General features: G+C 69.8%; 52 protein-coding genes (1 of these 52 running past the window's edge). 43 read left to right on the forward strand and 9 right to left on the reverse strand.

What is annotated here, in order from left to right; genetic code table 11:
• Positions 1-1,066 precede the first annotated feature (1,066 nt).
• From ORI60_RS43130 to eccE, 3 genes are all read right to left on the reverse strand, one after another.
• Complete coding sequence (locus tag ORI60_RS43130) at positions 1,067-2,629, reverse strand: S8 family peptidase (protein ID WP_266043787.1); 1,563 nt, start codon at positions 2,627-2,629, stop codon at positions 1,067-1,069.
• 255 nt (positions 2,630-2,884) lie between these two features.
• Entirely contained in the window at positions 2,885-3,610 is a 726-nt protein-coding gene (locus tag ORI60_RS43135) for a hypothetical protein (RefSeq protein ID WP_266043788.1), read from the reverse strand.
• Positions 3,607-4,812: a type VII secretion protein EccE gene (gene eccE / locus ORI60_RS43140; protein WP_266043789.1), complete on the reverse strand. Its 1,206-nt coding sequence runs from the start codon at positions 4,810-4,812 to the stop codon at positions 3,607-3,609. The genes ORI60_RS43135 and eccE overlap by 4 nt, the downstream gene beginning before the upstream one ends.
• A 270-nt stretch (positions 4,813-5,082) precedes the next feature.
• Here eccE and eccB point away from each other — a divergent pair, with 270 nt between their 5' ends.
• The 3 genes from eccB to ORI60_RS43155 all read left to right on the forward strand — a co-directional run bounded on the left by eccB (position 5,083) and on the right by ORI60_RS43155 (position 8,196).
• Positions 5,083-6,699 (forward strand): type VII secretion protein EccB, encoded by a 1,617-nt coding sequence (eccB, locus tag ORI60_RS43145; protein WP_266043790.1) that lies wholly within the window; start codon positions 5,083-5,085, stop codon positions 6,697-6,699.
• Between the two features lie 103 nt (positions 6,700-6,802).
• Positions 6,803-7,132, forward strand: coding sequence for a hypothetical protein (locus ORI60_RS43150; RefSeq protein ID WP_266043791.1), 330 nt, complete (start codon positions 6,803-6,805; stop codon positions 7,130-7,132).
• Positions 7,132-8,196 carry a WXG100 family type VII secretion target gene (locus tag ORI60_RS43155; protein ID WP_266043792.1) on the forward strand — a complete coding sequence of 355 codons (1,065 nt, stop codon included), beginning with the start codon at positions 7,132-7,134 and terminating at the stop codon, positions 8,194-8,196. The genes ORI60_RS43150 and ORI60_RS43155 overlap by 1 nt, the downstream gene beginning before the upstream one ends.
• A gap of 70 nt (positions 8,197-8,266) precedes the next feature.
• Here the strand turns inward: ORI60_RS43155 and mycP are convergent, their stop codons facing one another.
• Entirely contained in the window at positions 8,267-9,679 is a 1,413-nt protein-coding gene (gene mycP, locus ORI60_RS43160) for a type VII secretion-associated serine protease mycosin (protein WP_266043793.1), read from the reverse strand.
• On the reverse strand, positions 9,676-11,079 hold the full coding sequence (gene eccD / locus ORI60_RS43165; protein ID WP_266043794.1) for a type VII secretion integral membrane protein EccD: 1,404 nt from the start codon (positions 11,077-11,079) through the stop codon (positions 9,676-9,678). The genes mycP and eccD overlap by 4 nt, the downstream gene beginning before the upstream one ends.
• A 230-nt stretch (positions 11,080-11,309) precedes the next feature.
• Between eccD and eccCa the strand changes: the two genes are divergently transcribed.
• The 13 genes from eccCa to ORI60_RS43230 all read left to right on the forward strand — a co-directional run bounded on the left by eccCa (position 11,310) and on the right by ORI60_RS43230 (position 28,614).
• Positions 11,310-15,335 (forward strand): type VII secretion protein EccCa, encoded by a 4,026-nt coding sequence (gene eccCa / locus ORI60_RS43170; RefSeq protein ID WP_266043795.1) that lies wholly within the window; start codon positions 11,310-11,312, stop codon positions 15,333-15,335.
• Between the two features lie 728 nt (positions 15,336-16,063).
• The gene (locus tag ORI60_RS43175; protein ID WP_266043796.1) at positions 16,064-18,739 is read left to right on the forward strand and encodes an AfsR/SARP family transcriptional regulator; all 2,676 of its coding nucleotides are present in this window, start codon (positions 16,064-16,066) and stop codon (positions 18,737-18,739) included.
• 88 nt (positions 18,740-18,827) lie between these two features.
• The gene (locus tag ORI60_RS43180; protein WP_266043797.1) at positions 18,828-20,639 is read left to right on the forward strand and encodes a type VII secretion-associated protein; all 1,812 of its coding nucleotides are present in this window, start codon (positions 18,828-18,830) and stop codon (positions 20,637-20,639) included.
• A gap of 22 nt (positions 20,640-20,661) precedes the next feature.
• A complete protein-coding gene (locus ORI60_RS43185; protein WP_266043798.1) occupies positions 20,662-21,051 on the forward strand; it encodes a hypothetical protein in 390 nt (129 codons plus the stop codon).
• A gap of 145 nt (positions 21,052-21,196) precedes the next feature.
• Entirely contained in the window at positions 21,197-21,505 is a 309-nt protein-coding gene (locus ORI60_RS43190; RefSeq protein ID WP_266043799.1) for a WXG100 family type VII secretion target, read from the forward strand.
• A gap of 70 nt (positions 21,506-21,575) precedes the next feature.
• Positions 21,576-21,860, forward strand: coding sequence for a WXG100 family type VII secretion target (locus ORI60_RS43195; RefSeq protein WP_266043800.1), 285 nt, complete (start codon positions 21,576-21,578; stop codon positions 21,858-21,860).
• Positions 21,861-22,115: 255 nt separating this feature from the next.
• Positions 22,116-22,559: a 50S ribosomal protein L13 gene (rplM, locus tag ORI60_RS43200; protein WP_189160352.1), complete on the forward strand. Its 444-nt coding sequence runs from the start codon at positions 22,116-22,118 to the stop codon at positions 22,557-22,559.
• 26 nt (positions 22,560-22,585) lie between these two features.
• Positions 22,586-23,167 carry a 30S ribosomal protein S9 gene (gene rpsI, locus ORI60_RS43205; RefSeq protein ID WP_266043801.1) on the forward strand — a complete coding sequence of 194 codons (582 nt, stop codon included), beginning with the start codon at positions 22,586-22,588 and terminating at the stop codon, positions 23,165-23,167.
• A 191-nt stretch (positions 23,168-23,358) separates the two neighbouring features.
• Positions 23,359-24,693, forward strand: coding sequence for a phosphoglucosamine mutase (gene glmM, locus ORI60_RS43210; protein ID WP_266043802.1), 1,335 nt, complete (start codon positions 23,359-23,361; stop codon positions 24,691-24,693).
• Between the two features lie 18 nt (positions 24,694-24,711).
• Positions 24,712-24,954 carry a hypothetical protein gene (locus ORI60_RS43215; RefSeq protein WP_266043803.1) on the forward strand — a complete coding sequence of 81 codons (243 nt, stop codon included), beginning with the start codon at positions 24,712-24,714 and terminating at the stop codon, positions 24,952-24,954.
• Between the two features lie 202 nt (positions 24,955-25,156).
• The gene (locus ORI60_RS43220) at positions 25,157-25,420 is read left to right on the forward strand and encodes a hypothetical protein (RefSeq protein ID WP_266043804.1); all 264 of its coding nucleotides are present in this window, start codon (positions 25,157-25,159) and stop codon (positions 25,418-25,420) included.
• 6 nt (positions 25,421-25,426) lie between these two features.
• Complete coding sequence (locus tag ORI60_RS43225; protein ID WP_266043805.1) at positions 25,427-28,171, forward strand: hypothetical protein; 2,745 nt, start codon at positions 25,427-25,429, stop codon at positions 28,169-28,171.
• Complete coding sequence (locus ORI60_RS43230; RefSeq protein WP_266043806.1) at positions 28,162-28,614, forward strand: hypothetical protein; 453 nt, start codon at positions 28,162-28,164, stop codon at positions 28,612-28,614. Before ORI60_RS43225 ends, ORI60_RS43230 begins: the two co-directional genes overlap by 10 nt.
• 46 nt (positions 28,615-28,660) lie before the next feature.
• Here ORI60_RS43230 and ORI60_RS43235 read toward each other — a convergent pair whose 3' ends face one another.
• Complete coding sequence (locus ORI60_RS43235) at positions 28,661-29,488, reverse strand: dienelactone hydrolase family protein (RefSeq protein WP_266043807.1); 828 nt, start codon at positions 29,486-29,488, stop codon at positions 28,661-28,663.
• 134 nt (positions 29,489-29,622) lie between these two features.
• Here ORI60_RS43235 and glmS point away from each other — a divergent pair, with 134 nt between their 5' ends.
• The 12 genes from glmS to ORI60_RS43295 all read left to right on the forward strand — a co-directional run bounded on the left by glmS (position 29,623) and on the right by ORI60_RS43295 (position 41,093).
• Positions 29,623-31,482, forward strand: coding sequence for a glutamine--fructose-6-phosphate transaminase (isomerizing) (gene glmS / locus ORI60_RS43240; protein ID WP_266043808.1), 1,860 nt, complete (start codon positions 29,623-29,625; stop codon positions 31,480-31,482).
• A 28-nt stretch (positions 31,483-31,510) separates the two neighbouring features.
• Complete coding sequence (locus ORI60_RS43245) at positions 31,511-32,941, forward strand: NAD(P)H-hydrate dehydratase (protein WP_266043809.1); 1,431 nt, start codon at positions 31,511-31,513, stop codon at positions 32,939-32,941.
• A gap of 50 nt (positions 32,942-32,991) precedes the next feature.
• Positions 32,992-34,077, forward strand: coding sequence for an alanine racemase (alr, locus tag ORI60_RS43250; RefSeq protein ID WP_266043810.1), 1,086 nt, complete (start codon positions 32,992-32,994; stop codon positions 34,075-34,077).
• The gene (locus ORI60_RS43255) at positions 34,074-35,171 is read left to right on the forward strand and encodes an alpha/beta fold hydrolase (protein WP_266043811.1); all 1,098 of its coding nucleotides are present in this window, start codon (positions 34,074-34,076) and stop codon (positions 35,169-35,171) included. The genes alr and ORI60_RS43255 overlap by 4 nt, the downstream gene beginning before the upstream one ends.
• On the forward strand, positions 35,168-35,629 hold the full coding sequence (gene tsaE / locus ORI60_RS43260; RefSeq protein WP_266043812.1) for a tRNA (adenosine(37)-N6)-threonylcarbamoyltransferase complex ATPase subunit type 1 TsaE: 462 nt from the start codon (positions 35,168-35,170) through the stop codon (positions 35,627-35,629). Before ORI60_RS43255 ends, tsaE begins: the two co-directional genes overlap by 4 nt.
• Before the next feature lie 63 nt (positions 35,630-35,692).
• Positions 35,693-36,025 (forward strand): hypothetical protein, encoded by a 333-nt coding sequence (locus tag ORI60_RS43265; protein WP_266043813.1) that lies wholly within the window; start codon positions 35,693-35,695, stop codon positions 36,023-36,025.
• A 187-nt stretch (positions 36,026-36,212) separates the two neighbouring features.
• Positions 36,213-36,893 carry a tRNA (adenosine(37)-N6)-threonylcarbamoyltransferase complex dimerization subunit type 1 TsaB gene (tsaB, locus tag ORI60_RS43270; RefSeq protein ID WP_266043814.1) on the forward strand — a complete coding sequence of 227 codons (681 nt, stop codon included), beginning with the start codon at positions 36,213-36,215 and terminating at the stop codon, positions 36,891-36,893.
• Positions 36,890-37,348 carry a ribosomal protein S18-alanine N-acetyltransferase gene (rimI, locus tag ORI60_RS43275; protein ID WP_266043815.1) on the forward strand — a complete coding sequence of 153 codons (459 nt, stop codon included), beginning with the start codon at positions 36,890-36,892 and terminating at the stop codon, positions 37,346-37,348. Before tsaB ends, rimI begins: the two co-directional genes overlap by 4 nt.
• Entirely contained in the window at positions 37,341-38,396 is a 1,056-nt protein-coding gene (gene tsaD, locus ORI60_RS43280; RefSeq protein ID WP_090074415.1) for a tRNA (adenosine(37)-N6)-threonylcarbamoyltransferase complex transferase subunit TsaD, read from the forward strand. The genes rimI and tsaD overlap by 8 nt, the downstream gene beginning before the upstream one ends.
• A 36-nt stretch (positions 38,397-38,432) precedes the next feature.
• Entirely contained in the window at positions 38,433-39,416 is a 984-nt protein-coding gene (locus ORI60_RS43285) for a glycosyltransferase family 2 protein (protein WP_266043816.1), read from the forward strand.
• Positions 39,413-39,847, forward strand: a complete 435-nt coding sequence (locus tag ORI60_RS43290) for a GtrA family protein (protein WP_266043817.1) — start codon at positions 39,413-39,415, stop codon at positions 39,845-39,847. The genes ORI60_RS43285 and ORI60_RS43290 overlap by 4 nt, the downstream gene beginning before the upstream one ends.
• Positions 39,840-41,093, forward strand: a complete 1,254-nt coding sequence (locus ORI60_RS43295) for a hypothetical protein (protein ID WP_266043818.1) — start codon at positions 39,840-39,842, stop codon at positions 41,091-41,093. Before ORI60_RS43290 ends, ORI60_RS43295 begins: the two co-directional genes overlap by 8 nt.
• 1 nt (position 41,094) lies before the next feature.
• Here the strand turns inward: ORI60_RS43295 and ORI60_RS43300 are convergent, their stop codons facing one another.
• Positions 41,095-42,600 carry an alkaline phosphatase D family protein gene (locus ORI60_RS43300; RefSeq protein ID WP_266043819.1) on the reverse strand — a complete coding sequence of 502 codons (1,506 nt, stop codon included), beginning with the start codon at positions 42,598-42,600 and terminating at the stop codon, positions 41,095-41,097.
• Between the two features lie 175 nt (positions 42,601-42,775).
• Between ORI60_RS43300 and groES the strand changes: the two genes are divergently transcribed.
• Together groES and groL are read left to right on the forward strand one after the other, a co-directional pair.
• Positions 42,776-43,069, forward strand: coding sequence for a co-chaperone GroES (gene groES / locus ORI60_RS43305; protein ID WP_030478362.1), 294 nt, complete (start codon positions 42,776-42,778; stop codon positions 43,067-43,069).
• 83 nt (positions 43,070-43,152) lie between these two features.
• On the forward strand, positions 43,153-44,778 hold the full coding sequence (gene groL / locus ORI60_RS43310; protein ID WP_266043820.1) for a chaperonin GroEL: 1,626 nt from the start codon (positions 43,153-43,155) through the stop codon (positions 44,776-44,778).
• 227 nt (positions 44,779-45,005) lie between these two features.
• Here groL and ORI60_RS43315 read toward each other — a convergent pair whose 3' ends face one another.
• A complete protein-coding gene (locus ORI60_RS43315; RefSeq protein ID WP_084400893.1) occupies positions 45,006-45,302 on the reverse strand; it encodes a WhiB family transcriptional regulator in 297 nt (98 codons plus the stop codon).
• Positions 45,303-45,482: 180 nt separating this feature from the next.
• On the opposite strand from ORI60_RS43315, the gene ORI60_RS43320 reads away from it, so the two are divergent.
• From ORI60_RS43320 to ORI60_RS43340, 5 genes are all read left to right on the forward strand, one after another.
• Positions 45,483-46,421, forward strand: a complete 939-nt coding sequence (locus tag ORI60_RS43320; protein WP_266043849.1) for a MerR family transcriptional regulator — start codon at positions 45,483-45,485, stop codon at positions 46,419-46,421.
• 412 nt (positions 46,422-46,833) lie between these two features.
• Positions 46,834-47,730 carry a hypothetical protein gene (locus tag ORI60_RS43325; RefSeq protein WP_266043821.1) on the forward strand — a complete coding sequence of 299 codons (897 nt, stop codon included), beginning with the start codon at positions 46,834-46,836 and terminating at the stop codon, positions 47,728-47,730.
• 81 nt (positions 47,731-47,811) lie between these two features.
• Positions 47,812-48,408, forward strand: a complete 597-nt coding sequence (locus ORI60_RS43330; RefSeq protein WP_030471988.1) for a response regulator transcription factor — start codon at positions 47,812-47,814, stop codon at positions 48,406-48,408.
• Between the two features lie 308 nt (positions 48,409-48,716).
• On the forward strand, positions 48,717-49,289 hold the full coding sequence (locus ORI60_RS43335; protein WP_030471987.1) for a sigma-70 family RNA polymerase sigma factor: 573 nt from the start codon (positions 48,717-48,719) through the stop codon (positions 49,287-49,289).
• Positions 49,290-49,322: 33 nt separating this feature from the next.
• Positions 49,323-50,183 carry an anti-sigma-D factor RsdA gene (locus tag ORI60_RS43340; RefSeq protein WP_266043850.1) on the forward strand — a complete coding sequence of 287 codons (861 nt, stop codon included), beginning with the start codon at positions 49,323-49,325 and terminating at the stop codon, positions 50,181-50,183.
• A 118-nt stretch (positions 50,184-50,301) separates the two neighbouring features.
• Here ORI60_RS43340 and ORI60_RS43345 read toward each other — a convergent pair whose 3' ends face one another.
• Positions 50,302-50,685, reverse strand: coding sequence for a DUF5319 domain-containing protein (locus ORI60_RS43345; protein WP_245982735.1), 384 nt, complete (start codon positions 50,683-50,685; stop codon positions 50,302-50,304).
• A 142-nt stretch (positions 50,686-50,827) separates the two neighbouring features.
• Between ORI60_RS43345 and guaB the strand changes: the two genes are divergently transcribed.
• The 8 genes from guaB to ORI60_RS43385 all read left to right on the forward strand — a co-directional run.
• The gene (gene guaB, locus ORI60_RS43350; RefSeq protein ID WP_266043822.1) at positions 50,828-52,339 is read left to right on the forward strand and encodes an IMP dehydrogenase; all 1,512 of its coding nucleotides are present in this window, start codon (positions 50,828-50,830) and stop codon (positions 52,337-52,339) included.
• Positions 52,340-52,391: 52 nt separating this feature from the next.
• Complete coding sequence (locus tag ORI60_RS43355; RefSeq protein WP_266043823.1) at positions 52,392-53,525, forward strand: GuaB3 family IMP dehydrogenase-related protein; 1,134 nt, start codon at positions 52,392-52,394, stop codon at positions 53,523-53,525.
• A 61-nt stretch (positions 53,526-53,586) separates the two neighbouring features.
• Positions 53,587-53,934: a hypothetical protein gene (locus tag ORI60_RS43360; protein WP_266043824.1), complete on the forward strand. Its 348-nt coding sequence runs from the start codon at positions 53,587-53,589 to the stop codon at positions 53,932-53,934.
• A 39-nt stretch (positions 53,935-53,973) separates the two neighbouring features.
• Positions 53,974-54,201 (forward strand): hypothetical protein, encoded by a 228-nt coding sequence (locus ORI60_RS43365; RefSeq protein ID WP_266043825.1) that lies wholly within the window; start codon positions 53,974-53,976, stop codon positions 54,199-54,201.
• Positions 54,202-54,266: 65 nt separating this feature from the next.
• Positions 54,267-54,587 carry a type II toxin-antitoxin system Phd/YefM family antitoxin gene (locus ORI60_RS43370; protein ID WP_266043826.1) on the forward strand — a complete coding sequence of 107 codons (321 nt, stop codon included), beginning with the start codon at positions 54,267-54,269 and terminating at the stop codon, positions 54,585-54,587.
• Positions 54,580-55,119 carry a type II toxin-antitoxin system RelE family toxin gene (locus ORI60_RS43375; protein ID WP_266043827.1) on the forward strand — a complete coding sequence of 180 codons (540 nt, stop codon included), beginning with the start codon at positions 54,580-54,582 and terminating at the stop codon, positions 55,117-55,119. The genes ORI60_RS43370 and ORI60_RS43375 overlap by 8 nt, the downstream gene beginning before the upstream one ends.
• Positions 55,120-55,152: 33 nt before the next feature.
• On the forward strand, positions 55,153-56,829 hold the full coding sequence (locus ORI60_RS43380; RefSeq protein WP_266043828.1) for an FAD-dependent oxidoreductase: 1,677 nt from the start codon (positions 55,153-55,155) through the stop codon (positions 56,827-56,829).
• Between the two features lie 28 nt (positions 56,830-56,857).
• A protein-coding gene (locus ORI60_RS43385; RefSeq protein WP_266043829.1) for an MBL fold metallo-hydrolase crosses the window boundary here: on the forward strand, positions 56,858-57,671 show its 5' portion. The gene runs 146 nt beyond the window's last position; the window shows 814 of its 960 coding nt (coding positions 1-814); its start codon is at positions 56,858-56,860; its stop codon lies beyond the right edge, outside the window.

Here is a 57,671-nt window from a genome sequence, read left to right on the forward strand (position 1 = left end):
GTCCCGTCACGAGTCGCACCCGAGCGGGCCACATCTGAAGGGGAGGGTCAAGTCGACGAAGAGCGTGTCGACTTGACCCTCCCCTTCAGATGCAGCAAGAGCTGAGGTGCGACTCGTGACGGGACCACCCCACCCGGACCGTTTGGTACGGACGGCTCGCCTTCGGCATCGCGGTTGAGTTGGCTGGCTCGCCTTCGGCATCGTGTGCGATTCGGTGGGTGACTGCGGTCTGGCGGTGCCTGGGGCTCGCGTGGTTCCTCGCTTGCGGTTCAGCACACATCCGTTTCGTCCGGCCCGCCGTGCCCAGCCCGCCTTGCCTGCTCCGGCCCGTCCGGCCAGCTCCGCCGTGCCCAGCCTGCTATGCCCGCTACGCCTCGCCCGACCGCATCCAATCCCGCTCTGCCTTGCCTCGCGCCGCCGGGACTACCGCGCCCGGTTCACGCCGCCTCGTTTTACCCCGGCTGTCTTGCCTCGCGCCCTATCGGCTCAGGCCCAACCCGGCCCGCACGACACGGCTCAGTCCGGCACGGCACGGGGCCCAGCACGGCACGGCACGGCCCAGCACGGCACGGCACGGGGCCCAGCACGGCACGGCACGCTGGCCCGGCTCAATCCAGCCCGGCTCGGCCCAACCCGGCACGGGCCAACCTCATAAGGCTCACCCCGCCTCGCTTTGCCTTGCCCGGCCGAGCCCGCCTCGCCTCGCCTCGCATCGCTCTGTCTGGCCCGCCTCGCATGGCCGGGGCGCCTCACCCGCCTGCCCGACCTTGCTCTGCCCGACCGCGCTCTGGTCCTGCCCCGTCTGTCGGCTCGCTCTGCCCTGCCCCTGTCCGCCCCGTCCGCCCGTCCCGGTCCACCGCGCCCGTCCGCTCTGCCCGTCCGTCCCGCCTCGCCGCTGCGCCGCTGCGCCGCGTTGACCTTGTCGGAGTGTCAGACCTGCTCTGTACGTTGGGTTGCGGGGGACCCTTCACCAGGGGGTACCCCTGCGCCAGCCTGCGTGGTCCTGAGAAAGGGGAGGAGCCCCCGGCGGGTGGCACCGGGGGCTCCTGGGTGGTGCGGCTGGCTGTCAGATGTCGAGCGTCCACGAGTCGATGTGGCCCGTGTCCTGGCGGTAGAGGTCGCGGACCCGCAGCTGCCAGGTGCCGTTGGCGTCCTCTGCGGACACGTTCACGGCGTAGGTGGCGTTGAGGTCGTCAGCGCTGTCTGAGCCGTTGCTGACCTTCAGGACCTTCACGATGCCCGAGGGGGAGATCAGGGCCACCTCCAGGTCGCCGCGGTAGGTGTGCTTGATGGCCACCTTCACGGAGCCGGTGGTGCTGGCCTTGCCGTTGCAGTCGCCGATCGTGATCGGGGACTTGACCTCGCTGGCGTCCGGGATGGCGGTGTCGGTGTCGTTGGTGATCGCCGGGCACTGGCCGGGCGGGTTGCCGGGGGCCGTGCCGATGATCTGGAGGAGCTTGTTCGGGGAGCCGGTGCCGGGGTTTGTGACGACGTCGGAGCTGGCGTTGTCCACCAGGGCGTCGCGGACCTGTTGCGGCGTTGCCGTCGGGGACGAGCCGAGGTACACGGCTGCCGCGCCCACCACGTGCGGGGTGGCCATCGAGGTGCCGCTGATGGTGTTGGTGGCGTCGTCGTTCGTGAGCCAGGCGCTCGTGATGTCGCGGCCCGGCGCGAAGATGTCCAGGCAGTTGCCGAGGTTCGAGAACGAGCTACGGGCGTCGGTGCGGTCCGTCGAGCCGACGGTGATGGCTGCCGGGGTGCGGGCCGGGGACGTGTTGCAGGCGTTGCCGCCGTTGTCGTTGCCGGCTGCCAGGCCGTAGGTGACTCCTGCGGCGATGGAGCGCGCCACGGCGTCGTCGACTGTCTGGTTGGCGCCGCCGCCGAGGGACATGTTCGCCACCGCGGGCTTGCGGGCCGGGTTGTTCTGGACGTCGGCGGTGACCCAGTCGATGCCCGCGATGACGCCGGCGAAGGTGCCGCTGCCCGAGCAGTTGAGGACTCGGACGGCTACCAGCTTCACGTCCTTCGCGACGCCGAACTTCGTGCCGCCCACGGTGCCCGCGACGTGGGTTCCGTGGCCGTTGCAGTCCGAGGCGTCCGCGTCGTTGTCGACGGTGTCGGCGCCGGACACCGCGCGGCCGCCGAAGTCGGTGTGGGTGAGGCGGATGCCGGTGTCGATGATGTACGCGGTGACGCCCGCGCCGCGGTTCGGGTAGGTGTAGCTGTTGTCCAGCGGGAGCGTGCGCTGGTCGATGCGGTCGAGGCCCCACGACGGGGTCGGGGCCTGCGTGTCGGAGATGCGGACCTCGCCGTCCTGTTCGACGTAGGCGACGGCCGGATCTGCTGCCAGGCGCTTCGCCTGGGATTCGGACATCTGCGCGGAGAAACCGCGCAAAGCGGACTTGTACGAGTGCTTCACCTTCGCGCCGTACTTAGCGCTGAGGCTGTCGACACTTGACGTGCTCATGTCCTTCAGCACGACGATGTAGTTGTCCTTGACGGCGTTGGACGCACCGAGGTTGCGAATCTCCCCCTCGGGCGCAGCGGTGGCGGAGACGGACGACAGGACGAGCGCAGTGCCCGCCACCAGCCCGATTCCAGCCGCTCGTCTGGCCCACGATTCTCCCATAGCAGCAAGCTCCCTCGTCGCAGGGTTGTGCAGGTGAGAGTTTTCTTAGTGGCGCGGACTGATTTGGCACAAGAAGGTCCACGAAATTGCCTTCGAATGCCGAATCAACAGATTTGGTCAGTCCTGTGAATTAGTTGGTTCCGCTGATCTCTTTACAGAACAATTGCGCCCCGAACGATGAACCGTTCGGGGCGCAAGTTTCGCCTATTTCGTGGAGCGTCTCAATCGGCTGGGAGCAGGCGATCGGGTGCTCTCTCAATCGCCTCTGCGGACCGCTCCGAGGATCTGCTGTTCTGCCGGAGTCGTGTAGAGGCGCAGGTGCGCCCACATGTCCTGGCCCATCGCGATGACCTGGTCGTCCTTGAGCTGCGTGAGCTGCTGGAACATCTGCGGGCGCAGGCGCCACATCTGACCGGCGAGCTGCGCCTGGCCCATCGGGAGGCGCTGCAGGAGCACGAGGTCCGCGTTGTTCGCCGTGGACGACGCCTGCGGGTGCAGGTACGGCAGCACGTACATCGTGGTCTGCCACGGCGCGCGCGGCGGGAACAGCTCCTGCGGGACGTGGCCGCCGTCGTGGATCACGAGCAGCGGCATGTCCTCGGTCGGGCGCGGGAGGTCCGCCGGGGACAGGCGGCGCAGCTGCACCAGTTGGGACGGACGGCCGTCCGGGCCCTGGCCCGCGGCGCGCACGACCGGCTGCCACGCCTGCGGGCGGCCGGTCGCGATGATGATCCACGCTCCGGTCGCCATGGCGCGCAACGCGATCTGGCGGGCCAGGTACAGGCCGCCGACGACCACCATGCGGGTCGGGGTCGGGCGCAGCACGGACACGCTGAGCGGCTCGCCCTTCGTGCCCTGGCCGAGCATCATGCCGCCGCGGTCACCGCTGGGGCTGACCAGGTCGAGCATGGTCGGCGACACCAGGAACTCCGGTGCCACCGCGCCGCGGCCGCGGGTGTCGAGCAGACGGGACGAGCTCATGCCACACCTCCGAGCGGCAGCGTCGCGGCGAGGCCCGCGAGCTGCATGCCCCGCAACGGGGTCAGCGTGATGTCGAGCTTGTCACCCAGCTTGGACAGCTGGTCCTCGGCGCGGTCCAGCTCGCTCGGCGTGCGGGCGCTCACGCGCACCAGGCCGCGCAGGGAGACCTGACCGTCCTCGCGGGACGGCGAGATGGACATCGCGAGCGTCGACGAGAGAGCGCGCACACCGGTCAGCGAGTTCAGGTTGCCCTTGAGGCCCTTGGACGGCCAGCCGGTGATCGCGTAGCTCGCGTGACCGACGCCACCCGCGGTGACGCCCGACCACTTCTCCCGCAACGACACGGGGTTCGTGTTGCCGACGACCGCGGTGAGCTCGGCCGACGAGATCGCCGCGCGCAGCAGCTCGTCCGCGTCGAGCGGGCGGATCGTGACGCCGGCGGACTCCAGGGCGTTGCGGACGCGGGACAACGCGCCGATGAGCGCCCGGTGCGCGCCGACGACGCCGCCGCCGCGCTCCCGGATCGCCTCGCCGCAGCGGCGCGGGTCCAGCCGGACCGTGATCCACGTGGTGCGCCGGGCCGCCGCGGGCAGCGGGCCGAGCACCTCCATGTACGAGCTGATGGCCGGCGAGTTCGGCGGAAGTGCCGCGCTGCCGGGGTAGCAGTGCCAGATCACGGTGATCGCGTCGAGCACGACACCGCGGTCCTCCAGGCACGGTGTGAGCGCTCCCAGGGGCAGCGAGGGGGCCGAGCCGACCGCGGAGATCAGCGGCGGTGTCGGGTCGACCAGCAGCACCGCGGTCCACACGCCGTCGTGCCACGACAGCGCGAGCGGGCGGCGTTCGTGGTCGACGCCCTTCGCGATCACCAGGTCCGGGATGGCGAGGCGCAGCAACGCGACGCGCGGGTCCTCCGGGCCGAGCACCTGCATCTCGTCGTCACCGGGCTTGGACTCCTGCGACTCCGCGCGCTTCGCGGTGCGGCTGTGCGACCGGAAGTTGTAGCGCAGGCGGACGCCGATCCACTGGGTGAGCCAGCGGCCGCGCGACCGGGTGAAGGCCAGGACCAGTGCGACGAGGAGCACACCGCCGGCGATCGAGACGGAGACGACGTTCAGCGCGTCGCCCTGCTTCACGCCCATGATCGTCAGCACGAGGAGGGCGATGGCGAGACCGACCTCGATCGTGACTACGTTCGACACGGGCAAAGAGCCCAGGCTCACGCCGGCGGCTCTGCGACGGACACGCCCGACCGGACGCGGAGGCGCGGGTGCCTGCTGGCCAGGACCCCCAGGTCCCTGCGGCCGTGCCATCCCTGGGTTGGGCCGGGGCGGATGTGGAGTGGTCACGGACATCCGTTGTGGTCTCTTTCCCCTCGATGGTCGGTGGGCTTGGCGAACCGGCCCACGGAGCAACCTGCGTCCGGCTATCCTGCCGAACCGTACCGCGACTGGGAGAGCAGCGAGCCGAGAATGGCATCAACACCCACCACCAAGTCACAGGTCCAGGCCTACCAATTCGTCCTGCGGCGGATGCAGTCCGCTCTGGTCCGCAGAGACGCGGTGATGCTGCACGACCCCATGCGCAACCACTCGCGTGCCACAGCGGTGGGTGTCGTCCTGGGCGTCGTCGGTCTCATCGGCTTCCTCGTGGTCGGACTTTTCAGCCCGGCACCGAGGCTCGACGACCAGACGCAGATCGCCATCAGCAAGGAGACCGGCCAGGTCTACGTCGTCGACAGCGCGCCGCGGCGGCTGATCCCGATGACGAACCTGGCGTCGGCCCGGCTGCTCTGGCTCTCGCGCAACAGCCCCGACGCCCAGCAGGGTCAGGGCGGCGGCGACGCACCGGCCGGCACGGCGGGCGCCCCGGCTGAGGCGGCCGGCGGCACCCCGAAGCTCGTGAGCGAGAAGGCGCTGGCGAACCTGCCGCGCGGCAGGCTCACCGGTCTGCCGGACGCGCCGGACGTGCTGCCGAAGCAGGACCTCCGCATCGACGCGCAGTGGTCCGTCTGCGACACCCTCCAGCTGGACAAGTTCCGCGAGGACCAGGCGGCGGAGAACCAGATCAGGACCTCCGTGATCGCGGGTGTGAGCGGTGGCAACCCGGAACTGGGCGGCGAGGCGGTGCTGGTCCAGCAGCGCACGGGCGCGAAGAAGGCGTACCTGATCTACAAGACGCCCCAGTCCCTGCGGGACATCTCGTCGTCGACGGTCCGCGCCGAGGTGGACCTGAAGAACGACAAGGCGCTCAACGCCCTCAAGCTGAAGAACAAGAAGCCCCGTGCGATCAGCACGGCGCTGCTCAACGCGATCCCCGAGGTCGCCCCGCTGACCGCGCCGGTCATGCCGAACCAGGGCAAGCCCGCGACCTACGTCACCGAGACCAAGGTCAACATCGGTGAGGTCGTCCAGGTCGAGCGGCAGAACGGCTTCGAGTCCATGGTCGCGCTGGAGGACGGCTTCCAGACCGTCGAGGAGACCGTCGGCGACCTGCTGCGCTGGGCGTACTCGAACAACCGGCAGGCCATCAAGCTCTCGCCGAGCGCGATCGCGGACCACCGGGACCCGAAGAACCCGCTCGCGCTCGACTCGTACCCGACCAAGATCCCGACCACGCTGGAGCCGAACGCCAACAACGTCGTCCTGTGCCTCGGCTGGAAGGCCGAGAACGTCGCCGCGGACAACCGCGCCGAGCACACGTCGGTGACGATCGGTTCCGCGCTGCCGGGCCCGAAGGAGATGACCCCCACCGAACTCGGTTCGCCGGGTGCGGGTGGCGAGATCATCGACCAGTTCCTGATGCTGCCGGGCAAGGCCGCCGTCGTGCGGGCGAGCCAGGGCAAGAACGACTTCGGAACCGGTCCGGTGCAGATCGTCACGGGTCGCGGTGTCCGCTACGGCGTCCCGGACGGGGCGACGGCGGCGGCGCTGGGGCTCGACGGGAGCTTCCCGCCGGCACCGAACCAGATCCTGAGCCTGCTGCCGATGGGGCCGCAGCTCAACAAGAACGACGCGAACCGCAGCTACGACTCGATCCCGGCGCCCAAGGGCACCATCAAGGATCCGCAGGCGGTTCAGCAGAAGTAGCGGAACCGCTCCGGGTGCATCACCGTCGAATGCGGACGAAGCGTGGTGGTGGTCGCTCATCGCCACCACGTTCAGCACCCGGAGTGTCGTAGGGGGACTAGCCGTGGCCGGTCGTATCAGCGTCGATGCCGAGTGGTTGGAGAAGTACGCCGACCGCATCGACGGGACGACGGATGACCTGAGGCGGGTGCGGGACGCCATGAAGGTGTCCCCGCTGCGCCCCCAGTCGTTCGGCGAGATCGGCAGAACCGTCGGCACGGCCCAGGGGTACGCGCGGGCGGCCGAGTTGCTGAACTCACAGCTCGCCCGCGCCTGTGACGCGTTCGAGGCGGCCTCCAAGGGACTGCACGCCGTCGCGAAGCAGCACGGGCAGGGCGACGAGGAGAGTCTGCGGGCCATCAGGACGGCCGACCGGCGGTACGGGGAGCTGTGATGGTCAAGGACGGCAAGCAGATCGCGGCCGAGGTCGGTCCCGAGCTCGACTACCTCTCGCAGGTCAGCCGCAAGCTCGGGGTCGTGGACCTCGTGCACGACTTCTTCGACCCGCTGGTGGGCGACTGGAACGACCTGCGCGAGGAAGCCGAACGCTGGCGCAAGGCCGCGAAGGTGACCGAGGCGGTCCACAAGCACGTCTCGGCACCGCTGGGCGGGGTCGACGCGCGGTGGGAGGGCAAGGACGCCGACGCGTTCCTCGACCACATGCGCAAGGTGGGGCTCGCGGGCGGCGACATGTCCGACGCGATGAACGCCATGGCGGACGCGCTGGAGGAGACCGCGGACGGCGTGCGCGTCATCGTGCAGGACATGGCGCACGTGCTGGCCGACGCCGCCGACTCGGTGTCCGGCACGGCCGCGCTGCCGCTCGACGGCGACCAGCGCGCGATCAGGCACATCGAGGAGCTCAAGGATCCCGTTCGCGAGCTGCACGAGTCCGCGCGGCAGGTGCTGGAGGCGTTCCTCAAGCTGTGCGACGGGGTTTCCGGTGAGGCCGGTGGCTTCGGTGTCGTGCGGATGGAGCACAAGTACCCCGAGCAGAACTGGACCTACACGGCGCCCGCCAAGCTCGGGACCACGACGCCCGAACCGGCGAGGGCTTCGGCCACGGCCGCCGCGGGCACGGGTGCGTCTCCAGGCGGCTCGGTCGGTGGCGGTGGCGGCGGTGTCGGCGGAGGAGTCGGCGGTGGGGTCGGCTCGGTCGGCGCGCCTGCCGCCGCGGCCCAGCAGCCGATGCAGTTCGGCGGCGCCACAGGCATCGCTGAGCAGGTTCCACTGGCGGACAAGGGTGCTGGGGCGGCCCAGCCCGCCGCGGCCGCTGGTGGCCGTTCTGGGGCCCCTGCCGGCGGCATGATGGGCGGCATGGCGCCGATGATGGGCGGCATGGGCGGGCAGCAGGGCGGCGACAAGGAGCACAAGCCGAAGCAACGGCTCACCGGCTCGATCGACGACCTGCTCGGCAAACCGAAGAAGGCCGCGCCGAAGACGATCGGCGACGACTGAACCGTTCGCCCGACAACGGAAACGGCCCCGCCGGTGAGACCGGCGGGGCCATTTCGTTCTGCTTTGAGAGCTAGGCGGGCTGTTTGCGCTTGCGGTTGAGCGAGTTGCGGACGACCAGCGTCAGCATGAGCAGTGCTCCACCGACACCGATGCCGCTCAGCGCCACGATGATCGGCGGCCAGTCGAGCCCCGGCGGCGGGGTGACGTCGGTGTTCATCTCCCTCGGCTCCGCCGCCTTGAACCCCGCTGCCTCACCGGGCAGCACGGCGGTCAGCGCGGCGACCGGGTTGACCATGCCGAAGCCGACCTTGTTGTCCTTGCCGGACACGTTGCCGGGGTGCAGGGCCGTGGCCTTGAGGCGCTCCATCACCTGACGCGCCTTGAGGTTCGGGAACCGCTCGCGCACCAGCGCCGTGATGCCCGCGACGTACGGCGCCGCGAAGCTCGTGCCCTTGATGTCCTGCACGCCCTGCGCGGTGACGTTCGCGTTCGTCAGGCCGGTGCCCTTGGGGTCGACGGAGATGATCTCCTCGCCCGGCGCGGCGATGCTGACCCACGGGCCCCAGACGCTGAACGACGAGACGTCGCCGGAGCGCGCGATCGACCCCACCGACAGCACGTCGTTGGCGAACCACGCCGGCGACGACACCGAGTTGACGTTGGTCGAGTCCATGTTGTTGTTCTGGGCGCCGCACCCGGTTCCCTGGTCGCTCAGGTTGCCAGCGGCCGTGACGATCACCACGTCCTTGACGTCGACGGCGTACCGGATCGCGGCCTGCAGCTTCTGGTCGTCCGCGCTGAAGCCCTTGGGAGGGTTGCAGTTCGTCAGCGAGATGTTGATGACCTTGGCGTCCTGGTTCGCCGCGCGGACGATGGCCATCGCCAGGGTGCCGACCTTGCCCGCCGACGAGCGCTGGTCCGTCTCGCTCTTGAACTCGTAGCGGTCGCTGGTCTGGCGGATCGCGAGGATCGTCGCCTCCGGTGCGGCGCCGACGAAGTCGCCCTCGGTCTTGGCCGCCGCGGCGACGCCCGCCACCTCGGTGCCGTGACCGTCGCAGTCGTCGGTGCCGTTCTTGCCGCCGGAGTTGTCGACGTACTCGCCGGCGGGGACGACCCGGTTGCCGAAGCGGGGGTTGCGCGGGTCGACACCGGTGTCGATGATCGCGATCTTGATGCCCTTGCCCTTGGCGAACCTGTGCGCCTGCTCCAGGTTCAGGTAGACCTGGCCCCAGGGCTTGTACTCGATCAGCTCGCTCTTGGTGTCGGACTCCACGCACCCCTTGTTGGTGCGCACGTACTTCACGTCCGGCTTGCCGTCGTCGGCCGGGGGCTGGGTGCCGGGCGGCAGGTCCGGCGGCACCGAGTTCGGCCGCGCGGCCGCCGGGGTGGAGGACGGCTGAGCGGAGGCCTGCGGCAGCGTCCCCGTCAGCAGAAGCAGTCCGGCGGTCGCGGCCGCCGTGGTGCGCCTGATGCCGGTCCTCATAGCGTGATCAAGCCTCGGAAGACCTGGTACATGTCCATGACCGCCAACGCCAGCGGCAGCACGGAGGCGATCAGGATCGCCTCGATGATGTCGACGGTGCGGCGCAGCGGCGGCGAGAACTTCTGGCCGGGGAAGATCACGCCGAGCACCAGTGCGAGGGCGCCGAGCAGCAGCAGCGCGCCGAAGACGAACGCGATGCGGTTGAACGAGGACGACGAGATGAGCCAGCCGAGCAGGATGCCCGCGCTGGCGAGCATGCCGGTCGACAGCAGTGCCACGGCCTGCGCGCCGTTCGCGTACGCCCTGCCGCGCATCATCAGCACGATCGCGACGACCACGCCGTAGATCGGGCCCCAGATCGTGTCGGCGCCCGCGGCGACGATGGCGGCCAGTGCCGCGACCACGCCGGTGCCGATGATCATGCCCGTCAGGTACTCGTGCGCGACGGCCGTGCGGCGCTCGATGACCGCGTACTCCGGGAAGCCGCTGTCCTCCTTGAGGTCCTCGGCGTTCGTCGGCACGACGGGCGGCGGGATCTTGGCGAGCTGCAGCGTGAGCCTCGGCAGCATCGACAGCGCGGCGAGCGCCACGGCACCGGTCGCGGCGGCCACGCCGGACAGCGGGTGCTCGACGAACGTCGCCACGAGGAACGCCAGCGCCACGAGCGTGCCGCCGGTCGCCGCGGCGATGAACACCGTGATGCCCTGGCCGATCAGCAGGATGCCGCCCCACGCGAAGATCATCATCAGCGCGGACGCGAGCAGCATCTTCGGGTTGAAGCCGACGCCGGGAACGGCGTGGAAGCCCGCGACGAACGCCAGTGGCAGCGAACCGCACGCGGCGATCAGCACACCGGTCGACGCCGAGCTGTAGGCCCGCGCGATGGTCGCACCGGCCGCCAGCATGGCGATCGCGCCGACACCACCGGCGATGGCGGCCGCGAGACCGCTGCCGGAACCGCCCTGCGTGATCGGGCCCGACAGGAACAACGCCACCGCGGACGCGATCAGCGCGAGCGCGCCGGCCAGGTGACCGAACCGCTGCGCGGTCTCCTTCGTCCACGGCCGGAAGGAGTCCGGATCGGACTCCGCGATCGCGTCGACGACGTCGTCGTACAACGGCGGAGGCGGATTCTCGTTGCGGCGCCGCAACTGCAGCAGTTCGCCGTCGACGACGCCGAGCGAAGCCAGCGTGCGCGCCGGGTCGAGCGGGTTGTCGCCGAGCTTGGCGAGGCACCAGCCCCCGTGCCGCACACCACCGTCGGGAGTCGCCTCTCTCGCCATGTCGAGCAACATCGGCAGGAGATCGGCCACCGCCACGTCGGCAGGCAGCGCGACGTCGATACGCGTTCGAGGTGCCACCACCGTGACACGGCTGAACACCGTCGTACCGGTCGCCACCAGGGCCCCCTAAGTCAGATCAGCGCTTGCAAACGATGTGCCCGACCCTATTGGTCCACCTGGACGGTTGCCGAGCGGCCCTAGTATGGCCGCACCGACGCCTCTTGCACGTGTGGTTCGCAGAACACGTTCGACTGGGTTTTTTTCCGACCCACCTTCGTGACGCGCGCGGATGCGCAATAGTGTCGGTTGCTACTGGTGGCGTAACGAGTCGAAGAGGTGCCTGTCAGTTGAGCACGCTGCAGTTCAAGCGAACGGCACGCCTTGCTGCTCCCCGGCCTCCGGGCGGTGAGGTCCACCTCGAACCGCCACCCGAGGTGCCCCGGATCATCCCCGGCAACATCATGATGAAGGCGATGCCCGTCGTCATGATCGTGGCGTCGGTGGGAATGATGGGCATGATGCTCGTCTTCATGCCGCGGCAGCCCGCGGCGATGATCATGCCGGGCATGATGATGATCTCGACCATCGGCATGATGGCGAGCGGCATGGGCTCGGGCAAGGGCCAGAAGAAAGCCGAGATGAACGAGGACCGCAAGGACTACCTGCGGTACCTCGGCCAGATGCGCGACCGCGCCCGCGAGGCGGCCGACGAGCAGCGCGCCGAGCGCGAGTGGGTGCACCCGGACCCGCAGATGCTGTGGTCGCTCGCCACCACCAGGCGCATGTGGGAACGCCGCCAGAACGACCCCGACTTCTGCCACCTGCGCGCGGGACGGGGCTCGCAGCGCCTCGCGACCCGCCTGGTGCCGCCGCAGACCGGTCCCGTCGAGGAGCTCGAGCCGATCGCGACGCTGGCGCTGCGCCGTTTCGTGCGCGCCCACTCGCTGGTGCCCGACCTCCCGATCTCCATCGCACTGCGCGGTTTCGCCGCGGTCGGCCTGCTCGGCGACATCGAGGACCGCCGCGACCTCGCGCGGGCCCTCCTCGCCCAGCTCGTCACCTTCCACGCCCCGGACGACCTGCTGATCGCGGTCGTCAGCGCGGGCCGCACCAAGCAGCTGTGGGAGTGGGTGAAGTGGCTGCCGCACGCGCAGCACCCCACCGACATCGACGGCATCGGTCAGCGCCGCATGATGGCGAACTCGCTCGCCGAGATCGAGGCGATGCTGGACGAGAACCTGCGCGACCGGCAGCGGTTCACCCGCAACGCCCCGCCGCCGCCCGACCAGCCGCACATCGTGATCGTCATCGACGACGGCGACATCAGCCGCGAAGAGATGATCATCCTCGAGGAGGGTCTGGTCGGCGTCACGCTGCTGGACCTGAGCGAGTGCCTCGGCAACCTGACGGCACGCCGCGGTCTGCGGCTCGTCGTCGAGAACAACCAGCTGGGCGCCCGTTCCGCGAGCGGTGTCGAGTGGTTCGGTGCCCCGGACCGGCTGTCCATCGTGGAGTCCGAGGCGCTCGCCCGCCGGCTTTCGCCCTACCGCATGGGTGCCGCCGGCGAGGCCGGTGGCGACTCGGGCGAGGACCCGTTGGCGATGAGCAACAACCCGCCGCTGCTCGAGTTCATGGGCATCCCCGGCGACCCGATCACGTTCGACGTGCAGCAGGCGTGGCGGCCGCGGCCCAAGCGCGACCGCTACCGCATCCCGTTCGGCATCGGCGAGCACGGCCAGGCGGTCGAGCTCGACATCAAGGAAGCGGCCGAGGACGGCATGGGCCCGCACGGCCTGTGCATCGGCGCGACCGGTTCCGGCAAGTCGGAGTTCCTCCGCACCCTGGTGCTCGGTCTGCTGGCCTCGCACTCGTCGACGGCGCTCAACATGATCCTCGTCGACTTCAAGGGTGGTGCGACGTTCCTCGGCCTGGACAAGGCACCGCACGTCGCCGCGACGATCACCAACCTCGCCGGCGACCTCAGCCTGGTCGACCGCATGAAGGACGCCATCGAGGGCGAGGTGTCGCGTCGTCAGGAGGTCCTGGCGAAGGGCAACTACAAGAACGTCTGGGACTACGAGAAGGCCCGTGAGAACGGCGCCCAGCTCGACCCGCTGCCCGCGCTGTTCATCTGCATCGACGAGTTCTCCGAGATGCTGACGGCGAAGCCGGACTTCATCGACATCTTCCTGCAGATCGGTCGTGTCGGCCGGTCGCTGCAGATGCACATGCTCCTCGCGTCGCAGCGCCTCGAGGAAGGCAAGCTGCGCGGTCTGGACACGTTCCTCTCGTACCGGATCGGTCTGAAGACCTTCAACGCGGCGGAGTCCCGTGCCGCGATCGGTGTGCCCGACGCCTACGAGCTGCCGCCGATCCCGGGCTCGGGTTACCTCAGCGTGCAGGGCATGCCGCTCACCAGGTTCAAGGCGCTGTACGTCTCGGGCACCTACCGGCCCGCCGGCATGCAGTCCGCCGGTGAGTCGGTGGCCGTGCGCAGCGACAAGCGCCCGCGCTTCTTCGTGCCGGACTTCATCGAGATCCCGAAGGAGCCGGAGCGCCCGCTGGAGCCGGTCAAGGTCGCGGAGCCGGTCAAGGAGGACGCGAACGAGCCGACCCAGCTCGAGCTCATCGTCGACCGCCTCGTCGGCCAGGGCCCGCCCGCCCACGAGGTGTGGCTGCCGCCGCTCAACGAGCCGCCGACGATGGACACGATGCTGCCGCCGCTCGACGTGACCCCGGACCGCGGTCTCACGTCGCCGGGTTACCCGGCCAACAGCACGCTGCAGGTCCCGGTCGGCATCGTCGACAAGCCGTTCGAGCAGCGCCGCGACCTGCTGTGGGCGGACTTCTCCGGTGCGGCCGGCCACGGCGCGATCGTCGGTGGTCCGCAGTCCGGCAAGTCGATGATGCTCAGGACGCTCATCGCGTCGATGGCGCTCACCCACACGCCGGAGGAGGTGCAGTTCTACTGCATCGACCTCGGTGGTGGTTCGCTCGCCGCGATGGAGGACCTGCCGCACGTCGGTGGCTTCGCCGGTCGTCTCGACGTCGACAAGGTCCGCCGCATGGTGGCCGAGCTGCAGACGCTGATCGCGGAGCGCGAGCTCCGCTGGCGCGACCAGCGCATCGAGCTGGCCGAGTTCCGCAACCGCAAGCGCCGCGGTGAGATCAAGGACGACGCGTTCGGCGACGCCTTCCTGGTCATCGACGGCTGGATGAACTTCCGCCAGGAGTTCGAGATGGTCGAGCCGCAGGTCCAGGCGCTCGCCGCGCAGGGCCTGTCCTACGGCGTCCACGTGATCATCGGTGCGAGCCGGTGGGCGGAGATCCGGCCCGCGATGAAGGACCTCCTCGGCACCCGTTTCGAGCTGCGGCTCGGTGACCCGAGCGAGTCCGAGGTCGACCGCAAGGTGGCGGTCAACGTGCCGCCGGGTCGTCCCGGTCGCGGCATCATCATGGACGGTTCCACCGGACGCAGGCTGCACTACCTCGTCGGTCTCCCGCGCATCGACACCTCGCAGGACGCGAACAGCGTCACGGCGGGTGTCGCGGACCTCGCGAGCAAGCTCACGGCGGCGTGGAAGGGCCCGCACGCCCCGCAGGTCCGGATGCTGCCCGACCTGCTCGACCACGGGCAGTTCATGGCCCACGTCCAGCAGACGTTCCCCAACCGCGGGCACCTCGTCCCGATCGGTGTCAACGAGGACGAGCTCGCGCCGGTCTACCTGGACTTCGACGCGGACCCGCACTTCATGGCGCTGGCGGACGGTGAGGCGGGCAAGACGAACATGCTGCGCACGATCGTCCGCGGCATCATGCAGAGCTACACCTCGTCCGAGGCGTTGATCCTGCTCGCGGACTACCGCCGCACGATGCTCGGCTTCATCGACACCGACCACCTGCTCACCTACGCGGTGTCGGGCCCGCAGTTCACGCAGAACGTCCAGGAGGTGCGCGGCTCGCTCGCCGGCCGCATGCCCGGCCCGGACGTCACGCAGGAACAGCTCAAGAACCGTTCCTGGTGGAAGGGCCCCGAGGTCTTCGTCATCGTCGACGACTACGACCTGGTCGCTCCGCAGGGCGGCGCGAACCCCATGCAGCCGCTCGCCGAGTTCATCCCGCAGGCCAAGGACGTCGGTCTGCACATCGTCGTCGTCCGCCGCATGGGTGGTGCGTCCCGCGCGATGTACGACCCGATCATGGGCAAGCTGAAGGAGATCTCGGCGCCGATCTTCGTCGGTTCCGGTTCGAAGGAGGAGGGCAACATCGTCGGCAACCTCAAGCCGTCGCCGCAGCCTCCGGGCCGGGGCACGCTGGTGACCCGCAAGCACGGTCAGCAGCGCATCCAGTTCGCCTGGATCCCGCCGGACTAGAAGTTCTCGCAACGTCTTCGTGGGTGGTCCCGCCGCAACGGCGGGGGCACCCACGAGTCGGTTCCGGGGGTGGGGAAGGGGCGCGCGGGGGGGCCCCCCCACGTGGCGTTGCCGGGGCGGGCGCCGGCCCCGCGGCCGACGCCGCGGCCCCTTCCAGGTAGCAGGGGTTCTACCTGCCCCCCCCAATCGCCGAACCCGCCACGCCGATGCGGTCAAGAGGGAGGCGACCGCACCGGCGTGGCGGATCCTGTTCTTCCGAGTCATCCCCCAAGCTGACTCCTCCGAACCGGCTGCGGACGACTCTGCCGCACACCGCTCACGCGCCGCTCACGTCTTGATGACGCCGTTTTTCCGGCAATGGAAAAGGCCCGCAGCCGAAGCCGCGGGCCCTCACCGAACAGCAGGGGACTGTCCGGTTCCCCCCTCCATGACCGGAGTTCCCTCCCGACCGCGCCACTGGGAGGGGCGGTCAAGGGGAGTTCGGCGATCGTGACGCCCCCCAGAACTTCAACGTCACTCTCGTCGATCCGGCTGAGAACCACTCTGCCCGGTCGCGCTCACACTCCGGTCACAGTCGGCGAGCCCCCGGAAACTGGCGATGCGGTGCTGGTGGCCCCCCAGGAACTTCGCCACCAGCACCGCTGAGGAGAACTCTGCCCGAAGCCGCTCACACTTCGCTCACACAGCGATCACAGCGCGTCTACACTGCCGGTGAACTGGAGGGGTGTGTGCGAGCCGAGTACCGCGTGCTGGGGCCGCTGGAGGTGCTGCTCGACGGTGAGCCGGTGGCAGTCCCCTCCGGACGGTGTCACGTGTTGCTGGCCGTGTTGTTGTTGCGTCCCAACCAGTTGATTCCGGTGGATGAACTGGTCGACAGGCTGTGGGACGGTGCCCCGCCGAACGCCGACCGCGCGCACAAGACTCTGCACATGGTCGTGCGGCGGCTGCGGGTCGCGCTGGGTGAGGCGGACTGCGTGCAGACCCGGACCGGTGGTTACGTCGCCGTGGTCGAACCCGACCAGCTGGATCTGCTGCGATTTCGCGCCTTCGCGGGATCGGGTGACTTCGGTGCGGCCGCAGCGTTGTGGCGCGGGGCGGTGCTCGGCAACGTCGCGTCGGACGTCCTGCACCGCGAGGACGTGCCGCGGCTGGTCGACGAGCGGCTCACGGTGCTGGAGCGCCGCATCGACGCCGATCTGGACAGCGGGCTCTCCGGTGAGCTTGTGGCGGAACTGAGGTCTCTGGTCGCCGATCATCCCTTGCGGGAGCCGTTCTGGTCGCATCTGATGCTCGCGCTGTACCGGTCGGGCAACCAGGCCGAGGCGTTGAACGCGTACCAGGACCTGCGGAGCAGGCTCGCCGAGGAACTGGGCGTCGATCCCTCTCCCGCGCTGCAGGAGCTGCACCAGCAAATCCTGCGAGCCGAGGTGGCACCCGGCAAGCGTGTGCAGGTGCCACGTCAGCTCCCGCACGGCGTGCGGAACTTCGTGGGCCGCGAGGACGAACTCGGGCAACTCGGCACGGCGACAGGCGTCACCGTCGTGCACGGTGTTGGTGGCGTCGGCAAGACCGCGCTGGCGTTGCGCTGGGCTCGCGAGGTCCGTGAGGACTACCCGGACGGCGACCTCTACGTGAACCTGCGCGGGTTCGACCCCGAGGTGCAGCCGGTCGATCCCGCAGTCGTGGCGGAGACCTTGCTGGCCGGGCTCGGTGTGGACGAGGTCCCGGCCGGCGCGGACGCCCGGTTCGCGTTGCTGCGCACCACTTTGGTCGACCGGAGGTTGTTGCTCCTGCTCGACAACGCCGCGTCGGCGCGCCAGGTCCTGCCCCTCCTGCCCGCCGCGGCCGGGGTGCGGGTGCTGATCACCAGCCGCAACCAGCTCCGCGCGCTCGTCTCACAGCACGACGCGACCGCGATCGGCCTGCGGGAGCTGGAGTTCGATGCGGCACGGTCGTTGCTCGCGGTCGTGCTCGGTGAACAGCGCCTCGACGCCGAACCGGAGGCCGCGCGCGAGATCGTCGAACGCTGTGCCGGACTGCCGTTGGCTCTGCGCGTGTTCGCCGAACGGGTCGCGCGCTTCCCGGGCGTGCCGCTGCGGGAGTTCGTGGCCGAGCTGCGCAACGAGCGGCTCGACGCGTTCAGCGACTTCTACGACGTGGACGTCCGTGCGGTGTTCTCGTGGTCGTATCGCGCGTTGGACGACGAGTCGGCACGGATGTTCCGGCTGTTGTCGGTGCACCCCGGTCAGGACTTCGACGTGAGCGCTGCAGCCGCGCTGGCGGCGGTGCCGGTGGCGCAGGCCAGGCGGTTGCTGGAGCGGTTGGTCGCCGACGCCCTCGTGCAGACGCGTTCACCTGGGCGCTACAGCCTGCACGACCTGCTGCGCGCCTATGCGGCCGAGCTGTGCGGTGACGACGAGGCAGCCGCACTGAGGATCACGGAGTGGTACGTCCACACCCTCGAGAACGCCGCTCTGGTGGAGAAACCGATCGCGCTGGTGCGGGCCGGTGAGGTCACGTCGGGCGTGGTGCCGCGGGGCTTCGCCTCGAGGTTCGACGCGCTGGCGTGGGTGCGGGAGGACTGGGACAACCTCCGTGCGGTCCTGGACGCGGCCGTGGCGCGCGGGTGGAAAAGGCTCGCGATGCTGATCCCGACGCACCTGGACAGGTTCCTGGTCTACAACCGGCCGCGCTGGTCGGAAGCGATCGAGATGTTCGAGGCGGTCCAAACCTTCGGGACTGCCCGCGAGCAAGGGTTCCTGCTGATCAAGCTGGCTGGTCACTACTCGGACCTCGAACGCCTGGACGAGTCGCTGGCCTGCTTCGAGGAGGGACTGCGGTTCGTCCGCGAGTCTGGGGAACGGACCGCGGAGGCGGCTGGTCTGATCAACCTGGCCGCGCTCCAGCGCAAGCTCGGTCAGATGGAGGAGGCCCTCGGCACCTCGTACCTGGCGGCCGAGATCGGTGCCGAGCTCGGCAACAGGTACATGGAGAGCGCTGCACGTTCCAACATCGGCTTCCTGCTGAACGGGCTCGGCCGCCACGAGGAGGCTCTCGTCGCGACCGAACGCGCCATCGTCGTCGTGACGGAGTCGGACGACGAGCACGTGCTCGCGCGGATGCACGCGGTGCGGGGCAGGGCACTGGTCGGACTCGGACGGCATGCCGAAGCCGCGGCCGTGCTCGGACCCGCTGCCGGGGCCTTGGCGAAGTTCGGCGACTCCGAGTACGAAGCTCTGGCTCTGCAGGACCTGGGCAGCGCACTGATCGCGCTAGATGAGCGCGCGGAAGCCGCCGTGGCGTGGCGACGTGCAGTGGATCTTCTGCGTGAGCTGGACGAGGACCAGGCTGAGGCACTCGTGGCCAGGCTGGCCGAGTTGGACCAGGCCCGGCGACAAGCCTGAGGTGAACTCGTGGTGGCGACCTTCGTCATCCGTGTCGTCCAGCTCAGTCGCATCGGGTAAGCATGTGCGCGGAAAGAGGGGAAGGTGCATGAGCCTGCACGTCGCGGTCGACTTCGGCACGTCGAGCACCTGTGTGGCGATCTCCGCGCACGGTCGGGAGCCGCAGGTCGTCGTGTTCGACGGCCAGCCGCTCGTGCCGTCCGCCGTGTTCGCCGCCGCCGACGGCACGTTGTTCGTCGGCCAGGAGGCCGAACGCCAGGCGGCGGTCGATCCCGCGCGCTACGAGCCGCACCCGAAGCGCCGTGTCGACGAGGGCGAGTTGCTGCTCGGCAGCACCGTGCTGCCCGTTGTGGACGTTGTGCGGGCGGTGCTGGCACGGGCTGTGGGAGAAGCACGGCGCGTTGGTGGCGGAGCGCCTGTCGACCTCCTCGTCCTCACGCACCCCGCGGACTGGGGCACCGTCCGCACCCGCGTCCTGCTGCAGGCCGCCCGCGGGCTGGGCCGCGAGGTCGTGCTGGTGCCCGAACCCGTCGCCGCCGCCGTCTTCCACTCCGCGAGCCATTCCGTTCCGGACGGTGCCGCGCTCGCCGTGCTCGACCTCGGCGGCGGCACGGTCGACGCCAGCGTGGTGGCGCGGGCGGGCAGGAGCTTCCGGGTGCTGTCCGCGAAGGGCGACCCCAGCTTCGGCGGCGCGGACATCGACCAGGCGTTGCTCGACCACGTCGGCGGGCTGGTCGCGGCCAAGGACCCCGAGGCGTGGCGGCAGCTCGTCGAGGGCCGTGAGATGGCCGACCGGCGCAAGCGGCGGGTGCTGCGGCAGGACGTGCGGGGCGCCAAGGAGACGTTGTCCCGGCACGCCTACACCGACGTGCCGATGCCACCGCCGTTCCCCGACGCGCACGTGACGCGCTCGGACCTGGAGCAGCTGATCACCGAGCCGATCAGCCGGGCGGCCGCGCTGGCCGCTGCCGCGGTCCGCGACGCCGGTCTCGCGCCCCACCAGCTCGCCGGGGTGTTCCTGGTCGGCGGGTCCAGCCGGATCCCGCTGGTCGCACGCATGGTGCACGAGCAGATCCGCGTGGTGCCGACGAGCATCGACCAGCCGGAGACCGTGGTGGCCCGCGGTGCGCTGCGGGCCGTCAGCCTCGATCCGGAGCGGACCGGTGGCGTGGCGAAGGCTCCCCAGTCCTCGGGCCCTTCGGGTGAGGTGACTCACAACCTGCGGGTCGGCGACGAGGCCACCCGCAAGATCACCCGCCGGATCACACCCCCGCCGCCGGGGAAGTTCCCCACGTCGTTCCCCATGACCCCGCCACCGCCTCCACCGCGCAGGAGCAAGGCGCCGTTGTTCATCGCGATCGGTGTCGTGATCGCGCTCGCGGCCGCCGGCGTCGGCGGTTACTTCTGGCTGAAGCCCGACGACGAGAAGCAGCCGGCTCCGCCCGCCGACCAGATCGCCATCTACGACTACAGCTTCACGCGGCCGGACGGGTGGGAGCAGACGGGCGGCGCGGCCCCCGACCGGCAGGTGCTTTTGCAACCGATCGACCGCGAGAATTCCAATGGCAAACAGCCGGACGCCCGTATTGCTGTGCAGGAGCAAACACTCGAGTACAACAGCGACTCGGATCGGCCGCGTGCGCTGAGTGAGTTGAAGAACACATATGAGCAACGCAAGGAGAAAGGCGACGAGGTCGCCGACTTCTCCGAAGGCACCACATTCGCGGGAAAGTCTGTTGTTCACTATCGCGAAGTGGTCGGGACGACCGGCGTCGACTGGTACATCCAGTTCGCGGGCGAGCACCAGGTGAGCGTGGGCTGCCAGGCGACGGAAGCCACCGAAGCCAGGGTCCGCACCGCCTGCGAGCAGATCGTCCGCTCGCTCGTCATCAAGCCGTAGTCGCAACGTCAGGGAGTCGCCGATGTCCGCCACCGAGGTCCTCGCCCGTTTCCGCGCCGAGGTCGGAGCGGCGGTCACCCGAGCCCGCCGCGCGTCGGGTGAGATCGGTGAACGCAACGCCAAGCTCCGGGAACGCACGCGTGACCTGGCGGAGCGGGCCCGGGAGCGCCGGTCGGAACCCGGCGCTCAGACCACCCCGGCCGACGTCCGGGAGGCCGCCACGGGGTTCCGCGTCGAGCGCGGACTGCCCGTCGAGCAGGTGCCGGAGCCTGTGGCCGAGGTCGTCGCCGCGGTTCCAGTTGAGACGGAACCGGTCGCTCTGGGTTCCGCGGCCGTCGCCGGTCCGAGTGGTCAGCTTCCCCGTGTGAGTGACGATGACGAGGACTTTTCGCAGTCGCGAATCCTCTATTGAACCTTCTCGCGGCTGAGGCGCGTTTACTTGCGCAACTACTTGGAACCATCTCGGGACAGGACGGAACCGACGTGGCAGGGTGCTCGTCGGAAGAGGCGTACGGAACAAGCGTTACGACCTACCCATCAAACTTAGGGGATCTACAATGTCGGGTTTTCTCGCAACTCCGCAAGAGATCGCGACTCTCGCCAAGGACGTCAACAACGCCAGGTCGGAGTTCGACGGCATCCTCCGTTCGGTCCAGTCGACCTGTGAGTCGCTGCGGAGCTCCTGGGAGGGCCCCGCGGCCGTGGCGTTCTCCAACCTGATGGAGCGTTACCAGGAGAGCCAGAAGAAGCTCCAGCAGGCTCTCGAGGTCATCGGCGAGGGCCTCGCCGGCACCGCGCAGGACATGGACGTGCGTGAAGAGGAGCAGGGCTCGGGGCTGGGAAGCATCGCCAACCGCCTCGGCTGATCCACCGGTTCTCGTCGGGTAAGCCCTTCTCCATCCGCAGACTTCTTCAGTACCTAAGGGGAAAGACAAAATGGCGATCAAGGTTACTTTCGCTGAGCTGCAGAACGCTTCGTCGCAGATCTCCAGCGCGGAGCGCAAGATCACTGGTGAGCTGGAGGCCCTGGAGGGTCGCGTCAAGAACGTGCTCTCCGGCTACGACGGTGAGAGCTCCGCGGCGTACAACCAGGCCCAGAACGACTGGGACAAGGCCGCTGCCGACCTGGCGCAGGTGCTCTCCTCCATCGGTGTCGCCGTCCAGCAGGCCGCCGAGGCCTACCAGGAGGGCGAGCGCAAGAACGCCGCTCGCTGGGGCTAAGCCAGCCGCCAGTCGCTAGACCTTCGTGAGCCCCGGAACCACGTGGTCCGGGGCTCACGTACGTCCAAGGGCAGGCGCTTGAGAGGGGCCGTTTTGGTCCCGGCGCCCCCCATCCGGTATCTTCTGACGTTGTTGTGCGGTAGCTGGCGCCCATGTGTGCCGCGCCTGTCTCGGAACCTCCGCTTGGTTCGTCCAAGATCGGTCTGGGGCAACCGCCGCAGTGACCCCAGACGCAAGTGACGACGAGGTAGATCCGTGCGCACGTACAGCCCGAAGCCCGGTGAGGTGACCCGCACCTGGCACGTGATCGACGCCCAGGACGTGGTGCTCGGCCGGCTCGCCACCCAGGCCGCGACGCTGCTGCGCGGCAAGCACAAGCCGACTTATGCGCCTCACGTTGACACTGGTGACTTCGTTGTCATCATCAACGCTGACAAGGTCGCTCTGACCGGCGCGAAGCGCGACCAGGCGTTCCAGTACCGCCACTCCGGCTTCCCCGGTGGTCTGCGCAAGCAGTCCTTCGGCGAGGTCCTGGACACCCGTCCGGACCGCTTGGTGGAGAAGGCGATCAAGGGCATGCTGCCCAAGAACCGCCTTGGCCGTCAGATCGCGAACAAGCTCAAGGTCTACGCAGGCCCGAGCCACCCGCACGAGGCGCAGCAGCCGCAGGCCTTCGAGATCAAGAAGATCGCCCAGTGAGCGACGAGTACACCGAGGAAGTTCCTGTGACCACCCCTGAGAACGAGACCCCTGAGGTCGAGACCCCCGAGGTCGAGGCCGAGGTTGTCGAGGCCGAGGTCGTCGACGCTCCTGAGGCCGACGAGGCTCCCGAGGCCGTTGAGGCCGACGCTGACGCCGACGAGGCCGAGGTCGTCGAAGAGACCTCCGCGCCGGTGGTCGCCCCCTCGCTGAACGGTGCCGCGCACCTCGCGCAGACCGTCGGTCGCCGCAAGGAGGCCGTCGTCCGCGTCCGCCTCGTGCCCGGCACCGGCAAGTTCACGCTGAACGGCAAGACCCTCGAGGCCTACTTCCCGAACAAGGTGCACCAGCAGCTCATCCGTGAGCCGCTCGTCACCACGGAGAAGCCCGAGACCTTCGACGTCATCGCGAACCTGCGTGGCGGCGGCATCACCGGCCAGGCCGGTGCGCTGCGTCTCGCCATCGCGCGTGCGCTGATCGCCGTCGACTCCGAGGACCGTCCGGTCCTCAAGAAGGCCGGCTTCCTCACTCGTGACCCGCGGGTCAAGGAGCGCAAGAAGTACGGTCTGAAGAAGGCCCGCAAGGCGCCTCAGTACTCCAAGCGTTGATGCTCCGCCGCGGAGCGAGCCGTGTCTGCGTTCGTCAGACCGCTGCTCCTCCGCGGTGAGTGCGGGGACACCCCGCGCCCAGAGCGTCATCCAGCTACACCTGCGGGAGCAGCAGTTCACCACGAACTGCTGCTCCCGCAGTGTTTTCCGGGTCTTTCCCGCCGCCTCGCAGTGTCCAAATCGGAGGATTCATGGCCCGCCTGTTCGGCACCGACGGTGTACGCGGTCTCGCCAACGCCGATCTCACCCCCGAGCTCGCGATGTCCGTCGCCGCCGCGGCGGCGCGGGTGCTCGCCGAGCACGACCGCTCCCACCGTCCCGTCGCCGTCGTCGGCCGCGATCCGCGGGCGAGCAGCGAGATGCTCGACGCCGCCGTCACCGCCGGCCTGACCTCGGCCGGTGCGGACGTGCTGCGCGTCGGCGCCCTGCCCACGCCCGCCGTCGCGCACCTGGTCGCCGCGCTCGGCGCCGACATCGGCGTGATGATCTCGGCGTCGCACAACGCGATGCCGGACAACGGGATCAAGCTCTTCGCCGCTGGTGGCCACAAGCTGCCCGACGAGGTCGAGGACGAGATCGAGCAGCACATGGGCACCGGTTTCGACCGTCCCACCGGCGCCGCGATCGGCCGGGTGCGCGACGTCCCCGACGCCGAGGTCCAGTACGTCGAGCACCTGCTCAAGGTCACACCGCACCGCCTCGACGGCCTCAAGGTCGTGGTGGACTGCGCGAACGGTGCCGCGTCGGTGGCCGCACCGGACGCGTACCGCCGCGCCGGGGCCGAGGTGATCGCGATCAACGCGAACCCGGACGGTCTCAACATCAACGACGGCTGTGGTTCCACCCACATCGACGTCGTGGCCGCGGCGGTCCGCGAGCACGGTGCCGACCTCGGCATCGCGCACGACGGTGACGCCGACCGCTGCCTCGCCGTGGACGCCCAGGGCGAGCCGGTCGACGGCGACCAGATCCTCGCGGTCCTCGCGATCGCCATGCGCGACGCGGGTGAGCTGTTCGAGGACACGCTCGTCGCCACGGTGATGAGCAACCTCGGCCTGCACATCGCCATGCGGGAGTCGTCGATCCGCCTGCGCACCACCGCCGTCGGTGACCGCTACGTGTTGCAGGACCTCAAGGCCGGCGGTTACTCGCTCGGCGGCGAGCAGTCGGGCCACGTCGTGCTGCCCGCGCACGCCACCACCGGCGACGGCCTGCTGACCGCGCTGCGCCTGATGGCCCGCATGGCCGAGACCGGCAAGTCGCTCGCCGACCTCGCCTCGGTGATGCGCCGCCTGCCGCAGGTCCTGATCAACGTGAAGGTCGCCGACAAGGCGGCCGTCGCCAAGGCGTCGTCGGTCAGCGAGGCCGTCGCCGCCGTCGAGGCCGAGCTCGGCGACACCGGCCGCGTGCTGCTGCGCCCGTCCGGCACCGAGCAGCTCGTGCGGGTGATGGTCGAGGCCACCAGCCACGAACAGGCCCAACAGGCCGCGCAGCGCCTGGCCGGTGTGGTTTCCTCGGTGCACTGAGGACGGAGGGGGCTGGGGATGACCATGTTGATGTTGCTCGTACTCCTGGTGCTGCTGGGAGGTGTGGCAGCGGTCGTCATCGCCGTTGTCGCGACGTCGAAGCGCAAACCGGTCGCCCAGCCCCCGTTCCCGCCCGGTCACGGGTACCCGCCGCAACAGCCGCACCCCCAGCAGGTTCAGCCGCCGTACCCGCCTCAGGGGTACCCGCAGCCGCAGCAGCCCCGTTCGCCGCAGAGCCCACCCCCGCCGAACGGGTGGTGACCGGCGCCGCCACTCGATCCGTGGTGATCATCAGCGTCTTGCGCCGAATGGCTGTTTACTAAGGCAACCGACATCGTCGAGCTCCGGTCACCGCGTGATCCGAGCTGGCACTGTATGGCGGAACCCGATGACGCCGAACTGCGTCAGATCGGGGACTAGGGGAGGCGAGCAGATGTCCGGGTTCGGCGTTCAGTCCGGCGATTTGACCAAGGCTGCGGGGACGTACGAGGCAGAGGGATCGGCCCTGATCCAGATGAAGGCCGCGGCCGTGCCGGGTGTGGGAGCCGGGCAGGTCGGCCGCAAGTTCCAGGGCGTCGCCGCCGAGTACAAGGCCTGCTTCGACCTCTTCGGCCAGGACTTGGAGAAGTTCGGCAAGGAGGCGACCGGCATCGCCACCCGCCTGAAGGACGTCGCCAAGACGTACGAGTCGAACGAGGCGCAGACCTCGAGCCAGTTCAAGGGGTAACGAGTCGTGGCGGATCAGACCGAGATCAAGAAGCTCCTCGACGACCCGAACGTCACTCCGGAGACCAAGAAGCAGCTCGTGCGCGCCCTCGCCGGCGCCGGCGCTCCCCAGGAAGAGGTCGAGCGCTACGGCAAGGCGAACGGTGTCGACGTCCCGGACGACCCGAGCGTGGGCGACCACGTGGTGGGCGTGGTCCTCGCGCCGCTGACGCTCGGCTTCAGCGAGGCCAACAACATCCGCAAGGAAGGCCAGCACGCGGCCTTCACGATGGAGGGCGAGGACGCGGACGAGCTCGTCAAGAAGGCGGGCGAGGAACGCGAGCTCGGCGCCACCCAGAAGGTGCTGAACGAGCAGGGCGACGTGCCGAACAGCAACGTCCTGCTCGACGCCGGCGCCCCCGGGCTGCGCTTCTTCGAGAAGTTCGTCCCGATCTACCCGAAGGCCGCGCAGGCGTGCGGTCACGGTGGTGCCGCACCGGACCTCCAGGGCGAGATCTACCGCAAGTACGACGAGGTCCGCGACATCGACTTCGCGAAGTTCCGCGAAGACGCCCACAAGCTCACCGAGAACGTCAAGAAGGCGGACGCGCACGACAACGCGCTGGGTGCCGCCTGGAACGGGCTCGGTTCCTGGGAGGGCGCGGCCGCGAAGGCCGCGGGCGAGTACCGGGCCAAGTTCGCCGGTGCCTCGAAGACGTTCGTGCAGCAGGCGGGCACGGCTCCCGGCGCGATCACCGCCGGCGTGACCAACATGCAGAAGCACGTCAAGGAGTTCGCGCAGCAGATCCACGACCAGTACTCGGAGAAGTGCGGCGGTCTGACGGTCGAGGAGGCCGAGACCGCGATCCGCCAGGCGAACGGCGACATCTTCGAGAACGACGCGGGCATCCTCGACGGACTCTCCGGCCTGCCCGGCTGGGTCGTCGGCGGCGTCGTGGGCGCTCTCACCGGCGGCATCCTGTCGGGCGTTCTCGCGGGCCTCGGCTGGGACTCCTGGGTCAAGGGCCGGCGGGAGTCCATCATCAACGAGGCCAAGCAGAAGCTGAAGGCGCTCTGCGAGGAGTTCGACGGCAAGAAGAAGGCGTTCGACGGCTACTGCCAGGCCGTGCAGGCCGGTGTCGACGCCGACTACAAGGCCATGTTCACGGGCCTGAAGAACGCGTTCCAGGACACGTTCGGCCCGATCGGCGACCCCCCTGCGTTCTCCGACCAGGGCGGCGGCCGTCAGAACGTCAACAACGGCGGCGGTGGTGGCGGCAGCCCGAGCGGTGGCGGCGGCCCCAGCGGTGGCGGTGGTCCGAGCGGCGGTGGCGGCGGTGGCACGCCGGAGATCCCGAAGCCCGAGAACCCGCTCGACAAGGACGGCGACGGCAAGCCGGACGTCCCCGGTGACACCGACGGCGACGGCAAGCCCGACGACCTCGACGGCGACGGCAAGCCCGACGACCTCGACGGCGACGGCAAGCCCGACGAGCCGAAGCCCGAGGAGAAGCTGGAGACCGTCACGGTCACGGCCGGCGACAACACGATCAAGGTCACGGAGCCCGACTCGAACGGGCACGTGAAGATGACGATCGACACGCCCAAGGGCGAGCCGAAGACCTACGACCTGGACTTCAGCAAGAACCCCGAGGCCGCCAAAGCCCTGATGGGGCAGAACGGCGCACAGGCCATCACCGCCATGGCCAACCAGCTCACCGCGTCGAACCCGGCGGCGGGTGCGCAGACCCCCACCGCCGGTGGCGCGCCCGCCCCCGGCGCCACCCCCGCGCCCGGTGTCGGAGCGGCCCCGGCCGAGGGCCCGCTCGGTTCGGAGTCGAACCCGATCCCGGTCGAGGTCGGCGCGGACGGCAAGATCCACATCGAGCAGGACGGCGTCAACTTCACCGCCGAGGTCGACACCGAGACCGGGCAGATCAACCTGACCGCGGACAACGGGGACGGCACGCCCGACAAGATCGGCGTGGGCTTCGGCGAGGACGAGAACCCCGCCGCGCAGACCCCTGGTTCCGAGTCCGGTCCCGGTGGGGGTGGCTCCGGCGGCGACAGGCTGGAGGACGGTCTGCGCATCCCGGAGGCCGAGTTCCCCGAGCCCGTCACGACGCTGCCGGCCGAGGCGGACGTCCGGCCGATGCCGGCCGAGGCCGACTTCCAGCCGATGCCGGCGCCCGCCGGTGAGCAGGTCTGGAGCCCGCCGGGAGAGGCCGCGCCGAACGTGGCCGAGCGCTTCCAAGACTCGATGGCTCGCAGCTACATCGAGGACAACGGCATCATGCCGAGCGTCGGCGAGCCCAGGATCTCCGCGGAGAACCCGCAGTTCGCCCAGGCCTCCGACAGCACGACGACGTCCGGTGTCTCGTTCACCGGCGGCGGCGAGTCCGTGCTCGGCAGCTCGAACGCCGACAGCGCGTGGAACAGCCCGAGCTCGGGCGACAGCAACGGCGGCTCGTTCACCACGAACCCCTCCGAAGCGGGTCAGCCGGGAATGGCGAACCTGCCGTCCATGCAGGACGCGAGCGGCCAGGCACCGAGCGGTGCGGCTTCCGGCGGCATGATGGGTGGCGGCGGCATGATGGGCGGCGGCATGGCCGGCGCCGGAGCGGGCGGCCAGCAGGGCGGCGACTCCGAGCGAGGGGCCAGCCAGTGGCGCACCACGGGCACGTTGTTCGACGACGACAACAACAACCCGTTGAGCGCCATGCAGACCACGCTGGGTGAAGACCGAGGGGAGGCCGCCAGCCCATGGCGATGATCGGGGAAGTGGACCCGCGCGTCCAGGCGTTGTTCGACGAGAACATCGCCAGGACCCGCCGTGCCACCGCGGAGGTCTCGGCGGAGCTCAAGGCGAGCCAGGACAAGGTGGCCGCCGACATCGCGGCTCGCGAGGAAAAGCACAAGCAGGACGTCGCGGCCGCTCAGAAGAGCGCCGAGAACCTCGTCGCGCAGGGCGAACGGCAGCAGTCGCGCAAGCCGCAGTGGGAGCGTCCCGAACGCGGCGCCGGTGAACTGGCGTTCGGCCCGGAGGACGACGACGGCGGCTACGCGCCCCCGCAGCAGCAGCAGCAGCAGCAGGCACCGATGGCGGCTCCTCCGCCTCCTCCGCCACCGCCGGTCGCGCCGCCACCCGCCCACCGGCGTCGTCCGGCGCCCGTGGACGACGATGACGACCTGAGCGGCCAGACCTGGCTCAGCTGACCTGACCTCCGGCCCCGCGTGCGATCCCGCACCGGGGCCGGAGTCGTCACCGCCGGGGCAGGGCTTCCCGCTGGAACACGAGGTTCGCGGACTTCAGGTCGCTGTCGAGCAGCTCGTCGTAGGTCCGGTCTCCGGTCAGCACGCGCAGCAGGAAGGCCGTCACGAACGCGCGTCCGAGCTTCTGCGCCCCTCGTTCGGAGCTGCCGTCCAGCATGAGCTCGCTCCAGTGCCGGCCCTCGGTGAAGCCGAGGTGCGAGGCCTTGGGCAGCAGCCGCAGTTGCACGGGACCGCCCCACGCGGACGCGATGGCCTCGGCGTGGCCGACCGGGGGCGCGATGCGGTCCTCGCCCGCCGCGAGGTGCAGGCCGGGCGCGCGGACCTCGCGGGCCGCGTCCAGTGCCGACGGGCGCGTCTCCGTTGCGGCCAAAGTCACAACGGCCCGGACCCGGTCCGCAGAGGACGCTGCCAGCACGGCGGCGCCGCCACCCATCGAGTGTCCGGCCAGCGCGAGCCGGGCGGGGTCGACGCTGATCTCCCCGGTGCCGAGCCGCACGCCGGTGCAGATGTCCAAAGTGGTCAGCAGGTTCGCCGCCAGCACCCGTGACGACAGCAGCGGGCCGCGTTCCACGGCCGGTGCCGCGGCGACCACGCCCCAGGAGGCCAGGTGCCGCAAAAGGCCGTGGTAGCGCCGTACGGGCTGCATCCAGCCGTGTCCGAACGCGACAGCGGGCAGACCGAGGCCCGACTGCGGTGTGAAGATCGCGCCCGGCAGGCCGACGAGCGCGAGGTCGCCGCGCAGCACGGGGTGCGGGCCGGGCCTGCTGAGCTGCTCGAGGGCCTGTTTCGCGGTCAGCGTGATCACGCGGCGAGCCATGTGGTGAACCGTAGTCGATCCTGTCGTCCGCACCACATCCGAGATTGGTCTACACCACCCGTGCGTTTGACCAGCGCAAACGGAGCACTCTCACTCATTAGGGTTAGCGGCGTGGTCTAGCTAGTCTGTTTCCCGTGTGCGGAATCGTGGGATACGTGGGTCACCAGTCGGCGCTCGACGTCGTGCTGGACGGGCTGAGGCGCCTCGAGTACCGGGGTTACGACTCAGCGGGCGTCGCGGTCGTGACAGGCGACGACCTCGCCGTCGAACGCAAGGCCGGACGGCTGCAGAACCTGGAGACGAGGCTCGACGAGGTCGGCCGCGACAACTTCGCGGGCACCGTCGGCATGGGCCACACCCGATGGGCGACGCACGGCGCGCCGATCGACCGGAACTCGCACCCGCACCGCGACACGACCAACCGTGTCGCGGTGGTGCACAACGGCATCATCGAGAACTTCCTCGCCCTGCGCGCCGAGCTCGAAGGCCTCGGCGTCGAGATGGCGTCCGACACCGACACCGAGACGGTCGCGCACCTCGTGGCGTTCGCCTACGCCGAGGGCGACACGAAGGGCGACCTGCCCGCCAGCGTGCGCAAGATCGCCCGCCGGCTCGAGGGCGCGTTCACTCTCGTGATCACGCACGCCGACGAGCCCGACCAGGTCGTCGCCGCGCGCCGCAACTCTCCGCTGGTCGTCGGCGTGGGCGAGAACGAGTACTTCGTCGCGAGCGACGTGGCCGCGTTCATCGCGCACACCAAGGAAGCCGTCGAGCTGGGCCAGGACCAGATGGTCGTGCTGACCCGCGACGGGTACGAGGTCACCGACTTCGACGGCGAGGTCGCCGAGGCCAAGCCGTTCACGGTCAACTGGGACCTCAGCGCCGCCGAGAAGGGCGGCCACGAGTACTTCATGCTCAAGGAGATCGAGGAGCAGCCGGAGGCGCTGGCGAACACGCTGCGCGGCCACTTCGCGAACGGCCGGATCGTCCTCGACGAGCAGCGCCTCTCCGACCAGGACCTGCGCGACGTCGACAAGGTCTTCGTCATCGCCTGCGGCAGCGCGTACCACTCCGGTCTCGTCGCGAAGTACGCGATCGAGCACTGGACCCGCCTGCCCGTCGAGGTCGAGCTGGCCTCCGAGTTCCGCTACCGCGACCCGGTGCTCGACCGCGACACGCTCGTCGTCGCCGTCTCGCAGTCCGGAGAGACCGCGGACACGCTGGAGGCCGTGCGCCACGCCCGCGCGCAGAAGGCCCGCGTCCTGGCCGTCTGCAACACCAACGGCGCGCAGATCCCGCGCGAGTCCGACGCCGTGCTCTACACGCACGCCGGCCCGGAGATCGGTGTCGCGTCGACGAAGGCGTTCCTCGCCCAGATCGCCGCGAACTACCTGGTGGGCCTGGCCCTGGCGCAGGCCCGCGGCACCAAGTACCCGGACGAGGTCGCCCGCGAGTTCCACGAGCTGGAGGCCATGCCCGAGGCCGTGCAGCGGGTGCTCGCCACGAGCGAGCAGGTCCGTGCCCTGGGCCGTGAGCTCGCCGACTCGAAGGCGGTGCTGTTCCTCGGCCGCCACGTCGGCTACCCGGTGGCCCTGGAAGGCGCGCTCAAGCTCAAGGAGCTCGCCTACATGCACGCCGAGGGCTTCGCGGCGGGCGAGCTCAAGCACGGCCCGATCGCGCTGATCGAGCAGGATCTGCCGGTCGTCGTGGTCATGCCGTCGCCGAAGGGCCGCGCCGTCCTGCACTCGAAGCTGGTGTCGAACATCAGCGAGATCCAGGCCCGTGGCGCCCGCACGATCGTGATCGCGGAGGAGGGCGACGAGACGGTGCGCCCGTTCGCCGACCACCTGATCGAGATCCCGGCCGTCCCGACGCTGCTGCAGCCGCTCATCTCGACGGTGCCGTTGCAGATCCTCGCGGCCGAGATCGCGTCCGCCCGCGGCTACGACGTGGACAAGCCTCGCAACCTGGCGAAGTCCGTTACCGTCGAGTGAAGTTGACCCCGAAGGGCTAAGGGGAGTTGTGAGGGGCGTCTGGCACACCGAGCGCGTCAAGTCCGCTGAAGAGGAGCTCATGGCGGTCGTCCCGCCGGGCTCGTTGATGCGCAAGGCCGCGTTCGGGGTGGCCACCCACGCCCTCAGGCTCCTGAAGGGCCGCCGCCGTGTGACGTTGCTCGTGGGTGCGGGCAACAACGGCGGCGACGCCCTGTGGGCCGGGTACTTCCTGCGCCGCCGCGGGGTCGCGGTGTCCGCGGTCCTGCTCGACCCGGCCAAGGCCCACGCCGAAGGCCTCGCCGCCTTCCGCGGGGCCGGTGGCCGGATCACCGACGAGGTGGGCACCCCCGACCTCGTGGTCGACGGCATCGTCGGCCTGTCCGCACGCGGCCCGCTGCGCCCGGCCGCCGCCGCCCTGGTCGAGGGCGTGCGGGCCCCGATCCTCGCGGTGGACCTGCCGTCCGGCATCGACCCGGACACCGGCGAGATCGCCGGCCCGCACGTGAAAGCCCACACCACCGTCACGTTCGGCTGCCTGAAGCCGGTGCACGCGCTGGCCGACTGCGGCGAGGTGCACCTGGTCGACATCGGCCTCCGGCCGGCGGATCCCGACTTCGTGCTGCTCGACCGCGAGGACATCGCCTGGCCGGTGCCGGGCCCGTCCGACGACAAGTACACCCAGGGCGTCACGGGAGTGGCGGCCGGCAGCGCCACCTATCCCGGAGCCGCCGTGCTGTCCACCGGCGCCGCCGTGCTCGCGACCTCGGGCATGGTCCGCTACGCCGGTCCGGCCGCCGACGCGATCCGCGCCCGCTGGCCCGAGACGATCTGCACCGGTTCGATCACCGACGCCGGCCGCGTCCAGGCCTGGGTCGTCGGCCCCGGCATGGGCACCGGCAGCTCGTCCGCGGAGGTGCTGCGGTTCGTGCTGGACGCCGGTGTGCCGGTGGTCGCCGACGCGGACGCCATCACGCTGCTCGCCTCGGTCCCGTCGCTCTGGGACGCCCGCGACCCCGACGCCGCACTGGTGCTGACCCCGCACGACCGCGAGTTCGAACGCCTGGCGGGCCCGGTCGGCGCGGACCGCGTCGCGGCGGCCAGGAAGGCCGCGCAGCGGTTCAACGCCGTGGTGCTGCTCAAGGGCCACCGGACCGTCGTGGCGGCGCCGGACGGGCGGGCGCTGGTCAACTCGGCCACGTCGTCCTGGCCCGCGACGGCCGGATCGGGCGACGTCCTGTCGGGGATCATCGGCGCGCTGCTGGCCGGTGGGGTCGACCCGTTCCTGGCGGCGGGGTACGCGGCGCACGCGCACGTGCTGGCCGCCGAACTGGGGGCGAACGGTGCTCCGGTGCCCGCGTCGGGGCTGATGAACGCGATCCCGGACGCGATCCGGACGATCTTGTCGGTGCCGTCTGGGAGAATTGAGCCAGGGGACCCCCTGGAGGGGACCCTTGCGTGAGCGCTCGCTCACACTCCTGAGCTGCGTGCTCATGGCACGATGAACAGGTTATGGCCCGTTCAGAAGTTGTCGTCGACCTAGGCGCGCTGCGGCACAACGTCGCCCTGCTCGCCGGTCTCGCGCCGTCCGCCGACACCATGGCCGTCGTCAAGGCGGACGGGTACGGGCACGGCGCGGTGCAGGTCGCCCGCGCCGCTCTCGAAGCGGGCGCCACCTGGCTCGGCTCGTGCTCGACGCAGGAAGCCCTCGCGTTGAGGACGGCGGGCATCCAGGCCCCGGTCCTGGCCTGGCTCGACGCTCCGGGCGAGGACCTGGCGGCCGGTCTCGCGGCCGACGTGGACATGTCCGTGTCGTCGCTGTCCGACCTGCGCCGCGTCGAGCAGGCCGCGCTGGAGGCCGACGCGCGGCCGCGGCTCCACCTCAAGATCGACACCGGGCTGAGCCGCAACGGCTGCCAGCCCCACGACTGGCCGGAGCTCGTCGAGGCCGCGAAGAAGCACGAGGTCGTGGCCATCTGGTCGCACCTCGCGTCCGCGGACGTGATCGGCGACCCGTCCATCGACCTGCAGGCCAAGCGGTTCGACGACGCCTACGAGGTCGCCACCGCCGCCGGTCTCGACCCGAAACGGCACATCGCCAACTCGGCGGCCCTGCTGACCAGGCCCGATCTGCACTTCGACATGGTCAGGCCCGGCATCGCGATCTACGGGCTGAACCCGGTGCCGACCGATCACGACCTCAGGCCGGTCATGAGCTTCCGGTCGCACGTGGCGCTCACGAAACGTATCCCCGCCGGGGAGTCCGTCTCCTACGGGATGACATGGACAGCGCGGACCGACACGACGCTGGCACTGGTGCCGGCGGGGTATGCGGACGGTGTCCCGAGGGCGCTCTCCGGCCGGATGGAGGTGCTCCTGGAGGGGAGGCGCCGCCCGGTGGTCGGCCGTGTCTGCATGGACCAGGTCGTCGTGGACTGCGGGGACGACGAGATCGCGGAGGGTGCCGAGGTCGTCCTGTTCGGCGACGGGAGCCGGGGCGAGCCGACGGCGACGGAGTGGGCGGAGCTGACCGGGACGATCGACTACGAGATCGTCTGCGGGATGTACCGGCCGCGGGTGCGGAGGATCTACACGTGAAGCCGGTGTGGAAGGTCGTCGGGTGGGTCGGCGGTGCGCTCGGCGCCGCCGTCGCCGGTGTGGCCGTGGCGCAGACCGCGAAGGTCTCGCACGAGCGCAAGACCGCGTCCGACAGCCTCGCCGACGAGCCGCTGGGTCTGCTGAGGCCCGATCGCGAGTCGACCGTCGCCGCCGAGGACGGCGTGCCGATCTCCGTCGAGGAGGTCGACCCGGCGGACGGCGGCGAACCGGACATCACCGTCGTCCTGGTGCACGGGTTCGCGCTGGACCGCCGCTGCTTCCACTTCCAGCGCCGCGACCTCGCCGAGCTGATCGACCCGCGCGTCCACCAGGTGCTCTACGACCAGCGCAGCCACGGCCGTTCCGGGAAGTCCTCCGTGGAGCACAGCACGATCGACCAGCTCGCGCTCGACCTCGACTCCGTCATCCGCGCGGTCGTCCCGGAGGGCCCGCTGGTGCTCGTCGGCCACTCCATGGGCGGCATGACGATCATGGCGCTGGCCGAGAAGCACCCCGAGCTCTTCGAGGAACGGGTGCGCGGCGTCGCGTTGATCGGCACGGCCGCCGGCGCCGTGGGCGGTGCGGGGCTGCCGAAGTCCGTGCTGTCGCGGTACAACCCGGTGACGCTCGGCGTCGGCCGGCTCGCGGGCATCCAGCCGGGGCTGGTCGAGTGGGTCCGCAAGGGCACGAAAACCCTGACGTGGAGCGGCATCCGCGCGCTGGCGTTCGGCGACCGCAAGGTCGCACCGTCCCTCGTGGACCTGATGGAGCAGATGATCAACGGGACGACGGTGAAGGTCCTCACCGAGTTCCTGGAGACCCTCGGCACGCACGACCGCTACAAGGCGCTGGCCGGGTTGCGGCACTGCGAGGTGCTGATCCTGAGCGGTGACGCGGACAAGCTCACGCCGTTCTCGCACGCCGAGCGGATGGCGGAGGAGATGCCGCACGCCACCCTCGTGCGGGCCCCCGGTGCCGGGCACATGGTGATGATGGAGCAGGCTGATCTCGTCAACGACCACCTGGTCGCGCTCGTCGAACGCTGCGCGACCGATCGCGGAGAGAGTCGGAAGAAGTGGTGGCGCCGAGCGTGAAGACCGTCGAACTGCCCCTGGTGGAGGACACCGAGGAGTTCGGCCGCAAGCTGGGTGAGCTGGTGCGGGCAGGCGACCTGCTGCTGCTCGCCGGGCCCTTGGGAGCCGGGAAGACGGCGCTGGTGCGCGGGCTCGCGCGCGGCCTCGGCGTGCAGGGCCGGGTGTCCTCGCCGACGTTCGTCGTCGCTCGTGTGCACGAGCCCGCCGAGGACGGCAGGGGCGTGCGTCTGGTGCACGTCGACGCGTACCGGCTCGGGGGTCACCTGGACGAGCTGGACGACCTCGACCTGGACACCGAGCTCGTCGACGCCGTGGTCGCCGTCGAGTGGGGCGAGGGCGTCGCGGAACGCCTGAGTGAAGATCACCTTCTGATCCGCCTCGAGCGCGGGGCCGACGACGTTCGCACAGCTCAGCTCATCGCACAGGGCGAGTGGAGCTCGCGTCCCCTGCCTGTGTGATCTTGTGCGGCACCTGGCGCGAGGTCCATCAAGGACAGATCATGACCTGTCGATGAGGGTCGCATGATCAAGAAGACTCTCTTCGCGACCGCAGCCATCGGCGGCGCCCTGCTGGCCGCCGCTGCTCCCGCGTCCGCCGGCGAGCGCGGCATCGGCGTCGCCGACAACTTCTGCGCCGCGCCGTGGCAGTGGAACGGCCCGTTGTCGCTGCTGCACGAGGGTCACGTCCCCGGCTACGTCGCGTGCAACGACAACCACGCCGCCGGTCGCGACAGCATCAGCGTGCTGAACAACGCGTGCGTCGCGCCGTGGCAGTGGAACGGCCCGCTGGAGATCTTCACGATCGACCACTCGCCGTCCTACGCGGCGTGCAACGGCGACACGTCCGGCCGCTAGCCGCCGGAACGTCGCGGGGATGGCCGGACGAGCCCGTCGGCCATCCCGTGACAGTCCTCTCGGAACAGGTTCTGCTCCGGGCACCTGCCCGTTTCGTCGCGGGTTCGCCGCCGCCGAACCGCCTCCGGCCGTGGACAGCCAGAGGTGACCGGATGACCGACACGACCTCGTACTACTCTGGACAACCGTGCTAGTGCTCGCCGTCGACACGGCCACCCCCGCAGTCACCGCCGGTGTGGTCGAACTCGCGCCCGACTCCCCGCCGCGCCTGCTCGCGAAGCGGGTGACGCTCAACGCCAAGGCGCACGGCGAGTTGCTCACCCCGCACATCACCGACGCGCTCGCGGAAGCCGGCAGGTCGTTCGCCGACCTCGACGCGATCGTCGTCGGCGCGGGCCCCGGGCCGTTCACCGGCCTGCGGGTCGGGCTCGCCACCGCCGCCGCGCTCGGCCAGGCGCTCAACCGCCCGGTCTACCCGGTCGCCACCACCGACGCCATCGCCAAGGACGCCGCCAGCGGCCACCCGCTGCTCGTCGCGACCGACGCCCGGCGCAAGGAGGTCTACTGGGCCGCCTACGACGCCGCCGGCCGCCGCACCGACGGTCCGCACGTCGAACGCCCGCAGGACCTGGCCGAGAAGCTGTCGGCCCTGGGCGTGCACCAGGCCACGGGCGAGGGCGCCGAGATCTACGCCGACGTCCTCGGCCTGGAACTCCTCCAAGCGAAGCACCCGAGCCCCGAGGGCCTGGTCGCCGCCGCGGCCGCCGAGGTGCTCGCGAAGGCCCGCCCGGCCGCGCTCACCCCGCTCTACCTGCGCCGTCCCGACGCCGTCGAGCCCACCGGGCGCAAGAGGGTGACCAGGGCATGACCACCGGCACCGTCACGCTCGCGCCGCTGCGGCACGCCGACGTGCCCAGGTGCCACGAGATCGAGCTGGCACTGTTCCCGGGCGACGACCCGTGGAGCGAGAAGGCGTTCCGCACCGAGCTCGACAACGGCAACTACTACATCGGCGCGTACGCCGACGACGAGCTGATCGGGTACGCCGGGCTCGCCGCCGGCCCGTACGAGGCCAGCGTGCACACGATCGCCGTGGTGGGGCACTGGCAGGGCAGGGGCGTCGGCAAGATGCTGCTGCGGGACCTGCTGGCCCGCGTCGACGAGATCAACGTGCCGGTCTACCTCGAGGTCCGCACGGACAACGAGCCCGCGATCGCCCTGTACCTGGCGCACGGCTTCGAACGCCTGGGCCTGCGCCGCCGCTACTACCAGCCGTCGGGTGCCGACGCGTACACGATGGGAAGGCCTGCTCACAGTGTCTGATCGCCTGATCCTCGGCATCGAGAGCTCGTGCGACGAGACGGGCTTCGGGATCGTCCGCCTCGGTCCGGACGGCTCGCTCGAACTGCTCGCCGACGAGGTCGCCTCCAGCGTCGAGGAGCACGCCCGCTTCGGCGGCGTCGTGCCCGAGGTCGCCTCCCGCGCCCACCTCGAAGCGCTGGTCCCGACCATGCGCCGCGCGCTCGACACCGCGAAGGTCGAGCTCTCCCAGATCCACTCCATCGCCGTCACCGCCGGCCCGGGCCTGGCCGGGGCGCTGCTGGTCGGCGTGTCCGCCGCGAAGGCGTACGCGGCCGCGCTCGGCAAGCCGCTCTACGGCGTGAACCACCTCGCCGGTCACGTGGCCGCCGACACGCTGCAGCACGGCCCGTTGCCGCAGCGCTGCCTCGCGCTGCTGGTCTCCGGCGGCCACTCGCAGCTGCTGCTGATCGAGGGCGGCCTGGCGAACTCGATCACCGAGATCGGGTCCACCGTGGACGACGCCGCAGGTGAGGCGTACGACAAGGTCGCGCGGCTGCTCGACCTGCCGTACCCCGGTGGCCCGCCCATCGACAAGCTCGCCAAGCAGGGCAACGGCTGCGCGATCGCGTTCCCGCGCGGCCTCACCGGCCCGCGCGACGCGAAGTACGACTTCTCGTTCTCCGGCCTGAAGACCTCGGTCGCCCGCTGGGTCGAGCGCGCCGAGCGCGCCGGCGAGGAGATCCCGCTGGCCGACGTCGCCGCGTCGTTCCAGGAGGCCGTCGCGGACGTGCTGACCGCGAAGGCGATCCGCGCCGCGAAGGACCTCGACGTCGGCACGCTGGTCATCTCCGGCGGCGTCGCGGCGAACTCCCGCCTGAGCGGGCTCGCCGCCGAGCGCTGTGCCGAGGCGGGCATCGAGCTGCGCGTGCCGAGGCCTCGGCTGTGCACCGACAACGGCGCGATGATCGCCGCGCTCGGCGCCCACCTGGTCGCGGCGGGCGCCAAGCCGTCGCCGATGGACATCTCGACGACGCCCGGTCTGCCCGTCGGCACGGTGCAGATACTCTGACGCCATCCTGGGCGGACCTGAATCTTGGAGTAAGCGGTGAGCGCTGAACCCATGCGCACGATCACGTACCTGTTCCCGATCTACAACGAGGGCGGGAACATCGATCTGCTGCACAAGACGGTCTCCGAGGTCGTGAAGCCGCTGGAGGACCGGTACCGGGTCAACTTCATCTACGTCAACGACGGCAGCCGCGACAACTCGCTGGACCTGCTCAACGCCGTCGCCGACGCGGACGACCGGGTCACCGTCATCGACCTGGCGCGCAACTTCGGTCACCAGCTCGCCGTGACCGCGGGGCTCGACCTCGCGGACGCCGACGCCGTGATCATCATGGACAGCGACATGCAGGACCCGCCCGCGGTCAGCCTCGAGCTGATCGAGAAGTGGGAGCAGGGCTACGAGGTCGTCTACGCCCAGCGCCGCTCGCGCCAGGACACGGCGTTCAAGAAGGCCACCGCGCGGGCGTTCTACTGGTTCCTGCGCAAGGTCGCCGACATCGACATCCCGGAGAACACCGGCGACTTCCGCCTCATCGACCGCAAGGTCGTCGAGGAGCTGCGCAAGTTCCGCGAGCACAACCGGTTCCTGCGCGGACTGGTGAGCTTCATCGGCTTCAAGCAGACCGCCGTGCAGTTCGACCGCGACAAGCGCCACGCGGGCGTCACCGGCTACCCGCTGCGCAAGATGATGCGGTTCGCCGCGGACGGCATCGTCGGCTTCTCCGCAGCCCCGCTGAAGCTGATCTCCAAGGTCGGCTACTCCATCTCGTTCCTCGCGTTCCTCGGCATCTGCTACGTCGTCGGCGTGAAGCTGTTCCTGCCCGACACCGCCGTGCCCGGCTGGGCGTTCATCACGAGCGCGGTGTTCTTCCTCGGCGGCATCCAGCTGATCATGCTCGGCGTGCTCGGCAGTTACATCGGCCGCATCTACACCGAGGTGCAGGCCCGCCCGCTCTACAGCGTGGCGTCGGTGCGCACCGGGACGACGGTGCCGAACGACGCCAGGGCCCTCGCGCCGTGAAGAAGCTGCTGAGCGCCCAGCAACTGCGCTTCGGACTGGTCGGCATCGGCAACACCCTCGTCGACCTCGTCGGCTACACGGTGCTGTTCGCGCTCGGCACGCCCCTGGTGATCGCGAACCTCATCTCGACCACGATGGGCATGGCGCTCAGCTTCACGCTCAACCGCAGCTTCACGTTCCGTGCGGCGGGCGGTGGCGCCGTCCGCCAGATCGTGCTGTTCGTGCTGGTCACGGGCATCGGTCTGTGGGCGATCCAGCCGCTGGTGATCATGCTGACCCGCGGTCTGTTCGCCGGTCTGCCCGAGACGCTCGCCATCGCGGCGCCCAAGCTCGCGGGCATCTGCGTCGCACTCGTCTGGAACTACGTGCTGTACAGCCGGCTCGTGTTCCGCCCGGTAGAAGAGCCTGCAAAGGAACCCGTTCATGACTGACACCGCGATCCGCGAGCCGGAGGTCGTCGCCGCCGAGGCGCCCGGACCCGCTCCGCGGTGGAAGACCGCGCTGACGGGCGACTTCGCGAAGGTCTTCCTGCTGGTGTTCGCCTGGCAGGTCTTCATGACCGTGATCGGGCGGGTGCTGGAACCGCTGCTGCCGATCTTCGAGGGCACGCCGGTCTCGTCGCGGTCGGTCGACACGCTGCTCTCGCACACGCACCGCTGGGACGCGGAGAACTTCACCGGCATCGCCGAGGGCACGGCGTACCAGAACGTCCCGACCTCGCAGGCGTTCTACCCGGTCTTCCCGCTGTTCGTGTGGCTCGTGAAGATGCTGTTCCTCGGCAAGATCGGCACGCTGGTCGCCGGCATCATCGTCAACACCGCCGCCACCTGGCTCGGCGCGGTGGCGCTGCTCAAGATCGCCAGGACCTTCCTGACCGGCGAGCGCGCGCCGTGGCTCGTCGTGATGGCCATGCTGACGTGGCCGTCGGCGTACTTCCTGCACGCGTTCTACAGCGAGGCCGTGTTCATCGCGCTCGGCTTCTGGGCGTACCTCTTCGCGCTGCGCCGCCAGTGGGTCTTCATGGGCCTGTGCCTGATGCCGCTGACCGGCGTGCGGATCACCGCCGTGCTGTTCGTCGGCCTGTGCTTCCTCGAGTTCTGGCGCAGCAAGGAGTGGAAGTTCCGCGGCCTGCTGTCGTGGCACCTGCTGTGGTTCCCCGCGAGCGCGGTGGGCTTCCTCGGCTTCGCGCTGTACCTGAAGATCCTGGTCGGCGACCCGCTGGGCATGACGTCGGCGTACGAGAAGGCCCCGGCCTGGTCGTACCACCAGTTCACCCCGAACATCTTCGGCACGCTCTGGAACGAGCTGCTGATGTCGGTCAACACCCTGACCAAGCCGGCCGACCTCGGCACGTGGAACCTCACGAACCACGTGGTCCCGCTGGCCGGCATGGTCCTGCTGATCGCGGGCTCGATCTACCTGCTGGCCGTCCGCCGCAACGAGCTCGTGCCGGTGGGCCTGTTCGGGCTCGCGTCGATGGTCATGCTCACGCTGAACGGCAACCTGGTGTCGGTGCACCGCTACCTGCTGCCGTGCTTCGGCATCTACCTGGCGCTGGTGCTGCTCGGGCAGCGCGTCTCCGCGTTGAAGCCCGCGGTCTACGTGGTCATGTACGCGGGCCTGGTCACGCAGACCCTGATGTACCTGATGTTCGTGTCGGGCAACTGGTCCGGCTGAGTCACAGCCTGCTGAGGCCCGGTTTTCCGTCCTCCACGACGAACGACGCCTTCGTGGAGACCGGGGAGCCGGGCCTCGTCACGTGGTCGAGGCCGCGGAAGTCCGTGCGCAGCTCATCGGGCGTGAACCTGGTGAGCGTGTAGCCACGCCGGTTGTTGAAGTACTTCACGTGCGGGTTCTCGCGCAGCCACAGCGGTGTCTCGGCGTACTCCTCCGAGCCGTCGCCACCGGCCGTGATCGACGTCGTGACCAACTCGGTGGCGAGCGTCCTCGACGACGGGTCGTTCCAGCGCTCCTTGACCTCCGCGCCCCACGCCGCGTGCACGTCGCCGGTCAGCACGATCGGGTTCCGCACGTCCGCGAACCCCGCCACGACCCGGTCCCGGTCGGCCACGTAGCCGTCCCACGCGTCCAGCAGGAACTTGTCGACCTCGCCGGGGATGTAGTCGTACTGCGAGAAGAACACCTGCTGCCCGAGCACGTCCCAGCGCGCCCGCGAGCCGCGGAAGCCGTCGAACAGCCAGTCCTCCTGCGCGTCGCCGAGCATCGTGCGGGACGGCTCCAGCCGTTCGGGGCAGAGCTGAAGCCCGTCACCGCAGGCCTGGTCGGTGCGGTACTGGCGGGTGTCGAGCATGTGGAACGTCGCGAGCGCACCCCAGCCGATCCGCCGGTACAGCCTCGGTGACCTGCGCAGGGGCATGTTCTCGTAGTAGGCCCGGATGGCCGCGGCCCTGCGCGCGGGGAAGTTCGGCTGGGGCTTGTCCGGCAGCAGCCCCGCCCAGTTGTTGTCGATCTCGTGGTCGTCCCAGATCACCGTCCACGGCGCCACCGCGTGCGCTTCCTGCAGGTCGGGGTCGGTCTTGTACTGCGCTTGCCGCCGCCGGTAGCCCGCGAGGGTCGTCGTGGTCGGGCCCTCGACCTGCCGGACGTTGCCGGTGGGGGCGACGTGGATGCCGCTCTCGTACTCGTAGGTGTAGTCGCCGAGGTGCAGAACCAGGTCGGGCTCGTCCTCCGCGAGCCTGCGGTACGCCGTGAAGTAGCCGTGTTCGTACTGGGCGCACGACGCGAAGGCCATCGTCAGCGGTACCCGCAACGAGTCCGGAGCGGGAGCCGTGCGCGTGCGGCCCGTTCGCGAGAGGTGGTTGAGGGCCTTGAAGCGGTAGAAGTACTCGCGGCCGGGCTCCAGGCCGACGAGCTCCACGTGGACGCTGTGCGCCTCCTCCGGTCGAGCCGTGGTGGAGCCGCGCTGCGCGATCCGGGTGAATCGCTCGTCCTCCGCGACCTGCCACGCCACCTCGAGCGGGCGGGCCGGCATGCCTCCCAGGCCGTCGTCCGCGAGCGGGTCGACGGCCAGCCGGGTCCACAGGACCACCCCGTCGGGTGCGGGGTCACCCGAGGCCACACCCAGTGTGAAAGGGTCACCCGGCCGGGCCGATGCGGTGACCGAGAACGCTGTGACTCCGGCCACGCCTGCGAGCAGCAGCGTTCGGCGCGTCAACGAGGACATGCCCTGAATACGGCTACCGGATGGTGATCGGTTCGGGGGTCTCGTTGAAGGCTTGGCACTCTCATGGGTAGAGTGCCAAATGCACGGCACCAGTACCGCCCCGACCCCCGCGACGGCGGGGTGGCAGGAGCCGTTAAAACAACGATTCTGCCAACGACCCGTGGAGGTCATCCCGGTGAGCGTGAACATCAAGCCGCTCGAGGACAAGATCGTCGTCCAGGCTTCCGAAGCTGAGACGACCACTGCCTCCGGCCTCGTGATCCCGGACACCGCGAAGGAGAAGCCCCAGGAGGGCAAGGTCCTCGCGGTCGGCCCCGGCCGCATCGACGACAAGGGCAACCGCGTCCCGCTGGACGTGGCTGTCGGCGACGTCGTCATCTACTCGAAGTACGGCGGCACCGAGGTCAAGTACAACGGCGAGGAGTACTTGATCCTCTCCGCTCGCGACGTGCTGGCCGTCGTCAACTAAGACGCTCGGCTGTCATGCCTGACGCCCCGGCGCCCCATCCGGGGCTTCCGGGGCGTTTCGCTACCAGAGAGGCTTTGAGTTAAATGCCCAAGCAGATCAGCTTCGACGAGGACGCTCGTCGGGCCCTCGAGCGCGGCGTGAACAAGCTCGCGGACACGGTCAAGGTCACCCTTGGCCCGCGCGGGCGCCACGTCGTCCTCGACAAGAAGTTCGGTGGCCCGACGGTCACCAACGACGGTGTCACCATCGCTCGCGAGATCGAGCTGGACGACCCGTTCGAGAACCTCGGCGCTCAGCTCGCCAAGTCGGTCGCCACCAAGACCAACGACGTCGCGGGTGACGGCACCACCACCGCCACCGTGCTGGCGCAGGCGCTGGTCAAGGAAGGCCTGCGCAACATCGCCGCGGGTGCGAACCCGACCGCGCTCGGCCGTGGCATCCAGGCCGCCTCCGACGCCGTCGTGGACGCGCTCAAGGCCAAGGCCACCCCGGTCAAGGGCCGCGAGAACATCGCGCAGGTCGGTACGGTCTCGTCGCGTGACGAGTCCATCGGCGCCCTGCTCGGCGAGGCCATCGAGCGCGTCGGCGAGGACGGTGTCATCACCGTCGAGGAGTCGTCCACGCTCGCGACCGAGCTCGTGATCACCGAGGGTGTGCAGTTCGACAAGGGTTACGTGTCGACGCACTTCTCGACCGACCTCGAGGCGCAGGAGGCCGTCTACGAAGACGTCCGCATCCTGCTGCACCGCGAGAAGATCTCGGCCCTGGCCGACGTCCTCCCGATCCTCGAGAAGGTCGCCGAGTCCGGCAAGCCGCTGCTGATCGTCGCCGAGGACGTCGAGGGCGAGGCCCTGTCCACGCTGGTGGTCAACGCGGTCCGCAAGACCCTGAAGGTCGTCGCCGTGAAGGCGCCGTTCTTCGGTGACCGCCGCAAGGCGTTCCTGGACGACCTCGCGGTCGTCACCGGCGGCGAGGTGATCTCCTCGGAGATCGGCCTCAAGCTGTCCGAGACCACGCTCGACCAGCTGGGCTCCGCCCGCCGCGTCGTCGTGACCAAGGACGACACCACGATCGTCGACGGTGGCGGCACCAAGGCCGACATCGCCGGCCGCGCGGAGCAGCTGCGCCGCGAGATCGAGGCCACGGATTCCGACTGGGACCGCGAGAAGCTGCAGGAGCGCCTCGCGAAGCTCTCCGGCGGCATCGCCGTGATCAAGGTCGGCGCCGCCACCGAGACCGAGCTCAAGGAGCGCAAGCACCGCATCGAGGACGCGGTCGCCGCTACCAAGGCCGCGGTCGAGGAGGGCATCGTCCCCGGCGGTGGCTCCGCTCTCGTGCACGGCGCCAAGGTGCTCGACGGCGGCCTCGGCCTGTCCGGTGACGAGGCCACGGGTGTCGCGCTCGTCGCGAAGGCCCTGTCCGCGCCGCTGTTCTGGATCGCCGCGAACGCCGGCCTCGAAGGCGCCGTCGTGGTGAACAAGGTCCGCGAGGGCGAGTGGGGCTTCGGCATCAACGCGGCCTCGCTGGAGTTCGGTGACCTGCTCGAGCAGGGCATCATCGACCCGGTCAAGGTCACGCGTTCCGCCGTGGCGAACGCCGCCTCCATCGCGCGCATGGTGCTCACGACCGAGAGCGCCATCGTCGAGAAGAAGGCGGACGAGCCCGCTTCCGCCGGTGGCCACGGCCACGGCCACGGCCACGGCCACTGAGTTTCCTGTCCCGCCTCCGGCGGGACGGCGAGCAGTGAGCAGTGAGCAGTGAGCAAAGAGGGTGGCACCTTTCCGGGTGCCACCCTCTTTGCCTTCAAAAGAGTCGCGAGTTCGCGTCGGTCGTCCGGTCACCCCTTCGGGTCAACCGCCGAAGGAGATTCGGGCCGAAGCGGTGGCCGGACGACCGACTTCCCGGCGAACTCGCCGCCGCGCCGGAGGCGCGGCCATCAAACAACAGCCAATTGCCGTTTTCGCGCCTTGATGATGTGGTCGCGCTCCGATTCCGAGAGCCCGCCCCAGATTCCGTACGGTTCCTGCACTGCCAGCGCGTGTTTGCGGCACATCTCCAGCACCGGGCAGGCGAGGCAGACAGCCTTGGCGCGAGCTTCCCGGCGTGATCTCGCCGGGCCCCGCTCGCCGTCGGGGTGGAAGAAGAACGCGCTGTCCATGCCCCGGCACGAACCGCGCATCTGCCAGTCCCACAGATCTGCGTTGGGACCGGGGAGCCTTCGGGTGTCCGCCATCGAGACCGCCTCCGTGACGACTGCTCCATTCGGCTTAACGATGATCCACCGTAGAACCGCGTCAAAACTTGTTCAAGAGGCTGAAGACCCTTATCAACTGATGGGTGACGGCACGCGTGTTCGATCACTCACCGCCCGGAGTTGCCGCCCGGATGAGGTGAACGGAACATGGCTCTCGTGATGACACCGCCGGAGCACACCTCTGCCGGGAGTCACACGAGTGAGCCCCTTCTCTCAGTGGCCGCGGTGGCCAGGCGACTCGGCGTGGCTCCCGCCACCCTCCGCACCTGGGACCGCCGCTACGGACTCGGCCCGACCGGCCACACCGTGGGCCGGCACCGGAAATACGGGCCACCCGACGTGGCTCGCCTCGAATTGATGCAACGCGCTCTTCTCCGTGGCGCGTCGTCCGCCGAGGCGGCGCGTTTCGCGCTCGACTCGAAATCGTCGATGACACACGGAGTGGTTCCCGTCGCACCATCGGGTGGACGTGGACTGAAAATGCCCGGAGCGTCTCGATTGGCGCGCGGACTGGGCCGCGCCGCGGTCGCGATGGACTCGATCGCGGTGCAGAGCATGCTCGCCGACTCGCTGGCCTCCGACGGCGTCGTCGCCACCTGGAACGAGGTGGTGCGCCCCGTCCTGACGGCCGTCGCCGCGCGCTGGCAGCTCTCCGGCGCCGGCGTCGAGGTCGAGCACCTGCTGAACGAGTGCGTGCTCGCGGCGTTCGTGCGCGCCACACCGCTCGTCACGGTCGGTCGCAACCATCGACCCGTGCTGCTGGCGTGCATGCCGGAGGAGAGGCACAACCTCCCGCTCTACCCGCTGGCAGCGGAACTGGCGCAGCGCGACATCGTCGTCCGGCAGCTGGGGGCGGCGTTGCCGATGGACGCCCTGGCCGCCGCCGTGCGCCGCACCGCACCCTCCGCGGTGGTGCTGTGGGCGCAGCTGCCGCGCTACGCCGATCCGGGGGTGATCTCCGCGCTGCCGCGGACCCGGCAGCAGGTGCGCGTGTTCGTGGGAGGGCCCGGCTGGCGCCGGGGCGTGGTGACGGCCCCGGCGGAACGCGTGGAGGACCTGGCCGCCGCGGTGGACGCGGTCGAGGCCGCCATCACCTGACCGCTCGACGCTGCACTCCTGCTGCGGTCGCGGCCGCCCGCCTCAGGGTTTCGCATCCCGCATCCCGCATCCCGCATCCCGCATCCCGCGGTCCGCACTCCAGGCCTCGCACCTGCAGCCCGCACTTCAGGGCCTCACGCTCTGCGGCCTGCGGCCCCCGCCTCGCACCCCGGCGGCCTGCGGCCCAGGCCATGCGTCCCGCAGCCACGCCTCAGGACTTCCACCCCGCACCCCGCACCTCATCCCGTGTCTTGCGGTCTCGGCCCTGCCTGAAACTCGCCTGGCCTCCGCGCTCTGCACTCCGCCTGGATCTTCGCGCCCGGAGCAACCCCACACTCCGCCCACTCCGGGCTGCTTGCCCGAAGCCGCCCGCCGCAGAACCCTCAGGGCACCGGGCGGCACACTCCCCACCGTGACTGAAGACGAGCTGCGCCGAGCCGCGTTCGGCGACTCACCCGACCTCGACGTCTGGCCCGCCCTGGCGGCGCCGAACGCCCGGACCAGGTGGCTCGCGGCCGTCGTCCTGGGCGGCCAGGGCCACTACGCGGCCGCCGCCACCGTGCTGGACGCGCTCCGTCACGACCCGGATCCGGTGATCGCGTCCCTGTCTCTCTCGACTCGCGCGTCGCACCATCGTCAGCTAGGGGCCCACCACCTCGCCCGTGCCCTCGACGGTGCGGCCCTCGCGCGCGTTCCGTCAACGGGCGGCAGCGACCCCGACGGGATCGACGCCTCGGGTGCCAGGACTGACGCTCTGCTCGGTCTCGCCGCCGATTCGCTCGGTGCTCAACGCCTGGACGAGGCCCGCGGGTTGCTCGCACGAGTTGAGACGCGCTCGTGGCGGAGTGAGGTCCGCAGGGGATGGGTATCCGCTGAGATCGAGCTGGCGGACGGCCGCGCGCATGCCGCCGTGGCACCCGCGGAGGCGGCGTACGGCGTAGCGACGAGCACAAAGGCGCTGCGGCACGAGCTCAAATCGGCACTCGTTCTGGGCACCTCGTTGGTCGTGTGGGGGACCCCCGACGGCCTGAACCGCGGAGTTGAACTAGTCGAGTGTGAGCTAAATCACAGCGCCAGGAAGGGGCTTCAGCCGTTGATCTGGCCGAGCGCTCTCGTCCTGGCGGGCCATGCCCCCACGGTGGGCGCAAGCGCCATCGACCGGGCGACGGAGGCTCTGAGCTGCGTGTTACGCAGAGCTGATCCCGTCAGCCGACAGGTCGCCCTTGATTCCCCCTGGGTGCCGACCGGGCTGCTCCGTTCCGGGGAACCCCCGAACGCAGACCCTCAGGCGAACTTCTTGACGGATTAAGCACCGGATCGTGTCAAGGTTGGGCCGCGAGCGTCCGATAGGGGAGATGGAACGTCACTCGGCTGCAGGAAAGGAGTCCCCGTGACCACGGTCCTTATTTGCGACGACCGGCGCAGTGTGCGGGAGGGTCTCACCCGCGTGATGTCGGCTGTCCCCGGGGTTAGCCGCATCGACTGCGTAGCGCACGGTGACGAGTTGTTGGCTCGCTTTTCAAGGCAGCCGGTCGACGTCGTCCTGGTGGGAACCCAGCGCGCCGTCCCGACCGGGGTTGAAGCAACCCGTCGGCTCGTCTCTGCGAATCCGCAGGCAAACGTCATCGTCTTCGGCGCACCCGACGACGCCGGGAGCATCGCCGCGGCGATCGCCGGCGGTGCCCGTGGCTACCTGAGGTGGGACGCGTCGCGTCCCGAGCTTGTGGCAGCCCTCGCGCACACGCTCGCCAGCACCTCGGTGCCGGCGCCTCGTCAGCCCTCCGACCCCGGCGTGCAGCTCACGGAGCGCGAGCTCCAGGTGCTGCGTGGCATGAGCCAGGGCAAGAGCAACGGCCAGATCGGCCGCGAGCTCTACCTGTCGGAGGACACGGTGAAGACGCACGCTCGTCGTCTCTTCCGCAAGCTCGGTGTTCGTGACCGCGCTCAGGCGGTCGCGCACGGCTTCCGGCGAGGCCTCGTCCAGTAAGTCGCTCTTGCCGCACCGGCCCCGCGTCCTCATATGCCGCATGTGGGGAAGCGGGGCCGGTGGCGTGAGACGGCTCACCCGTGCAAGTGGTGATCCTCGAGTCGCGCATTTAGCCCAGCCCGGTGACAATGTCGCCGGGCTGTCATCCGTTCGGGCGTGTCCACTGTTCACTCCAGGTGTCCATACCCCACCTATGAACAGAAGGCCCGAAGACCGGTACGGTGAAGCTGCTGCAACGGGTCGCTGTGAGTGACTCGTGCTGTTTCATGTCGGTACGCCAACAAGTAACACCAGGGCTGTTGTCTGCGATGACCAACTTGGGGGACGGACTGGACGCCGAAGTGGGCGCGGCCGTCGACGGCGACCGCCAGGCGATCGAACGCCTGCTGGCCTCCATTCGTCCTCTGGTGGTGCGGTACTGCCGCGCCAGAGTTGGCAGGCAGGAGCGAAGCTTCGCTTCGGCGGACGATGTGGCCCAGGAGGTGTGTCTCGCGGTGCTCACGGCATTGCCCAGCTACCGCGATCAGGGTCGGCCCTTCCTCGCGTTCGTCTACGGGATCGCGGCACACAAGGTCGCCGATGCACATCGATCCGCCGCCAGGAACCGCTCCGAGCCCGTTCCCGAAGTTCCCGACGCGCCGGAGACCGAAGCTGGTCCGGAGCAGCGGGCCATGCAGGGAGAACTCTCCGACCGGATGGCCGTGTTGCTGCGCGTTCTGCCGGAGAAGCAGCGGGAGATCCTGTTGTTGAGGGTGGTGGTCGGACTCTCCGCCGAGGAAACTGCCGAGGCGGTCGGTTCGACGCCGGGTGCGGTCCGGGTGGCGCAACACCGCGCGCTGGCTCGGCTCCGCAAGTCGCTGGCAGCGGAGGAGGTGGTCTGAGTGGCCGACGAACACGGAAAGGACGACGAGCAAGTGCGCGGACAGGACGATAGAGCCCCGCACGAACCCGTCGCTGATGATCTTTCGGCTGTACAGGCCGATGACAGGCTGCTGGACGCGCTGGGGTCTGCGACTCCGGGTGCGGCCGGCTCCCTGGGCGACGACGACTTGAACGCGTTGCTGCTCGCGTGGCGCAACGAGGTGGAGACGGAGCCGTTCGGCGAGCTCGTCGACACCGACACCGCCATCGCCACGATCCAAGCTGCACGTCCGCAGCCGGTGAGCAGGCACCGCTTCCTGATCCCGCTGGCGAGTGCCGCGGCGGTCCTGGCCATCGCCTTCACCGGCGTGAGCCTCGTCGCCCGCGACGCCCAGCCCGGCGACGCGCTGTGGGGTCTCACGCGAGTGCTCTACTCCGAGCACGCGAAGTCGATCGAAGCCGCGGCCATCATCAGCGGTGACCTCGACGCGGCGCGGCTCGCGTTGCGCGAGGGCAAGGTCGACGAGGCGCGCGAGAAGCTGAACAAGATCGGCGCCACCCTCGACTCGGTGTCCACGGACGACGGCAAGCAACAGCTCGAGGAGAAGCACAAGGAGCTCGAGAAGGAGCTCGACACCAACACCTCGACCGCGCCGCCCACCTCGACGCCTCCGCCAGCGACCCAGCCGAGCCAGTCCACGCAGCCGTCGACCACGCCGTCGACGCCGTCGGTCGAGCCGTCGACCACCCAGCCGTCCACGCCGCCGTCGTCGGAGACGCCCCCGCCGCCGACGTCGAACGGTGAGAACCCGCCGCCTCCGCCCCCGCCGGATCCCGGCGCGGAGAACCCGGGGTCGACCGGGACGAACGGTCAGTCCACCGGGCAGTCGGTCGAGAGCACCGGCACCAACTGAGACGCAGTGTGAACGGCCCCTGATCCTTCGAGGTCAGGGGCCGTTCACATGCTCAGGCGTTCACACGTCGGGTGGAATGTGACCGGAGTGCGTCCGACCTCACACCGCGACGCGAGGGTCAGCGGGCCGACTCGGTGGCCGTCACGCCGTCCGCGTACCCGCGGCAGTACTCCCAGCTCACGTAGGCGCCGGGGTTCGGGTCGAAGGCCGGCTCGTGCGGGCGCATGCGGCCGTCGGCGAGCAGCTGCTCCAGTGAGGCTCGCAACAGTGCCCAGTCGTGGTAGTGCGGTTCTTGGCACTCGCCGCAGTCCACGACGATGCCCCGGACGCCTCTGTGTTCGAGCAGCGCTTGGTACACGGCGAGGTCAGCCAGGTCGCTTACCAGCTCTGTTCGCTCGTCTTCGTCCATCGGGGGATGGTCGTGGTCGGGCTCGCCCAGGGAGAGCGCGGGGTCTTCTGGGTCGCCTTCGAAGGGGTCTGGTGGCAACGCGTCGTGCGGCACGACCCCGCACGGTACCCGCCGTACCCCCGGGGGCGTCCAGATACCATGGGTCGCACCGCCTCCGCCTGCGGAAACTGGACACGCAGGACCTCAAAAGGGCAGGCAGAGCGCAGACCGCACGACGGAAGGCATGTCACCCGCTATGACCAGCGAGCTCAACGCTGATGGAGTCCCGAGCAAGTTCGCCATGCTGGGACTGACCTTCGACGACGTGCTCCTGCTGCCTGCCGAGTCGGACGTCGTCCCGAGTGGCGTCGACACGAGCACCAGGATCTCGCGCAACATCACCCTGAAGATTCCGCTGGCCAGCGCCGCGATGGACACGGTCACCGAGGGCCGGATGGCCATCTCGATGGCGCGTCAGGGCGGCATCGGTGTGCTGCACCGCAACCTGAGCATCGAGGACCAGGCCCGCCAGGCCGAGACCGTCAAGCGGTCCGAGGCCGGCATGGTCACCGACCCGGTCACGTGTTCGCCCGAGGCCACGCTGGCCGAGGTGGACGCGCTGTGCGCCCGCTACCGCATCTCCGGCGTTCCGGTGACCGACGAGAACAACAAGCTCGTCGGCATCATCACGAACCGCGACATGCGCTTCGAGCTCGACCACTCCAAGCGGGTGGTCGAGGTCATGACCAAGGGTCCGCTGGTCACGGCCCAGGTCGGTGTGTCCGCGGAGGCCGCGCTCGGCCTGCTGCGCCGCCACAAGGTCGAGAAGCTGCCCATCGTCGACGGTGACGGCAAGCTCAAGGGCCTGATCACGGTCAAGGACTTCGTCAAGACCGAGCAGTACCCGATGGCCACCAAGGACCCGGACGGCCGCCTGCTGTGCGCCGCCGCCGTCGGCGTGGGCGAGGACTCGTTCATCCGCGCGATGACGCTCGCCGAGGCTGGTGTCGACGTGCTCATGGTCGACACGGCGCACGGTCACTCGCGCGGCGTGCTGGAGATGGTCGCCCGCATCAAGAAGGAGCTCGGCGACTCGGCGGACGTCGTCGGCGGCAACGTCGCCACGCGCGCCGGCGCCCAGGCCCTGGTCGACGCGGGTGCGGACGGCGTGAAGGTCGGTGTCGGCCCCGGCTCGATCTGCACCACGCGCGTCGTCGCCGGCGTCGGCGTGCCGCAGATCTCCGCGATCTACGAGGCTTCCCTGGCCTGCAACCCGGCCGGCGTGCCGGTGATCGGCGACGGCGGCATCCAGTACTCCGGCGACATCGCCAAGGCCATCGCGGCCGGCGCGTCCGCCGTGATGCTGGGCTCGTTGCTCGCGGGCACCCAGGAGGCGCCCGGCGACCTGATCCTGGTCAACGGCAAGCAGTTCAAGACCTACCGCGGCATGGGCTCGCTCGCCGCCATGCAGTCCCGCGGCGAGAACAAGTCGTTCTCGAAGGACCGCTACTTCCAGGACGACGTGCTCAACGAGGACAAGCTCGTTCCCGAGGGCATCGAGGGCCGCACGCCGTTCCGCGGTCCGCTGTCGCAGGTCGTGCACCAGCTCAACGGCGGTCTGCGCGCGGCGATGGGCTACACGGGCTCCCACACGATCGCCGAGCTCCAGCAGCAGCAGCTCGTGCGCATCACCGCGGCGGGCCTGAAGGAAAGCCACCCGCACGACATCACGATGACCGTCGAGGCCCCGAACTACACCACCCGTTAGGGTATTCGGGCTGCTAGACGCCCGTTCTTAGTGCTCTGGAGAGGAACCACAGGTGCGCGATCTGGTCGAGATCGGCATGGGCCGGACCGCGAGGCGGGCCTACGAGCTGGACGACATCGAGATCATCCCGTCGCGGCGGACGAGGTCGTCGAAGGACGTCTCCACGACGTGGCAGATCGATGCCTACCGCTTCGACATCCCGCTGATCACCCACCCCACCGACGCGATCGTGTCGCCGGGCACGGCAGTCGCGGTCGGCGAGCTCGGTGGCCTCGGCGTGCTCAACGCCGAGGGCCTCTGGGCACGGCACAGCGACGTGGACGAGGCGTTGTTCCGCCTGGTCCAGGCGACCGAGGACAGCGAGGACCCGGCCGCCGCGGTGAAGGTGCTGCAGGAGCTGCACGCCGCCCCGCTGCGGATGGACCTGATCGCCCTCGCGGTCAAGCAGATCCGCGACTCGGGCGTCACCGTCGCGGTCCGCGTCAGCCCGCAGCGCGCCGCCGAGCTCACGCCGGACCTGCTGGCCGCGGGCGTCGAGATCCTGGTCGTGCAGGGCACGATCATCTCGGCCGAGCACGTGAGCCGCGGTGGTGAGCCGCTGAACCTGAAGTCGTTCATCGCGGACCTCGACATCCCGGTGATCGCCGGCGGTGTCGGCGACTACCGCACCGCCATGCACCTCATGCGCACCGGCGCGGCGGGCGTGATCGTCGGCTACGGCTACACGCCCGGCGTCACGACCACCGACTCGGTGCTGGGCATCGGCGTGCCGATGGCCACCGCGATCGCCGACGCCGCGGCCGCGCGCCGCGACTACCTCGACGAGACCGGCGGCCGCTACGTGCACGTCATCGCCGACGGCGGCGTCACGACCTCGGGCGACGTGGCGAAGTCCATCGCCTGCGGTGCCGACGCCGTGATGCTCGGCGAGCCGCTGGCCGCCGCGACCGAGGCACCGGGCCAGGGCCTGTACTGGACGGCGGCGTCCGCGCACCCGTCCGTGCCGCGCAGCCTCGTCGCCGACGCGGTGGACCAGGAGCTCGACCTGCGCCAGCTGCTGTTCGGCCCGTCCGCCGACCCGCGCGGCGTGACGAACCTGTTCGGTGCCCTGAAGCGGGCGATGGCCAAGACCGGCTACTCCGACCTCAAGGAGTTCCAGAAGGTCGGCCTGACGATCCGCGGCTGAACCCGATCGACGTGAAGGGGCGCGTTCCTGCGGGGACGCGCCCCTCTGCTTTGCTGGCGGCGTGCCGCTCGTCGAGATCAACTACGCGCCCCACGTCCCCCACGCAGTGCTGAAGGACCTCGCGGCGATGCTCCCGCACGCCGTGTCCGTAGCGGTGGAATGCCCGGAAGAGCCCTACGACGGAGACCTCCAGCCAGGTGACGTCGACCTGCGCTTCCGGCAGCGCGACCCGCTCGACTCCACCGGCATGGACATCGTTGTCGAGGTCCGCTCGAAGTACTTCGAGAGCCGCGCCGCCAACCGCCAGGACCGGGTCGACGGCCTGTGCGCCGCCATCGCCGAAGCCACAGGCCTTGCTGACGTGGGCGTTTACCTGAGCCTGCCGATCGCCGCATGGGCCCAAACCTGATCTTGCAACCAGAGGCCTGTCCCGTGCGTCCTTGTGAGCGTGGAACTGGATGCCTTGTTCGGCGACGGCAAGAACAGTGATGTGGACACGATCGACCCGGACGCCGAGGTCCAAGAGTTCGAGATCGAGGAAGCGCCCGAGGAGGACGGCGAGGGCGTCGGCGGCATCGGCTGGAAGATGCTGACCCTGTTCGTCTGCGGCGGGCTGGTGATCACCGCGCTGGCCGTGGCCTTCACGGTCTGGGTCATCGAGGGTCTGGTGCTCTGAGTCGACGGGTGCGCCTGCCCGCGCACCCTCGACCATCTGCTCATTTTTTCTGTACAGTTCTGCGCATGACCGCAATGCACGAGGCTCGCGAGCTGACCGTCACGGAGGCCGCGAAACGTGGCGTCGCCGGGCTGGTCGCCGATGCGGAGCAGGGTGGTCCGGTGGTCGTCACGCGTCACAGCCGGCCGGTGGCCGCTGTTGTCCCGATGAGTCGCCTGGCTGAGATCGACGAAGCGGCAGCGGACCTGAGGGACCTGGCGCTCGTGCTCTCGCGGTCGGCCGTCGACTCTGGCCGGCGCACGTCCTTCGACGACGTGCTGGCGGCGTTCGGGCACACCCGTGAGTCGTTGGCGGCGGTGGAGGACGACGACTCGCTCGATGGCTGAGGTTCTGTTCACCGACGCGGCCGTCGACGACCTGCGTCGCCTGGGGCCGGACGTCGTGCCCAGGGTGCTCAAGAAGATCCAGATCTTGTTCGACGATCCGGAGGCCGGGCATCCGCTCGGTGGCGAGCTGACCGGATTTCGCAAGTTGGTGGTGGGGCGCAACCACTGGCGGATCGTCTACCGGATCACCGCCGGTGGTTCCGTCGAAGTGTGCGAAGTCTGGTGCGTGGGTGTGCGCTCGGACGCCGAGGTCTACGCCGAGGCGTCGGCGAGAGTCGCGTCGATGGCTGACGAGGACTCCACGCTGGCCAGGCTGGCCGATGTCATCGGAAGGCTCGGCCGCCTCGCGGCCGACGTGGTCGTGGAAGAGGTCCCGCCACGCGAACCGGTGCCCGACTGGCTGGCGCAGCGTCTCGTGCACACGGCCGGGATGCCTCCGGTGCAGGTCGCGGCCTTGAGCCTGGAGCAGGCAGTCGACCTCTGGGCCGATTTCATGAGCACGCCTCGCCCGTCTGAACCGATAGGGGACTAGGCGTTACCGGAAGTAACGCCTACTCTCCGATCCATGGGTGAACTCGCCGGTAACTTCGATGTCGTCATCGTCGGCTCCGGGTTCGGTGGCAGCGTGGCCGCGCTCCGCCTGACCGAGAAGGGCTACCGCGTCGCCGTCCTGGAGGCGGGACGCCGGTTCGCCGACGACGAGTTCGCCAAGACCAGCTGGAACCTCCGCAGGTACCTGTGGGCGCCGCAGGTCAAGTGCTTCGGCATCCAGCGCATCCACCTGCTGCGCAACGTCATGGTGCTCGCCGGGGCGGGTGTCGGCGGCGGCAGCCTCGTCTACGCGAACACGCTGTACCGGCCGCTCAAGCCGTTCTACGAGGACCGGCAGTGGGCGCACATCACCGACTGGCAGGACGAGCTGGAGCCGTTCTACGACCAGGCGAGCCGGATGCTGGGTGTCGTCACGAACCCCACGACGACCCCGAGCGACGTCGTCATGCAGAAGGTCGCGAAGGACATGGGCGTCGAGGACAGCTACCACGCGACGCCCGTCGGCGTGTACTTCGGCGAGCCGGGCAAGAAGGCGGCCGACCCGTACTTCGGGGGCGCCGGGCCGGAGCGGACGGGCTGCACCGAGTGCGGCAGCTGCATGTCGGGCTGCCGGGTCGGCGCCAAGAACACGCTGGTCAAGAACTACCTCTACCTCGCGGAGAAGCTCGGCGCCCAGGTCTTCCCGCTGACCACGGTCACCCGGCTGAGTGAGGACAACGGCACCTGGACCGTCGACACGAAGGCGACCGGCGGGAGGGCGACCAGGACGTTCACGGCGAGCCAGGTCGTGATCGCCGCCGGCACCTGGGGCACTCAGCAGCTGCTGCACAAGGCGAAGGCCAGCACGCTGCCGAAGATCTCGGGCAGGCTCGGCGAGCTCACCCGGACCAACTCCGAGTCGATCATCGGTGCCGCCCGCTACTCGGTCGACCCGGACAACGACTTCACGCAGGGCGTCGCGATCACGAGCTCCATCCACCCCGACGAGATCACGCACATCGAGCCCGTCCGGTACGGCAAGGGCAGCAACGCCATGGGCATGCTGCAGACCCTCGCCACGGACGGCGCGCTGAGCACGCCGCGGTGGCTGCAGTTCATCAAGCAGGCGGTCCGGCACCCGCTGCGGCTGCTCCGGCTGCTGAGCGTGCACCGGTGGAGCGAGCGGACCGTGATCCTGCTGGTCATGCAGAGCCTCGACAACTCCATCACCACGTTCCTCAAGCGCGGCAAGCTCACCAGCAAGCAGGGCCACGGCGAGCCGAACCCGGCGTTCATCCCCGCCGGTCACGAGGCGAACCTGCTGGCCGCGAAGCACATCGACGGCATGGCCGGCGGCACGTGGGGCGAGCTGTTCAACATCCCGCTGACCGCGCACTTCATCGGCGGCTGCGCGATCGCGAGCGATGAGGAGCAGGGTGTGATCGACCCGTACCACCGGGTCTTCAACTACCCCGGACTGTCCGTTGTGGACGGTTCGGCGATCAGTGCGAACCTCGGCGTGAACCCGAGTCTCACCATCACCGCGCAGGCCGAGCGGGCGTTCTCCCTGTGGCCGAACAAGGGTGAGCAGGACCAGCGGCCCGCACAGGACCAGCCCTACCGGCGGATCAGCCCGACGAAGCCGAAGAACCCGGCGGTTCCCGATCAAGCTCCAGCCGCTTTGCGGTTGCCGATCGTGAAGGCGTCCTGAGCTGGTTTCATTTGGCTACGGTGGAGGCATGGCCAACAAGCCGTTCGCGTCCAGCGCCGACCTCGCCCCCAAGGACGAGGTCTTCGTCGAACTCGCCGAGGGCGTCTACACCCTGACCGCCGAAGGCGACCCCAACGTCGCGGCCATCGAGGCCGAGGACTTCCTGATCTGCTTCGAGGCACGCGCCACCCCAGCGGCGGCCAGGAGGTGGCTCGCGCAGCTGCGCAAGCACACCCGCAAGCCGGTCCGGTACCTCGTGCTCAGCCACTACCACGCCGTGCGCACGCTCGGGGCCAGCGCGTTCGAGGCCCAGGAGGTCGTCGCCCACGAGATGACGCGGGTGCTGATCGCCGAACGGGGGCAGCAGGACTGGGAGAGCGAGTTCGGCCGCATGCCTCGGCTCTTCGAGCAGCCGGAGGAGATCCCCGGCCTGACCTGGCCGACGCTGACGTTCTCCGACCGCATGACGATCCCGCTCGGCGGCGAACGGGGTGACCTGGTGCTGCAGTTCCTCGGGCGCGGGCACACGGCGGGTGACATCGTGGCGTGGTTGCCGCAGCAGCGCATCCTGTTCGCGGGTGACCTGGTCGAGTCGCAGGCCGCGCTCTACACCGGTGACGCGTTCCACGACGAGTGGGCGACGTCCACTTTGGACGAGATCGAGGACCTGGGCGCCGAGGTCCTGGTCGGTGGCCGCGGCAAGGTCGCGCGCGACCGCATCGAGGTCGAGGCCGCGATCAACCAGAGCAGGCACTTCCTCAACGAGCTGCGCCGCACGGTCGGCGGCGTCCACGCCGAGGGCGGCACGCTCAAGCAGGCCTTCGAGCTGGCGCACACGACCC

This window comes from Lentzea sp. NEAU-D7 (assembly GCF_026242055.1).
GTDB lineage: Bacteria > Actinomycetota > Actinomycetes > Mycobacteriales > Pseudonocardiaceae > Lentzea.

Excerpts from the sequence above, each read along its gene's own strand:
- rimI (WP_266043815.1), top strand. The coding sequence starts at position 36,890 with ATGACCACCGGCACCGTCACGCTCGCGCCGCTGCGGCACGCCGACGTG.
- ORI60_RS43295 (WP_266043818.1), top strand. The coding sequence starts at position 39,840 with ATGACTGACACCGCGATCCGCGAGCCGGAGGTCGTCGCCGCCGAGGCG.
- ORI60_RS43235 (WP_266043807.1), bottom strand. The coding sequence starts at position 29,488 with ATGGCTCGCCGCGTGATCACGCTGACCGCGAAACAGGCCCTCGAGCAG.
- eccB (WP_266043790.1), top strand. The coding sequence starts at position 5,083 with ATGGCATCAACACCCACCACCAAGTCACAGGTCCAGGCCTACCAATTC.
- glmM (WP_266043802.1), top strand. The coding sequence starts at position 23,359 with ATGGCCCGCCTGTTCGGCACCGACGGTGTACGCGGTCTCGCCAACGCC.
- ORI60_RS43370 (WP_266043826.1), top strand. The coding sequence starts at position 54,267 with ATGACCGCAATGCACGAGGCTCGCGAGCTGACCGTCACGGAGGCCGCG.
- ORI60_RS43155 (WP_266043792.1), top strand. The coding sequence starts at position 7,132 with ATGGTCAAGGACGGCAAGCAGATCGCGGCCGAGGTCGGTCCCGAGCTC.
- ORI60_RS43185 (WP_266043798.1), top strand. The coding sequence starts at position 20,662 with ATGTCCGCCACCGAGGTCCTCGCCCGTTTCCGCGCCGAGGTCGGAGCG.
- ORI60_RS43215 (WP_266043803.1), top strand. The coding sequence starts at position 24,712 with ATGACCATGTTGATGTTGCTCGTACTCCTGGTGCTGCTGGGAGGTGTG.
- ORI60_RS43380 (WP_266043828.1), top strand. The coding sequence starts at position 55,153 with ATGGGTGAACTCGCCGGTAACTTCGATGTCGTCATCGTCGGCTCCGGG.
- ORI60_RS43180 (WP_266043797.1), top strand. The coding sequence starts at position 18,828 with ATGAGCCTGCACGTCGCGGTCGACTTCGGCACGTCGAGCACCTGTGTG.
- ORI60_RS43135 (WP_266043788.1), bottom strand. The coding sequence starts at position 3,610 with ATGAGCTCGTCCCGTCTGCTCGACACCCGCGGCCGCGGCGCGGTGGCA.
- ORI60_RS43335 (WP_030471987.1), top strand. The coding sequence starts at position 48,717 with ATGACCAACTTGGGGGACGGACTGGACGCCGAAGTGGGCGCGGCCGTC.
- ORI60_RS43300 (WP_266043819.1), bottom strand. The coding sequence starts at position 42,600 with ATGTCCTCGTTGACGCGCCGAACGCTGCTGCTCGCAGGCGTGGCCGGA.
- ORI60_RS43190 (WP_266043799.1), top strand. The coding sequence starts at position 21,197 with ATGTCGGGTTTTCTCGCAACTCCGCAAGAGATCGCGACTCTCGCCAAG.
- ORI60_RS43230 (WP_266043806.1), top strand. The coding sequence starts at position 28,162 with ATGGCGATGATCGGGGAAGTGGACCCGCGCGTCCAGGCGTTGTTCGAC.
- guaB (WP_266043822.1), top strand. The coding sequence starts at position 50,828 with ATGACCAGCGAGCTCAACGCTGATGGAGTCCCGAGCAAGTTCGCCATG.
- ORI60_RS43265 (WP_266043813.1), top strand. The coding sequence starts at position 35,693 with ATGATCAAGAAGACTCTCTTCGCGACCGCAGCCATCGGCGGCGCCCTG.
- mycP (WP_266043793.1), bottom strand. The coding sequence starts at position 9,679 with ATGAGGACCGGCATCAGGCGCACCACGGCGGCCGCGACCGCCGGACTG.
- ORI60_RS43375 (WP_266043827.1), top strand. The coding sequence starts at position 54,580 with ATGGCTGAGGTTCTGTTCACCGACGCGGCCGTCGACGACCTGCGTCGC.
- ORI60_RS43320 (WP_266043849.1), top strand. The coding sequence starts at position 45,483 with ATGACACCGCCGGAGCACACCTCTGCCGGGAGTCACACGAGTGAGCCC.
- ORI60_RS43130 (WP_266043787.1), bottom strand. The coding sequence starts at position 2,629 with ATGGGAGAATCGTGGGCCAGACGAGCGGCTGGAATCGGGCTGGTGGCG.
- ORI60_RS43195 (WP_266043800.1), top strand. The coding sequence starts at position 21,576 with ATGGCGATCAAGGTTACTTTCGCTGAGCTGCAGAACGCTTCGTCGCAG.
- alr (WP_266043810.1), top strand. The coding sequence starts at position 32,992 with ATGGCCCGTTCAGAAGTTGTCGTCGACCTAGGCGCGCTGCGGCACAAC.
- ORI60_RS43315 (WP_084400893.1), bottom strand. The coding sequence starts at position 45,302 with ATGGCGGACACCCGAAGGCTCCCCGGTCCCAACGCAGATCTGTGGGAC.
- groL (WP_266043820.1), top strand. The coding sequence starts at position 43,153 with ATGCCCAAGCAGATCAGCTTCGACGAGGACGCTCGTCGGGCCCTCGAG.